Origin of the sequence: Solirhodobacter olei (assembly GCF_004010155.1) — a bacterium.
Taxonomy (GTDB): domain Bacteria; phylum Pseudomonadota; class Alphaproteobacteria; order Rhodobacterales; family Rhodobacteraceae; genus Solirhodobacter; species Solirhodobacter olei.
Genome location: NZ_RRYH01000017.1, coordinates 56,235 through 109,617, shown reverse-complemented (window position 1 = coordinate 109,617; position 53,383 = coordinate 56,235). Strand labels below are relative to the sequence as shown.

At 69.0% G+C, this 53,383-nt stretch carries 56 protein-coding genes and 1 other RNA gene (1 of these 57 running past the window's edge); 33 read left to right on the top strand and 24 right to left on the bottom strand.

Annotation, left to right across the window (positions count from 1 at the left end; all coding sequences use genetic code 11):
- From EIP85_RS13285 to yddG, 3 genes are all read left to right on the top strand, one after another.
- Positions 1-846 carry the 3' portion of an acetyl-CoA C-acetyltransferase gene (locus EIP85_RS13285; RefSeq protein ID WP_127902673.1) on the top strand. 330 nt of this gene lie to the left of the window's left edge, so 846 of the gene's 1,176 nt are visible here — the last part of the coding sequence; its start codon lies beyond the left edge, outside the window; the stop codon is at positions 844-846.
- A 110-nt stretch (positions 847-956) separates the two neighbouring features.
- Positions 957-1,682 (top strand): acetoacetyl-CoA reductase, encoded by a 726-nt coding sequence (gene phbB, locus EIP85_RS13280; RefSeq protein WP_127902672.1) that lies wholly within the window; start codon positions 957-959, stop codon positions 1,680-1,682.
- Positions 1,683-1,788: 106 nt separating this feature from the next.
- Positions 1,789-2,715 (top strand): aromatic amino acid exporter YddG, encoded by a 927-nt coding sequence (gene yddG / locus EIP85_RS13275; protein WP_127902671.1) that lies wholly within the window; start codon positions 1,789-1,791, stop codon positions 2,713-2,715.
- Here yddG and EIP85_RS13270 read toward each other — a convergent pair.
- From EIP85_RS13270 to EIP85_RS13260, 3 genes are all read right to left on the bottom strand, one after another.
- The gene (locus EIP85_RS13270; RefSeq protein ID WP_127902670.1) at positions 2,675-2,842 is read right to left on the bottom strand and encodes a YdcH family protein; all 168 of its coding nucleotides are present in this window, start codon (positions 2,840-2,842) and stop codon (positions 2,675-2,677) included. The genes yddG and EIP85_RS13270 overlap by 41 nt on opposite strands.
- A 119-nt stretch (positions 2,843-2,961) precedes the next feature.
- Complete coding sequence (locus tag EIP85_RS13265; RefSeq protein WP_127902669.1) at positions 2,962-3,723, bottom strand: tRNA1(Val) (adenine(37)-N6)-methyltransferase; 762 nt, start codon at positions 3,721-3,723, stop codon at positions 2,962-2,964.
- Positions 3,724-3,816: 93 nt separating this feature from the next.
- On the bottom strand, positions 3,817-4,032 hold the full coding sequence (locus tag EIP85_RS13260) for a putative signal transducing protein (RefSeq protein WP_127902668.1): 216 nt from the start codon (positions 4,030-4,032) through the stop codon (positions 3,817-3,819).
- 50 nt (positions 4,033-4,082) lie between these two features.
- Between EIP85_RS13260 and EIP85_RS13255 the strand changes: the two genes are divergently transcribed.
- Entirely contained in the window at positions 4,083-5,084 is a 1,002-nt protein-coding gene (locus tag EIP85_RS13255; protein ID WP_127902667.1) for a polyprenyl synthetase family protein, read from the top strand.
- On the opposite strand, the gene EIP85_RS13250 is transcribed toward EIP85_RS13255, so the two are convergent.
- The 3 genes from EIP85_RS13250 to EIP85_RS13240 form a co-directional block, all read right to left on the bottom strand.
- The gene (locus tag EIP85_RS13250; protein WP_127902666.1) at positions 5,060-5,932 is read right to left on the bottom strand and encodes a 4-(cytidine 5'-diphospho)-2-C-methyl-D-erythritol kinase; all 873 of its coding nucleotides are present in this window, start codon (positions 5,930-5,932) and stop codon (positions 5,060-5,062) included. The genes EIP85_RS13255 and EIP85_RS13250 overlap by 25 nt on opposite strands.
- Complete coding sequence (locus EIP85_RS13245; RefSeq protein ID WP_241560005.1) at positions 5,907-7,658, bottom strand: tetratricopeptide repeat protein; 1,752 nt, start codon at positions 7,656-7,658, stop codon at positions 5,907-5,909. The genes EIP85_RS13250 and EIP85_RS13245 overlap by 26 nt, the downstream gene beginning before the upstream one ends.
- A gap of 130 nt (positions 7,659-7,788) precedes the next feature.
- A complete protein-coding gene (locus EIP85_RS13240) occupies positions 7,789-9,438 on the bottom strand; it encodes an electron transfer flavoprotein-ubiquinone oxidoreductase (RefSeq protein WP_127902665.1) in 1,650 nt (549 codons plus the stop codon).
- A 299-nt stretch (positions 9,439-9,737) separates the two neighbouring features.
- Between EIP85_RS13240 and greA the strand changes: the two genes are divergently transcribed.
- The gene (gene greA / locus EIP85_RS13235) at positions 9,738-10,208 is read left to right on the top strand and encodes a transcription elongation factor GreA (RefSeq protein WP_164871729.1); all 471 of its coding nucleotides are present in this window, start codon (positions 9,738-9,740) and stop codon (positions 10,206-10,208) included.
- A 72-nt stretch (positions 10,209-10,280) separates the two neighbouring features.
- Positions 10,281-11,318, top strand: coding sequence for a hypothetical protein (locus tag EIP85_RS13230; protein ID WP_241560004.1), 1,038 nt, complete (start codon positions 10,281-10,283; stop codon positions 11,316-11,318).
- 54 nt (positions 11,319-11,372) lie between these two features.
- Here the strand turns inward: EIP85_RS13230 and EIP85_RS22795 are convergent, their stop codons facing one another.
- A complete protein-coding gene (locus EIP85_RS22795) occupies positions 11,373-11,519 on the bottom strand; it encodes a hypothetical protein (protein WP_164871728.1) in 147 nt (48 codons plus the stop codon).
- Positions 11,516-12,940, bottom strand: a complete 1,425-nt coding sequence (gene argH / locus EIP85_RS13225) for an argininosuccinate lyase (protein ID WP_127902664.1) — start codon at positions 12,938-12,940, stop codon at positions 11,516-11,518. The genes EIP85_RS22795 and argH overlap by 4 nt, the downstream gene beginning before the upstream one ends.
- Positions 12,941-12,964: 24 nt before the next feature.
- Here argH and EIP85_RS13220 point away from each other — a divergent pair, with 24 nt between their 5' ends.
- Positions 12,965-13,525 (top strand): TlpA family protein disulfide reductase, encoded by a 561-nt coding sequence (locus tag EIP85_RS13220; protein ID WP_127902663.1) that lies wholly within the window; start codon positions 12,965-12,967, stop codon positions 13,523-13,525.
- Between the two features lie 6 nt (positions 13,526-13,531).
- Here EIP85_RS13220 and EIP85_RS13215 read toward each other — a convergent pair whose 3' ends face one another.
- The 5 genes from EIP85_RS13215 to EIP85_RS13195 all read right to left on the bottom strand — a co-directional run bounded on the left by EIP85_RS13215 (position 13,532) and on the right by EIP85_RS13195 (position 16,948).
- On the bottom strand, positions 13,532-14,419 hold the full coding sequence (locus EIP85_RS13215) for a DMT family transporter (RefSeq protein ID WP_127902662.1): 888 nt from the start codon (positions 14,417-14,419) through the stop codon (positions 13,532-13,534).
- A 79-nt stretch (positions 14,420-14,498) separates the two neighbouring features.
- Positions 14,499-15,137, bottom strand: coding sequence for a c-type cytochrome (locus EIP85_RS13210; protein ID WP_164871727.1), 639 nt, complete (start codon positions 15,135-15,137; stop codon positions 14,499-14,501).
- Between the two features lie 73 nt (positions 15,138-15,210).
- Entirely contained in the window at positions 15,211-15,531 is a 321-nt protein-coding gene (locus tag EIP85_RS13205) for a DUF1244 domain-containing protein (RefSeq protein WP_127902738.1), read from the bottom strand.
- Between the two features lie 23 nt (positions 15,532-15,554).
- The gene (locus EIP85_RS13200) at positions 15,555-16,205 is read right to left on the bottom strand and encodes an HAD family hydrolase (protein WP_127902660.1); all 651 of its coding nucleotides are present in this window, start codon (positions 16,203-16,205) and stop codon (positions 15,555-15,557) included.
- Positions 16,205-16,948: an N-formylglutamate amidohydrolase gene (locus EIP85_RS13195; protein WP_127902659.1), complete on the bottom strand. Its 744-nt coding sequence runs from the start codon at positions 16,946-16,948 to the stop codon at positions 16,205-16,207. Before EIP85_RS13195 ends, EIP85_RS13200 begins: the two co-directional genes overlap by 1 nt.
- 134 nt (positions 16,949-17,082) lie before the next feature.
- Between EIP85_RS13195 and pyk the strand changes: the two genes are divergently transcribed.
- The 4 genes from pyk (at position 17,083) to pheS (ending at position 20,591) form a co-directional block, all read left to right on the top strand.
- Positions 17,083-18,525, top strand: coding sequence for a pyruvate kinase (gene pyk / locus EIP85_RS13190; protein ID WP_127902658.1), 1,443 nt, complete (start codon positions 17,083-17,085; stop codon positions 18,523-18,525).
- Between the two features lie 203 nt (positions 18,526-18,728).
- Positions 18,729-18,929: a 50S ribosomal protein L35 gene (rpmI, locus tag EIP85_RS13185; protein ID WP_127902657.1), complete on the top strand. Its 201-nt coding sequence runs from the start codon at positions 18,729-18,731 to the stop codon at positions 18,927-18,929.
- A 12-nt stretch (positions 18,930-18,941) separates the two neighbouring features.
- Positions 18,942-19,304, top strand: coding sequence for a 50S ribosomal protein L20 (gene rplT / locus EIP85_RS13180; RefSeq protein ID WP_127902656.1), 363 nt, complete (start codon positions 18,942-18,944; stop codon positions 19,302-19,304).
- Between the two features lie 204 nt (positions 19,305-19,508).
- Entirely contained in the window at positions 19,509-20,591 is a 1,083-nt protein-coding gene (gene pheS, locus EIP85_RS13175) for a phenylalanine--tRNA ligase subunit alpha (RefSeq protein WP_127902655.1), read from the top strand.
- Positions 20,592-20,654: 63 nt separating this feature from the next.
- On the opposite strand, the gene EIP85_RS22790 is transcribed toward pheS, so the two are convergent.
- Positions 20,655-20,813 (bottom strand): hypothetical protein, encoded by a 159-nt coding sequence (locus tag EIP85_RS22790; RefSeq protein ID WP_164871726.1) that lies wholly within the window; start codon positions 20,811-20,813, stop codon positions 20,655-20,657.
- A gap of 167 nt (positions 20,814-20,980) precedes the next feature.
- Here EIP85_RS22790 and pheT point away from each other — a divergent pair, with 167 nt between their 5' ends.
- The 3 genes from pheT (at position 20,981) to mscL (ending at position 24,653) form a co-directional block, all read left to right on the top strand.
- Entirely contained in the window at positions 20,981-23,401 is a 2,421-nt protein-coding gene (pheT, locus tag EIP85_RS13170) for a phenylalanine--tRNA ligase subunit beta (RefSeq protein WP_127902654.1), read from the top strand.
- 48 nt (positions 23,402-23,449) lie between these two features.
- The gene (locus tag EIP85_RS13165) at positions 23,450-24,106 is read left to right on the top strand and encodes a phosphoribosyltransferase (RefSeq protein WP_127902653.1); all 657 of its coding nucleotides are present in this window, start codon (positions 23,450-23,452) and stop codon (positions 24,104-24,106) included.
- Positions 24,107-24,221: 115 nt separating this feature from the next.
- Complete coding sequence (gene mscL / locus EIP85_RS13160; RefSeq protein WP_127902652.1) at positions 24,222-24,653, top strand: large conductance mechanosensitive channel protein MscL; 432 nt, start codon at positions 24,222-24,224, stop codon at positions 24,651-24,653.
- Positions 24,654-24,697: 44 nt separating this feature from the next.
- Here mscL and ald read toward each other — a convergent pair whose 3' ends face one another.
- The gene (ald, locus tag EIP85_RS13155) at positions 24,698-25,816 is read right to left on the bottom strand and encodes an alanine dehydrogenase (protein ID WP_127902651.1); all 1,119 of its coding nucleotides are present in this window, start codon (positions 25,814-25,816) and stop codon (positions 24,698-24,700) included.
- A gap of 141 nt (positions 25,817-25,957) precedes the next feature.
- Between ald and EIP85_RS13150 the strand changes: the two genes are divergently transcribed.
- Positions 25,958-26,416, top strand: a complete 459-nt coding sequence (locus EIP85_RS13150; protein WP_127902650.1) for an Lrp/AsnC family transcriptional regulator — start codon at positions 25,958-25,960, stop codon at positions 26,414-26,416.
- A gap of 173 nt (positions 26,417-26,589) precedes the next feature.
- Positions 26,590-27,012 (top strand): OsmC family protein, encoded by a 423-nt coding sequence (locus EIP85_RS13145; RefSeq protein WP_127902649.1) that lies wholly within the window; start codon positions 26,590-26,592, stop codon positions 27,010-27,012.
- Between the two features lie 121 nt (positions 27,013-27,133).
- Here EIP85_RS13145 and rpsU read toward each other — a convergent pair whose 3' ends face one another.
- On the bottom strand, positions 27,134-27,340 hold the full coding sequence (gene rpsU, locus EIP85_RS13140; RefSeq protein ID WP_127902648.1) for a 30S ribosomal protein S21: 207 nt from the start codon (positions 27,338-27,340) through the stop codon (positions 27,134-27,136).
- Positions 27,341-27,467: 127 nt separating this feature from the next.
- Between rpsU and EIP85_RS13135 the strand changes: the two genes are divergently transcribed.
- The 5 genes from EIP85_RS13135 (at position 27,468) to EIP85_RS13115 (ending at position 31,316) form a co-directional block, all read left to right on the top strand.
- Positions 27,468-28,163 (top strand): COQ9 family protein, encoded by a 696-nt coding sequence (locus EIP85_RS13135; protein ID WP_127902647.1) that lies wholly within the window; start codon positions 27,468-27,470, stop codon positions 28,161-28,163.
- Positions 28,160-29,149 carry an NAD(P)H-quinone oxidoreductase gene (locus EIP85_RS13130; protein ID WP_127902646.1) on the top strand — a complete coding sequence of 330 codons (990 nt, stop codon included), beginning with the start codon at positions 28,160-28,162 and terminating at the stop codon, positions 29,147-29,149. The genes EIP85_RS13135 and EIP85_RS13130 overlap by 4 nt, the downstream gene beginning before the upstream one ends.
- Positions 29,150-29,274: 125 nt before the next feature.
- Positions 29,275-29,742: a SpoIIAA family protein gene (locus EIP85_RS13125; protein WP_127902645.1), complete on the top strand. Its 468-nt coding sequence runs from the start codon at positions 29,275-29,277 to the stop codon at positions 29,740-29,742.
- A gap of 134 nt (positions 29,743-29,876) precedes the next feature.
- A complete protein-coding gene (locus EIP85_RS13120; RefSeq protein WP_127902644.1) occupies positions 29,877-30,632 on the top strand; it encodes a DUF1013 domain-containing protein in 756 nt (251 codons plus the stop codon).
- Positions 30,633-30,791: 159 nt separating this feature from the next.
- Positions 30,792-31,316, top strand: a complete 525-nt coding sequence (locus EIP85_RS13115; RefSeq protein ID WP_127902643.1) for a flavodoxin domain-containing protein — start codon at positions 30,792-30,794, stop codon at positions 31,314-31,316.
- 5 nt (positions 31,317-31,321) lie between these two features.
- On the opposite strand, the gene EIP85_RS13110 is transcribed toward EIP85_RS13115, so the two are convergent.
- From EIP85_RS13110 to EIP85_RS13095, 4 genes are all read right to left on the bottom strand, one after another.
- Complete coding sequence (locus tag EIP85_RS13110) at positions 31,322-31,723, bottom strand: ACT domain-containing protein (RefSeq protein ID WP_127902642.1); 402 nt, start codon at positions 31,721-31,723, stop codon at positions 31,322-31,324.
- 235 nt (positions 31,724-31,958) lie between these two features.
- The gene (gene recR / locus EIP85_RS13105; protein WP_127902641.1) at positions 31,959-32,558 is read right to left on the bottom strand and encodes a recombination mediator RecR; all 600 of its coding nucleotides are present in this window, start codon (positions 32,556-32,558) and stop codon (positions 31,959-31,961) included.
- Between the two features lie 43 nt (positions 32,559-32,601).
- Positions 32,602-32,946 carry a YbaB/EbfC family nucleoid-associated protein gene (locus EIP85_RS13100; protein WP_127902640.1) on the bottom strand — a complete coding sequence of 115 codons (345 nt, stop codon included), beginning with the start codon at positions 32,944-32,946 and terminating at the stop codon, positions 32,602-32,604.
- Between the two features lie 10 nt (positions 32,947-32,956).
- Positions 32,957-34,717, bottom strand: a complete 1,761-nt coding sequence (locus EIP85_RS13095) for a DNA polymerase III subunit gamma/tau (protein WP_127902639.1) — start codon at positions 34,715-34,717, stop codon at positions 32,957-32,959.
- Positions 34,718-34,809: 92 nt separating this feature from the next.
- Here EIP85_RS13095 and EIP85_RS13090 point away from each other — a divergent pair, with 92 nt between their 5' ends.
- Positions 34,810-35,295: a phosphatase domain-containing putative toxin gene (locus EIP85_RS13090; protein ID WP_127902638.1), complete on the top strand. Its 486-nt coding sequence runs from the start codon at positions 34,810-34,812 to the stop codon at positions 35,293-35,295.
- A 73-nt stretch (positions 35,296-35,368) separates the two neighbouring features.
- Here EIP85_RS13090 and EIP85_RS13085 read toward each other — a convergent pair whose 3' ends face one another.
- From EIP85_RS13085 to EIP85_RS13075, 3 genes are all read right to left on the bottom strand, one after another.
- Positions 35,369-35,758 carry a DUF202 domain-containing protein gene (locus EIP85_RS13085; protein WP_127902637.1) on the bottom strand — a complete coding sequence of 130 codons (390 nt, stop codon included), beginning with the start codon at positions 35,756-35,758 and terminating at the stop codon, positions 35,369-35,371.
- A 93-nt stretch (positions 35,759-35,851) separates the two neighbouring features.
- Positions 35,852-35,948: signal recognition particle sRNA small type (ffs, locus tag EIP85_RS13080), an RNA gene on the bottom strand.
- A gap of 111 nt (positions 35,949-36,059) precedes the next feature.
- Entirely contained in the window at positions 36,060-37,970 is a 1,911-nt protein-coding gene (locus EIP85_RS13075; RefSeq protein WP_127902636.1) for a bifunctional 2',3'-cyclic-nucleotide 2'-phosphodiesterase/3'-nucleotidase, read from the bottom strand.
- A 254-nt stretch (positions 37,971-38,224) separates the two neighbouring features.
- Here EIP85_RS13075 and nudC point away from each other — a divergent pair, with 254 nt between their 5' ends.
- Complete coding sequence (nudC, locus tag EIP85_RS13070) at positions 38,225-39,178, top strand: NAD(+) diphosphatase (RefSeq protein ID WP_127902635.1); 954 nt, start codon at positions 38,225-38,227, stop codon at positions 39,176-39,178.
- A 169-nt stretch (positions 39,179-39,347) separates the two neighbouring features.
- On the opposite strand, the gene EIP85_RS13065 is transcribed toward nudC, so the two are convergent.
- A complete protein-coding gene (locus tag EIP85_RS13065; protein WP_127902634.1) occupies positions 39,348-40,181 on the bottom strand; it encodes a prephenate dehydratase in 834 nt (277 codons plus the stop codon).
- A gap of 122 nt (positions 40,182-40,303) precedes the next feature.
- On the opposite strand from EIP85_RS13065, the gene EIP85_RS13060 reads away from it, so the two are divergent.
- The 10 genes from EIP85_RS13060 (at position 40,304) to mutL (ending at position 53,373) form a co-directional block, all read left to right on the top strand.
- Entirely contained in the window at positions 40,304-40,813 is a 510-nt protein-coding gene (locus EIP85_RS13060) for a c-type cytochrome (RefSeq protein WP_127902633.1), read from the top strand.
- A gap of 288 nt (positions 40,814-41,101) precedes the next feature.
- On the top strand, positions 41,102-43,036 hold the full coding sequence (locus EIP85_RS13055) for an extracellular solute-binding protein (RefSeq protein WP_127902632.1): 1,935 nt from the start codon (positions 41,102-41,104) through the stop codon (positions 43,034-43,036).
- 7 nt (positions 43,037-43,043) lie between these two features.
- Positions 43,044-44,129 (top strand): microcin C ABC transporter permease YejB, encoded by a 1,086-nt coding sequence (locus EIP85_RS13050; protein ID WP_127902631.1) that lies wholly within the window; start codon positions 43,044-43,046, stop codon positions 44,127-44,129.
- Positions 44,129-45,238 carry an ABC transporter permease gene (locus EIP85_RS13045; protein ID WP_127902630.1) on the top strand — a complete coding sequence of 370 codons (1,110 nt, stop codon included), beginning with the start codon at positions 44,129-44,131 and terminating at the stop codon, positions 45,236-45,238. Before EIP85_RS13050 ends, EIP85_RS13045 begins: the two co-directional genes overlap by 1 nt.
- The gene (locus EIP85_RS13040) at positions 45,235-46,848 is read left to right on the top strand and encodes an ABC transporter ATP-binding protein (RefSeq protein ID WP_127902629.1); all 1,614 of its coding nucleotides are present in this window, start codon (positions 45,235-45,237) and stop codon (positions 46,846-46,848) included. Before EIP85_RS13045 ends, EIP85_RS13040 begins: the two co-directional genes overlap by 4 nt.
- Positions 46,849-46,958: 110 nt before the next feature.
- Positions 46,959-48,728, top strand: a complete 1,770-nt coding sequence (locus EIP85_RS13035) for a heparinase II/III family protein (RefSeq protein WP_127902628.1) — start codon at positions 46,959-46,961, stop codon at positions 48,726-48,728.
- 24 nt (positions 48,729-48,752) lie between these two features.
- A complete protein-coding gene (purH, locus tag EIP85_RS13030) occupies positions 48,753-50,342 on the top strand; it encodes a bifunctional phosphoribosylaminoimidazolecarboxamide formyltransferase/IMP cyclohydrolase (protein WP_127902627.1) in 1,590 nt (529 codons plus the stop codon).
- A gap of 8 nt (positions 50,343-50,350) precedes the next feature.
- Positions 50,351-50,839 (top strand): signal peptidase II, encoded by a 489-nt coding sequence (lspA, locus tag EIP85_RS13025; protein WP_127902626.1) that lies wholly within the window; start codon positions 50,351-50,353, stop codon positions 50,837-50,839.
- Between the two features lie 32 nt (positions 50,840-50,871).
- The gene (locus EIP85_RS13020) at positions 50,872-51,411 is read left to right on the top strand and encodes a DUF3035 domain-containing protein (RefSeq protein WP_127902625.1); all 540 of its coding nucleotides are present in this window, start codon (positions 50,872-50,874) and stop codon (positions 51,409-51,411) included.
- A 111-nt stretch (positions 51,412-51,522) separates the two neighbouring features.
- Positions 51,523-53,373: a DNA mismatch repair endonuclease MutL gene (gene mutL, locus EIP85_RS13015; protein WP_241560002.1), complete on the top strand. Its 1,851-nt coding sequence runs from the start codon at positions 51,523-51,525 to the stop codon at positions 53,371-53,373.
- Positions 53,374-53,383: the final 10 nt, after the last annotated feature.

Here is a 53,383-nt window from a genome sequence, read left to right as displayed (position 1 = left end):
GCGGCCGGCGGGCAGGAAAGCATGTCGCTGGCCCCCCATGTCGCGCATCTGCGCGCGGGCCAGAAGATGGGCGACCTGAAGATGATCGATTCGATGATCCGCGACGGTCTCTGGGATGCCTTCAACGGCTATCACATGGGCCAGACGGCCGAGAACGTCGCCGAGAAATGGCAGATCTCCCGCGACATGCAGGATGAATTCGCGCTCGCCTCGCAGAACAAGGCCGAGGCCGCGCAGAAGGCCGGCAAGTTCGCCGACGAGATCGTCGCCTTCACCGTCAAGACCCGCAAGGGCGAGACCGTGGTGGAGAACGACGAATACATCCGCCATGGCGCCACGATCGAGAACATGCAGAAGCTGCGCCCGGCCTTCGCCAAGGATGGCACCGTCACCGCCGGCAACGCCTCGGGCATCAACGATGGCGCCGCCGGGGTCCTGCTGATGAGCGAGGCCGAGGCCGAGAAGCGCGGCCTCACGCCGCTTGCGCGCATCGCCTCTTACGCCACCGCCGGGCTTGACCCGTCGATCATGGGCGTCGGACCGATCTTCGCTTCGCGCAAGGCGCTGGAGAAGGCCGGCTGGAAGGTCGCCGACCTCGACCTGATCGAGGCGAACGAGGCCTTTGCCGCACAGGCCTGCGCGGTCAACAAGGACATGGGCTGGGATCCCGCGAAGGTGAACGTCAACGGCGGCGCGATCGCCATCGGCCACCCGATCGGCGCCTCGGGCGCGCGCATCCTCAACACGCTGCTGTTCGAGATGAAGCGCTCTGGCGCGAAAAAGGGCCTTGCCACGCTCTGCATCGGCGGTGGCATGGGCGTCGCCATGTGCCTGGAGCGCGCCTGACCCCGGCGCCTGCGGCATTCTGCACCTGCACAATGGCGCGCAACATTGTTGCGCGCCATTTTCATCTTGGGTAACACTGTTTCAAGCCTGAACACCCGAAGGGAGGTACCATGTCCAGAGTCGCCCTAGTTACCGGAGGGTCCCGCGGCATAGGCGAGGCGATCTCCATCGCGCTCAAAGCCGCCGGCTACACCGTCGCCGCCAACTACGCCGGCAATGACGAGGCCGCCGCCAGGTTCACCGCCGCCACCGGCATCCCGGCCTTCAAATGGTCGGTCGCCGATTACGAGGCCTGCAAGGCCGGCGTGGCCGAGGTCGAATCCGCGCTTGGCCCGGTCGACGTGCTGGTGAACAACGCCGGCATCACGCGGGATGCGATGTTCCACAAGATGACCCCGGACCAGTGGAAGGAGGTCGTCGACACCAACCTCACCGGCCTTTTCAACATGACCCACCAGGTCTGGCCGGGGATGCGCAACCGCAAGTTCGGCCGCGTCATCAACATTTCGTCCATCAACGGCCAGAAGGGGCAGGCGGGCCAGGCGAACTACTCCGCCTCGAAGGCGGGCGATCTCGGGTTCACAAAGGCGCTTGCCCAGGAAGGCGCCCGCGCCGGGATCACCGTGAACGCGATCTGCCCGGGCTACATCGCCACCGAAATGGTCAAGGCGATCGACGAGAAGGTGCTGGCCGAGCGCATCATCCCGCAGATCCCCGTCGGCCGCCTCGGCGAGCCCGAGGAGATCGCCCGCGCCGTGGTCTTCCTTGCCGCCGACGATGCCGGCTTCATCACCGGATCGACGCTTTCTGCGAACGGCGGCCAGTTCTTCGTCTGACCGCCCCCGACCAGGGGGAGGGCATGCCCCGGGCGCGCGCCAGGCGCCCGGCGGCCCATCACAATTTCATTAGCGTCGCGACCGCCGAGCCGCTAAGGCTGCTGACATGTCACGGCGCGGCGCAACCCTCATCGGCTTCACGGCAGTCCTTCTGTGGGCGCTTCTGGCGCTTTTCACGGTGGAAACCGCGCCGGTTCCGCCGTTCCAGCTGACCGCGCTCTGCTTCGGGATCGGGGCCGTCACCGGCCTGGTCTGGACCGGGCTTACCGGCGGATTCGGCAAGCTCGCCCGGGTGCCGATGGCGGCTTATGGCTTCGGCATCGCCGGGCTCTTCGGCTACCACTTCTGCTATTTCACCGCGCTGCGCCTTGCGCCGCCGGCGCAGGCCGGGCTGATCGCCTATCTCTGGCCGCTCTTCATCGTGCTGCTGGCGGGGCTGCTGCCCGGCGAGCGGCTGAGCCTCACGCACATCGCAGGCGCCGTGCTAGCCTTCGCCGGCGTCGTGCTGCTGGTCGCGGGCAAGTTCGGCGGCTTCGGCCCCACCGCCCTGCCGGGCTATGCGATGGCCTTTCTCTGCGCCCTGATCTGGTCAACCTATTCGGTCGGCTCGCGCCGCCTCGGCCATGTCCCGACAGAGGCGGTGACGGTGTTCTGCGCCGCGACCGCGGTCCTTTCCACGATGGCGCATCTGGCGCTGGAGCCCACCGAATGGCCGCAGCATGCGCTGGGCTGGGCCGCGATCGCGGGCCTCGGGCTTGGCCCGGTCGGGGGGGCCTTCTTCACCTGGGACATCGGCATGAAACGGGGCGACATACAGCTTCTTGGTACCGCGTCCTACGCGGCGCCGCTGCTGTCGACGCTGATCCTCATCGCGGCCGGTTTCGCACCGGCGTCGCCCGCGATCCTGGCCGCGGCGGGACTTATCGTCGCCGGCGCGGCACTGGCCGCATGGGCCAGCGCCCGTCAGCGCCGTCTCAGGGCCGGGGCCCTGCCTAGTGCTGGGTCAGACGGTAGATCTCTTCCTTCAGCTTGAGCTTCTGCTTCTTGAGGTCGGAAATCGTCAACGCATCCACTCCGGGGCTCCTCTGAGCCCTTTCCACTTGTTCCGAGAGGGTCTCGTGCTTGCGGCGAAGCTCCTGCAGATGCGACGTCAGGTTCATGGTCGTCCTCCTCTCTCGGGTGTCGGTATGACGATCCCACCACACTTGCCGAGTCGTGTCACGCCCGATGGATGCACGGATCGTCACGCCCACTGGAGCGGAAAAGTATTGCGCAAAGGTTAGCCGATCAGCGGCAGGGCCGCGCCTTCGCGCAGGATCGCCCGCGCGGCGGGGGTGAAGCTTTCCCGATCGCCGTCATGGGTGGCGCCGGCGTGGATCACGAAGGGTGCCAGAAGCCGGAACGCGCCGCGTCCGCCCTTGCGCGCCTGCAGGATCACCCGACCCGCCGGGCGCCCGACCCGGGGCGCCAGCGGCAGCACCGTGAGGCTGCCGAGCCGGCCGTCGCAGGCGATCAGCAGATCCGGCAGCCGCTCTGCCAGCTGGATCATCGTCAGCATCCCCCCGGGGCGGAGCCGCCGCACGGCCGCGTCGACCCAGGTGGCAAGCGGCGTCTCCTCCCGCTGCGCGGTCTCGCGCCCGGGATCGGCTGCCGCGGTGCCGCCGCCGGCGGGGAAATAGGGCGGGTTGGCCAGCACATGATCGAAGCTCCGCGCCCGAAGCTCCGCCGGCATGCGCGCCAGATCGCCCGCGACCACCTCCAACTCCAGACCGTTGCGCGCGGCGTTGCGGCGGGCGAGATCGGCGTAGGCCGCCTGCCGTTCCACGCCGGTGGCGGCCACCCCGGGCTGGCGCGCCAGAAGGCAGAGCGTGGCGACGCCTGCGCCGCAGCCGAGTTCCAGCGCGCGCTGGCCGGCCCGCGCCGGGACGGCGGCGGCGAGAAGCACGGGGTCGGTCGCCGCGCGATAGCCTGCCCGCGGCTGCAGCATGCGGAGCCGCCCGCCGAGAAAACCGTCGTCGCTGAGATCGGCCTCGGCGAACATGTCAGGCCCCCGAACAGCGGCCGGCAGAGGTCCTGCCGCCGGTGCCCCCGGCTTCGGCGCAGACCGGCCGGAGGTATGCGTTCCCCCCGGCATCTAGAGCCCGGTCGGGATGTCGTTGTCCTTCAGCACGGCGCGCGCCATGAACAGATCGGCGTCGCGTACCATCAGCCGCCGCGGCAGAATTCCGATCGAGCCCTCCAGAACGCTCATGTGGACGTCGGCCTGAAACGTGTCTATACCCTCGCCCTGCAGGAGGGCGGTGGCATAGGCGATGATCGTCGGATCCGTTGTGCGCAGCAGCTCTTTCATGCCCCCGACTTAAGGGGAATTCGAAGACCTTGTCGAGGGACGGAACTGCCATGGGATTGGTTGAGGCGCGCCAGGCACCGCATGACCGGCTCGCGGCCTACCTCGCGGAGGATATGGACGCGGTGAACGCGCTGATCCGGACGCGGATGGCCTCCGAACATGCGCCGCGTATTCCCGAGGTCACTGCCCATCTGGTCGAGGCCGGCGGCAAGCGGCTGCGGCCCATGCTGACGCTCGCCGCGGCGCGGATGTGCGGATATGCCGGGCCGTTCCACGTCCATCTTGCGGCCACGGTGGAATTCATCCACACCGCCACGCTGCTGCATGACGACGTCGTGGACGAAAGCGCCCAGCGGCGCGGCCGGCCGACGGCGAACCTGCTGTGGGACAACAAGTCCTCGGTCCTTGTCGGCGATTACCTTTTCGCCCGCTCGTTCCAGCTGATGATCGAGACCGGCAGCCTCCGTGTGCTGGACATCCTCGCCAATGCCTCTGCCACCATCGCGGAGGGCGAGGTGCTGCAGCTTACCGCGGCGCAGGATCTGAAGACAGACGAGGGCATCTACCTGCAGGTCGTGCGCGGCAAGACGGCGGCGCTGTTCTCCGCCGCAACCGAGGTTGGCGGCGTCGTTGCCGGCGCGGAGGAGGCGCAGGTCGCGGCCCTTCACGACTATGGCGACGCGCTTGGCGTGGCCTTCCAGATCGTCGACGACCTGCTGGATTATGGCGGAACCACCGCGGTGATCGGCAAGAACACCGGCGACGATTTCCGCGAACGCAAGCTGACGCTGCCGGTCATCAAGGCGGTCGCCGCCGCCGATGCGGAAGAGCGTGCCTTCTGGGTCCGGGTGATCGAGAAGGGCAAGCAGGAAGAAGGCGACCTCGACCACGCGATGACGCTGCTGAAGCGCCACGGCGCGCTGGAGGCGACGCGCACCGCGGCCCTCGGCTGGGCCGCCCGGGCCAAGGCCGCGCTGGAGCCGCTGCCGGACAGCGAGCTGAAGACCCTCCTCGGCGATCTCGCCGATTACGTCGTCGCCCGCGTCGCCTGATCGAGAAATCCGCCGGCCTTCACCCACCAGCCCGGGTTCTGCCCGCCGATCGCCTGTGCCGCGCGCGCGGCAGAGGCGCGATCGGCAAACAGGCCGAAGCAGGTCGCGCCCGAACCGGACATCCGCGCCAGAAGGCAGCCGGGCGCGGTCGAGATCGCGCCCAGCACCGCGCCGATCTCCGGCACGAGGGCCCGCGCCGGCGCCTCCAGGTCGTTCCGCGTCTGCCGCAGCCAGGCGGCCAGCGCCGCCGCGTCCGCCCAGGGCCCGGGCTCCGGCAGGGGCGGATTGTCCCGCTGCGCCAGGGCCTTGAAAACAGCGGGGGTCGAGACGCCGGTGCCGGGATTGACCAGCAGCAGCCCCGCCTCCGGCAGCGCCGGCACCGGGTCGAGCCGCTCGCCGATCCCACCCATCCGCGCCGCCCGCGCGTCAAGACAGACAGGCACATCGGCCCCCAGGGCCAGCACATCCGCTGCCCTGGGCAGGGCGACATCCCAAAGCGCCGCAAGCGCCCGCAGGGCCGCCGCCGCATCGGAGGAGCCGCCGCCGATCCCCGCCGCCGCCGGCAGGTGCTTTTCCAGCGTGATTCGCGCGCCCCGGCCAGACCCCAGGGCCTCTGCCGCGCGCCAGACGAGGTTCGTCGCGTCAGCGGGCACCCCCGCCGCCCGCGGGCCGGTTACCGAAAGGCTCAGGCGCTCCGCCGCCTCCACGCGGATCCGGTCCCCCAGATCGGCGAAGACCACGAGGCTGTCGAGCAGATGATAGCCATCCGCCCGCCGCCCGGTGACATGCAGGGCAAGGTTGACCTTGGCCGGTGCGAACGCCTCAGCCGCCACTGCTGGCGCTGCCATTCTCCACCGTCTTCACCGGCTTCAGGGAGGCTGCGCCCTCCTGCTTCAGCACGGCGTCGAGGCCCAGGTCGATCTTCCGCTTGATCCGTTCCGCATCCTTCGGATCGGGATTGAAGGACAGCGCGCGGCGCCACTGGAAGCGCGCCTCCATCTTGCGGCCAACGGCCCAGTAGACATCGCCCAGATGGTCCGTCACCACTGCGTCGACCGGCTGGAGCTGGGAGGCTCTCTCGGCGATCGGCAGGGCCTTCTGGTACTCGCCCAGCCGGAAATAGGCCCAGGCGAGGCTGTCGACGATGAAGCCGTCGTTCGGCCGGGCGGCGACGGCACGCTGGATCATGTTCAGCGCTTCGTCGAGCTTCTCGCCGCGTTCCACCATGCCGTAGCCGAGGTAGTTCAGCACCTCGGGCTGGTTCGGCTTGAGCTTCAGCGCCTCGCGGAAGTCCGGCTCTGCCTTGGCCCAGTCCCCAAGGCGCTCGTGGCAGATGCCACGCATGTAATAGACCGCCCAATCGGCCATCTGCGGCGTCTTGATCAGCTTGATCGCAGCGTCGTAAGCCGGGATCGCCTCGGCATAGCGGCTCTGGCGGCGCAGAAGATCGCCCAGTGCGATCTGCGCCTCGACCTGATCGGGATGGGCCGCGACGAGCTGCTTCATCGCCCCGATTGCGGCATCGACCTGGCCGCCGGAATAGAGCGCCTGCGCGCGGCCGACCTGGCCTGCAAAATAATCGGTGCTGGTGCGCGGCAGCTTGTCATAGGCCGCCACGGCGAGCGCGTATTGCTTCTCGGAATCCAGCAGCTCGGCAGAGACGAGGATCGCATCGCCATTGTCCGGCCGCAGGAATTCGGCGAGCCGCGAATAGAGCAGCGTGTAGCCGTCCGCCGCCTCGCCCTTCAGAGCCGCCGCGACCGACAGGAACACCTCGGACAGCCCGTCCTGCGCGTTGCGGACCGAGTCGAAGGGCACCACCTGCCCGTCCTTCAGCCGCTGGCGCAGCGGCTCCAGCCCCGGGTCGGTCTGGCTGCCGAGCTTGTCGTTCAGAAGTTTCAGCGCATCCTTGTCGCGGTCGAGCTGGCTGAGGATCTCCGCTTCCGCCACCAGGCCGCGTCGGGTCAGGTTCAGCGCCGTGCCGCCCTGGCCGGAAAGGATCTTCTCCGCGCCCTCGTAATCACCGACCGAGGCCATGGCGAGCGCCTTGTGATAGAGCGCGAAGGCCTTGAGGCCCGAGGTCTTGGCGAGCTTGTCGAAGGAGGCGAGCGCGTCGGACATCTTGCCCTCGCCCACCTGCGCCCAAGCCGTCGCGAGGCCGTCCACAAGCGGACCCGCGCCTTCGCCCGCCTGGATCTGGCTGAGCGCGGCGGCATAGTCGCCCGCCTTCAGCTTTCCGGCGAGCACCAGAAGCATGGCGATCTGGCTCTGCGTGTCGGCCTTCGCGAGCGCCTTAGCCACCGGAAGCGCCTTGGCGAAATCGCCCAAGGCCACGTCCGAGGCGACGGTAGCGCGCATCAGGTCCGCATTGCCCGGGTCATGGGAGAGCGCCTCGCCATAGAACCGCGCGGCGGAAGCGTAATCGGCGTTCTGACTCGCCTGCCGCGCCGCCAGGTATGGCCCGGCCACGCCCGCCGGCAGCAGCGGCGAGAGGTTCGCGGCGGAGGCGAGCGCGGGGAGCAGGCAAAGGGCTATGGCGGTCGCCGAGATCAGCGGGCGGCGCTTCTGATTCACGGGAAGGGACCTCTTCGAGAAGGATACCCTCAAGGTAGAGCCTGAGACCCGCCAACGCAATGAGCGGAGGGGGCCCGCGACCGGCGGCAAGCCGCCGATCACGCAGGTTTCAGCCGGACGCGCGTTGCGTTCACATGTTCGGGTAGTTCGGCCCGTCGCCGCCCTGCGGCGTGGTCCAGGTGATGTTCTGGCTCGGGTCCTTGATATCGCAGGTCTTGCAGTGGACGCAGTTCTGGAAGTTGATCTGGAACCGGGCCTCTGCTCCCTCTCCCACAACCTCGTAGACGCCCGCCGGGCAGTAGCGCTGCGCGGGTTCCGCATATTGCGGCAGATTGACGCCGATCGGCACCGAGGGGTCGGTCAGCCGCAGATGCGCGGGCTGGCTTTCCTCGTGATTGGTGAAGGAGAAGGAGACGTTGGTCAGCCGGTCGAAGCTGAGCACCCCGTCGGGCTTGGGATATTCGATCGGCTGGAAATCCTTGGCGAGGCCGGTGGAGGCGGCATCGGTCTTGCCATGCCGCAGCGTGCCGAAGAGCGAGAAGCCGAAGAGGTTGTTCGTCCACATGTCGAGCCCGCCGAGGGTGAGGCTCGCCATCAGCCCCCATTTTGACCACATCGGCTTGATGTTGCGCACCCGCTTCAGGTCGCGCCCGATCGGCCCGGCGCGCAGCTCGTCCTCGTACGCACTGAGCTCGTCGCCCGCGCGGCCGTCCTTCAGCGCGGCAAAGGCCGCCTCTGCCGCCGCCTTGCCCGACAGCATCGCGTTGTGGTTGCCCTTGATCCGCGGCACGTTGACCAGCCCCGCCGAGCAGCCCAGCAGCGCCACCCCCGGCGCCACCACCTTCGGGATCGACTGCCAGCCGCCCTCGGAGATCGCCCGCGCCCCGTAGGCCACCCGCTTGCCCCCCTTCAGAAGCTCCGCCACCAGCGGGTGATGCTTGAAGCGCTGGAACTCCATGTAGGGGTAGAGATGCGGGTTGCGGTAATTCAGGTGAACCACGAAGCCGACGTAAACCTGATTGTTGTCAAGGTGATAGATGAAGGACCCGCCGCCGGCATTGCGGCCAAGCGGCCAGCCCATGGTATGGGTCACCGTCCCCTCGCGATGCTTCGCGGGGTCGATCTCCCAGATCTCCTTCATACCGAGGCCGAACTTCTGCGGGCAATGCCCTTCGGACAGGCCGAACTTCGCCATCACCTGCTTGGCGAGCGAGCCGCGCACGCCTTCGCCGAGGAAGACGTATTTGCCCAGAAGCTCCATCCCCGGCTCGTAATTCGGCCCCGGCGTGCCGTCGGCGTCCTTGCCGAACTCGCCGGCGACGACGCCCGCGACGCGGCCATCTTCGCCCCAGACGATCTCGGACGCCGCCATGCCGGGGAAAATCTCCACCCCCCGAGCCTCGGCCTGCTCGGCCATCCAGCGGCAGACATTCGCCATCGAGACGATGTAATTGCCGTGGTTCGACATCAGAGGCGGCATCGGCCAGTTCGGGATCCGGATATGCCCCGCCGGGCCGAGGACGTAGAAGTTGTCCTTCGTCACCGGCACGGTGATCGGCGCGCCCTTCTCCCGCCAATCCGGGATCAGCGCGTCGAGGCCCGAGGGATCCAGCACCGCGCCCGACAGGATATGCGCGCCGACCTCGGAGCCCTTCTCCAGCACGACCACGTTCAGATCGGCATCGAGCTGTTTCAGCCGGATCGCGGCCGACAGTCCCGCGGGACCCGCCCCGACGATCACCACGTCATATTCCATCGCTTCGCGGACGATCTCGGTCATGCCATCTCCCGGCCGGCCCCGGCCTCTCCTCCATGTGCTGCACGAGGCCTAGCCCGGCCCGGCCCGGACGGTCAATCGTGACGCGGCATCCCGCATCGCATTTGCGCCATTCCATGTGGAAAATGCCGCCGCGCCGCGGCAATTTACGCCGATCCGGGTTGAACCCCGCCTGCTCGCCTCTTGCAATCCGGGAATAGAAGAGGTGAGGTGCGGCAGAGGACGGACCGTCGGCGGCATGGGTTTGGGGCGCGAAGGCGCAGCCCCTGGCCCGTGGCGCCGCTCTCTGGGCAAAGGGACCAATGGAAAAGATACCGATGACCCGCGCGGGCTTCGCCGCGCTGGATGACGAGTTGAAGGCTTTGAAGTCGGTGGAACGCCCCGCCGTGATCCGCGCCATTGCCGAGGCGCGGGAACATGGCGACCTGTCCGAAAACGCCGAATACCACGCCGCGCGCGAACGCCAGAGCTTCGTCGAGGGCCGCATCAAGGAGATCGAATCGCTCCTTGGCCGTTCCGAGGTGATCGACCCGGCGCGCCTGTCCGGCGCGATCAAGTTCGGCGCCACCGTGACCCTGGTGGACGAGGACACGGACGAGGAAAAGACCTACCAGATCGTCGGCGAGGCCGAGGCCGATCTGGAACGCGGCCTCCTGAACATGAAATCGCCGCTCGCCCGCGCCCTGATCGGGAAGGAAGAGGGCGACAGCGTCGAGGTGAAAACCCCCGGCGGCGAGCGCAGCTACGAAGTGCTGAGCATCCGCTACATCTGAGGCGGACCGGACCGACTGTGCGACCCTACCCCGCCCCCGTGCGGGGTGTGCCGGAATTTCGGAGTGCCTCCAGTGCCTGACAGCATGCAGGACAAGCAGATCGACAGGAAGATCGAGATGGGCCTTTACGCCCGCTCCGCCGCCGAGACCGGCCGGGTATCCTCGATCGAGATCGCGGCCGTGGTCCTCAGCCTGCTGTGGTTCATTGTGGTCGCCGTGTTCTTCTTCCTCGCGGACCAGGGCGGGGGACCGGGGGGGACCACCGCCGGGGTGATGACGATTCTCGCCGTCCTGCTGCCGCTGGCGCTGATCTGGGGCGCCGCGATCACCGCGCGCACGATCCGCGACCTGCGGGCAGAGGCGGCGCGGCTGCAGGGCGCGGTGGACGCGATGCGACATGCCTATGTCCAGCAGGCCCAGGCCCAATCCATGGCCCGCCCCGCGCTGGAGCGGAAGCTGGAAGAGATCGCCGCTGCTCAGCGCCATACCGAGACGCTGCTGGCGAGCTTCTCCTCGCGCCGCGACCAGAACCTGCTGCCCGCCCCGGCGCGCGGCCCGGCGGTCGTGGTGGCGCGCGCCGAGCCGGCGGCGGATGAACCCGCCCTGGCCCTCGGCACCCCGGCCGAGGCGCTGCGGGCGCCGATCTCGATCCCGCAATTCGTGCGGGCCATGAACTTCCCCGAGACCGCAGACGACAAGGAGGGCTTCCGGGCCCTGCGCGCCGCGCTTGAGGACGTGGCGGTGGCCAAGCTCGTGCGCGCCGCGCAGGACGTGCTGACGCTGCTGGCGCAGGACGGGATCTACATGGACGACCTGACGCCCGACCCCGCCCGGCCGGAGCTTTGGCGCCGCTTCGCCAAGGGCGAGCGCGGCCGGGCGATCTCGGGCCTGGGTGCGGTGCGCGACCGCTCCAGCCTCGCGCTCAGCGCCGGGCGGATGCGCTCCGACCCGATCTTCCGCGACGCGGCGCACCATTTCCTGCGGCAGTTCGACCGGACATTCCAGGATTTCGAGAAGAACGCCAGCGACGCCGAGATCACGGAGCTGGCCGATACCCGCTCTGCCCGCGCGTTCATGCTTTTCGGCCGGGTGACTGGGATTTTCGACTAGGCCAGGCGCCCTAGGCCGCGGACGCGCGCCGGCCCTGTTCGGCGCGGGACCAATTCAGAGGTTCGCGCCGACCCCGATCTGCCCGGACCCGGTGATCGAGACGATCGGGTTGGGGGAGGAGCCGTTCGGCGCTCTGGGCTTGCTTTCCACCCCGCAGGAGGCGAGCGCCAGAAGCGCGAGGAGAAGGACGGCGACTCTCATGCCAGACGCGCCTTCCAGCGGCTCACCTGCTTTTTCACTTCCGAGGGCGCGGTGCCACCGTAGGAAGTCCGGCTTGCCACCGAATTCTCCACGCCTAGGACGGAATAGACCTCCTGCGTGATGCCGGCATGGCCGCTCTGCATCTCGGCGAGCGACAGTTCCGGCAGGTCGCAGCCCTTCTTCTCGGCCAGCGCGACGAGGCTTCCTGTGACGTGATGGGCCTCGCGGAACGGCAGGCCGAGGGTGCGGACCAGCCAGTCGGCAAGGTCGGTCGCGGTAGAAAAGCCCGCGGCGGCGGCGGCGCGCAGGGCCTCGCGATTGGCGGTCATGTCGGAGACCATGCCGGTCATCGCGGCCAGCGACAGCATCAGCGTGTCGGCGGCGTCGAAGACCTGCTCCTTGTCCTCCTGCATGTCCTTGGAATAGGCCAGCGGCAGCCCCTTCATCACGGTGAAGAGCGAGACCGTCGCGCCCAGGATCCGGCCGATCTTGGCGCGCAGCAGTTCCGCCGCATCCGGGTTGCGCTTCTGCGGCATGATCGAGGAGCCGGTGGAGAAGCGGTCCGAAAGCCGCACGAAGCGGAACTGGGCGGAGGACCAGATGACAAGCTCCTCGGCCAGCCGCGACAGGTGCATGGCGCAGAGCGTGGCGGCGGAGAGGAATTCGAGCGCGAAGTCGCGGTCGGCCACGGCGTCGAGCGAATTGGCCATCGGCCGGTCGAAGCCGAGCGCCTTCGCGGTCGCCTCGCGGTCGATCGGGAAGGAGGTGCCGGCCAGCGCGGCCGCCCCCAGCGGGCACTCGTTCATCCGCGCGCGGGCGTCGCGGAAGCGGCCTGCGTCGCGCGAGAGCATCTCGACATAGGCCAGCATGTGATGGCCCCAGGTCACGGGCTGTGCGCTTTGCAGATGGGTGAAGCCGGGCATCACCCAGTCTGCCCCGGCCTCGGCCTGGGCCAGAAGCGCCTTCTGCAGTGCCTCGATCCCTGCCACGGCGGCGTCGGCCTGGTCGCGAACCCAGAGGCGGAAGTCGACCGCGACCTGGTCGTTGCGGCTCCGCGCGGTGTGGAGCCGGCCGGCGGGCTCGCCGATCACCTCCTTCAGCCGCGCTTCCACGTTCATGTGGATGTCCTCGAGCGCAGTGGAGAACGGAAAGCTGCCGGTTTCGATCTCTGACAAGACCGTGAGCAGACCTTCCCGGATCGCCTCGGCATCGCTAGGGCTGATGATGTCCTGCGCCGCGAGCATCGCGGCGTGGGCCCGCGAGCCCGCGATGTCCTGGGCGAAGAGCCGCCGGTCGAAGCCGATGGAAGCGTTGATCGCCTCCATGATCGCGTCCGGCCCCGCGGCAAAGCGCCCGCCCCACATCGCATTGGCGCTGGCGGCGCTTTGGGCTTTGGTGTTCTCTGCGGGTTGGTCGCTCATCGTCTGGCCCTTTTCGGAGGGGATATGCGTCATCTTCGCTCGGTCGTGCTATACGCGGCCCTCGCGCTCTCTGCAAACGCCGCCGTGGCCGGGCCCACGGACTGGAAGGCGCTTGCCAAGGGCGACATGGAGAAGCTGAATTTCGCGGCCACGCCGAAGGCACTGCCGGATCTGCCGATCACCGATGCCACGGGCGCCAAGCACCGGCTTTCGGACTACCGCGGCAAGGTGGTGCTGGTGAACTTCTGGGCCACATGGTGCGCGCCCTGCCGCAAGGAGATGCCGACGCTCGACCACCTGCAGGCTGCGCTCGGCGGCAAGGATTTCGAGGTGGTCACGGTCGCGACGCTGCACAACACCGTGGCTGGCGTCCAGCGCTTCTTCCGGCGCGAGAAGGTGACGCATCTGCCGGTGCGGCTGGATCCCGGCTCGGCGCTGGCGCACCGGCTGGGCATTTTCGGCCTGCCGGTGAGCCTGATCCTGAACCGGCAGGGCGAGGAGGTCGGTCGCCTGATCGGCGAGGCCGACTGGGACAGCGCCAGCGCCCAGGCGATCCTGAAGGCGGTGATCGACGGGGACGACTGAGGGGCCTCAGGCCTTGGCCGGCCGCCGCCGCTCGGCCAGTGCGAGGCCCGAGAGGACCAGCGCGAGGCCGAGGACGTGGTAGGGCCGGAGCGCCTCGCCCAGGATCGTGACCGAGAGGATCGCGCCGAAGACCGGCACGAGGTTCACGAAAAGCCCGGCGCGGTTGCCGCCGATCAGGCCGGCGCCGGCGATGAAGCTGGCCTGCGCGATGAGGCCGGGGAAGAAACCGGCGTAGAGCGCGACGCCCCAGCCGCGCGCGTCGGGCCATTGCACCGTGCCCTGCGCCATTTCCCAGAGGGTGAAGGGGATCGAGGCGGCGAAGGCCGCGGCCGAGAGCGCGGCCATGAAGCTCATCCAATGCATCTGCGGCTTCCAGCGCAGCGCGGCGGTGTAGCTGCCGTAGAAGAGGATCGCGAGCAGCATCAGCGCGTCGCCCGTGTTCAGGTGCAGATGCAGGAGCCGGACCAGGCTGCCGTTCGCCGCCGTCACCAGGACGCCGATCAGCGTCAGCAGGAATCCTGCGACTTGGCTGGAGGTCACCCGGGTGCGGAACAGCGCGAAGCTGATCGCGAAGACGACGAGCGGCATCCCCGACTGCATGATGACGATGTTGATCGCGGTGGTGTAATGCGCCGCGGTGTAGAAGATCGCGTTGAAGCAGGTGAAGCCCCCGGCGCCGAGCGCGAAGAGAAGCCCCGCGTGACGCTTCAGCGCCGGCCAGTCGCGCTTCAGCCGCGGCGCCGCGATCAGCGTGGCCGCCACGAAGCAGAAGGCCCAGCGCATCGAGGTCAGCAGGAATGGGCTGACGTGACCCACGGCCATGCGCCCGGCGATGGCGTTGCCGCTCCACAGGAGCGCGGTCAGGGTCAGAAAGGCGTAGGCGCGCAGGGCCATCGGGACCATCCGGGGCAGAGTTCGGCCGGACCCTAAGGTGGTTTCCCGCCAAAGGGAATCCGCCGCTGTCCGAAATGTGCTAGTGCAGGCCGGCGAGATAGGCCGCCACCGCCTTGCGCTGCCTCTCGGTCAGCGCCGCGGCGATCGGGCCCATGGTGGTATCGGGGCGCGTGCCACTGGCGAAGGCGTCAAGCTGGGCCGCGAGATAGGCGCCGTGCTGCCCGGCGAGACGCGGGGTGACGGCCGGATCGGTCGACATTCCGCCCATCATGCCGCCACCCATCATGCCATGCCCGAAGCCGGACCCCTGCCCGCCGCCATGGCAGGCGGCGCAGGCGGGGCCGCGGATGCCCCGGATCCGGCGCAGGTAGATGCGCCGGCCCTCGGCCGAGAGGCCGGTTTCATCCGCTTCGGCCGTGGCGCGGGGCTGGCGGGCGTAGAAGGCGGCGAGGCCGGCGATCTCGGCATCGCTCAGACTGACCGCGAACGGCTGCATGATCGTCGAGGGCCGCGCGCCGCTGCGGAAGTCCTGCAGCGCTGCGCGCAGGTATCCGGGTTTCTGTCCGGCGAGGTCGGGATACTGGGCGTTGGCCGAGACGCCTGCCGCACCGTGGCAGGCGGCGCAGGTTCCCGCGGCAAGGCTGGCCACATCGGCCGCCGCCTGTGACGCCGTGGCGACGGCCGCCGCCGCAATGAGGGCCCGCAGTGAAATTAGCATCGCTCGATCTCCGTTCCAGACGGACCGGAATCGTTGCCCTTCCCGCTGGTGGAAGGTCAAGCGGGATCTTGGCTCAGCGCTTGCCGCGCTCGGTGACGTTCTCGCGGAAGGCGGTCTCGAACGCGGCCTTCTTGGCGGCATCGGCCTCTGTCTGGTTCTGGGCGCGCCAGTCCTCGTAGGGCATACCGTAGAAGATCTCGCGCGCCTCGTCCTTCGACAGGTCCAGGCCGCGCGCCTCTGCCGCCTCCTGGTACCAGCGCGAGAGGCAGTTGCGGCAGAAGCCGGCGAGATTCATCAGGTCGATGTTCTGGACCTCGGGGCGGGCCTCCATCAGGTGCTGCCGCAGGGCGCGGAAGGCCGCGGCCTCCAGCTCCGTCCTCGTCGCGTCGTCGATTTCGCGTGCCATGCGCTCTCTCCTCAGTCGATCAGCCCGCAGGCCCGCGCGCCGGCCAGGATGCTCTCGGCCCGGTGGTGGGCGCGGTCGGTTTCTGCCGGGGCCATATCGGGGACATGGACCACGACCATGCCCGCGGCAAGGGCCGCTGCAACGCCGGGCTCGCTGTCCTCGAATGCGACGCAGGCGGCCGGCGTCACGCCGAGCCGGGCTGCGGCGGCGAGATATACGTCGGGCGCGGGCTTGGGGATTGCCACGGCGTCATGGCCCACCACATGGGCCGCGCCGAACTGGCCCTCGATCCCGGCGGAGGCGAGCTTGCGCAGCGCGCTTGCGGTGCCGCTGTTGGTGGCGATCGCCTTCGGGGTGCCCTGCGCGTTCAGCGTCGCCAGCAGTTCCGCCACCCCCGGGCGCAGCGGGATGATGCCGGAAAGCGCCTCCTGCGCCGCCGCGGTCCAGGCCGCGTCCAGCGTCGCCCTGTCGAGATCGACGCCGATGTGGCTGCAAAGCTTCTCGTGGCCCTCGTCCGGACCGACGCCCACAAGGCGCAGCATGAACTCCAGATCGACGTCGTGGCCGAGGTCGGCGAGCGCCGCGATGCCGGCGCGGATCAGCGGCCCCTCGGTGTCGATGAGCGTGCCGTCCAGATCGAAAATCGCTGCCTGGTACCGCATCAGCCCGCCACCTCCGCCAAGGCCGCTTCGAGGATCGGCGTCAGCCGTTCGGCCCAGGCGGCCTGCTGCTCCGGCGTGGCGATCAGGTCGTTGCGGAGCTCGATCAGCGTGTTGTGGCGGCCGGGCTTCAGCGCGTGGCGATCCACCGAATCGCCGGGCAGATGGCCGAGGTAGGGCTCGTTGTCGCCGGTGCAGAGATCGGCCTCCCTTGCGAGGCGGGCCAGTAACACCTGCGAGAGCCGGGCATCGATATGCGAATAAAGCACCCCGATCTGCCAGGGCCGTGGCGGGCGGCCATTGAGCCGCGGGGTGAAGCTGTGAATCGCGAGGATGACGGTATCGGGCCGCCGTGCGGCGAGGCGCGCCAGCGCCGCGTGATAGGGCCGGTGGAGCCGGGAAAGCCGTTCCTCCACCGCCTCCGGCCCGGCCGCGCGATTGGCCGGGATTATCGTGCCGTCATAGAGCCGCATCACCAGGGTCGGGTCGTCCTCTCCCCGGTTCGGGTCGATGACAAGTCGGGAAAAATCCGTGAGAATTGCGGGGGATCCGAGCCGTTCGGCCAGCGCCTTCGTCACCCCGGCGGCGCCGACGTCATAGGCGATGTGGCGGGCCATGTCCTCGGCCGCGATGCCGAGGTCGCCGCCGGCGACCCAGTCCGGCACCCGGTTGGTGGCATGGTCGCAGGTGACCAGCCAGCGCCCGCCCCGATCCTCGCCAATGATTTCGTAAGCCCTGTCCGTCATACCTGCTTCACCCGCTCGTGCGAGGCCGGGTTTAGACCGGCGCATCGGAAAGCGCCAGTTGCCGCCCCCGGCGAATTCCTCCATAGAGGGCGCGGCCCACCGCGATACACGACGCTCAGACAAGGACGAGGCATATGAGACGCCTTCGAAACGTGAAGATCGTGGCCACCCTGGGCCCGGCTTCCAGTGATTACGATACGATCCGCGCTTTGTTCGAGGCCGGGGCCGACGTGTTCCGGCTCAACATGAGCCACGGGACGCAGGACGACATCGCCGCCCGCCACGCCATCATCCGCAAGGTCGAGGCCGACACCGGCCGTCCGATCGCCATCCTGGCCGACCTGCAGGGTCCCAAGCTGCGCGTCGGGACCTTTGCCGAGCCGCAGGAACTGGAGGTCGGGCAGCGCTTCCGGCTGGATCTCGACCCTGCCGATGGCGACGCCACGCGCGTCTGCCTGCCGCACAAGGAGATCTTCGCAGCCCTCGCCCCGGGCGAGACGCTGCTGGTCAACGACGGCAAGATCCGCCTGAAGGTGGAGGACTGCGGTCCCGACTTCGCCGATTGCAGCGTGGTCGTCGGCGGCACGATCTCCAACCGCAAGGGTGTGAACGTGCCCGACGTGGTGCTGCCGCTGGCCGCGCTCTCGGAAAAGGACCGCTCGGACCTGGAATTCGCCTGCCAGCTTGGCGTCGACTGGGTGGCGATGTCCTTCGTGCAGCGCCCCGAGGACATGATCGAGGCCCGCGAGCTGACCCGCGGCCGGGCCGCGGTGCTCGCCAAGATCGAGAAGCCGGCGGCGGTGAAGAGCTTCGACGAGATCCTCAAGGTCTCTGACGGGATCATGGTCGCGCGCGGCGATCTGGGGGTGGAACTGCCGGTGCAGGCGGTGCCGCCGATCCAGAAGCGGCTGATCCGGATGTGCCGCGCCGCGGCCAAGCCGGTGATCGTCGCCACGCAGATGCTCGAATCGATGATCGAGAGCCCGGTGCCCACCCGCGCCGAGGTCTCTGACGTCGCCACCGCGATCTACGAGGGCACCGACGCGATCATGCTTTCTGCCGAATCGGCGGCGGGCAAGTTCCCGATCGAGGCGGTGAAGACGATGGATCATGTCGCGATCTCGGTCGAGCGCGACACCATCTACCGCGAAGTGGTCGAGGCCTCGCGCCGGGCAGACCGCAAGACCGTGGCCGACGCCATCGTCGCCGCCGCCCGCGAGGTGGCCGAGACGATGAACGTGAAGGCGATCTGCTGCTTCTCGCAATCGGGTACCACTGTCTCGCTCGTGGCCCGCGAGCGGCCGCGCGCGCCCATCATCGCGCTGACGCCGCTGCAGACCACCGCGCGACGGCTGTGCCTGACCTGGGGCACCCATTGCGTGCTGACCGACGAGCAGTACCGCTTCAAGGGCGCGGTGATCTCGGCGGTTCGTGCGGTGCTGAAATACGGCTTCGCGGTGGAGACCGACCAGATCCTCGTCGTCGCCGGTGTGCCGTTCAACGTTCCGGGCACGACGAACATCCTGCGCGTCGCCCCCTGCGAGGAGCGGCTGATCTACCGATCCGAGCCGGAATAGGCGAAACCGCCTGCAGACCAGATGCGGCCGGGCCCTCGCCCGGCCGTTTCCGCTTGGACGGCCGGCCCCGGGGCCTGCGCGGCAGGGGGTGATTTTCAGCTTGCCAGCGCCGCGCCGCCCGCCTATACGGCCACCTTCGAAAGACCCGCGCTGCCGGCCTATGTGGCATGCCGCGCCGCGCGCGAAGCTCGAAGGAGACCGAAATGCCCAAGATGAAGACGAAGGCGAGCGCCAAGAAGCGCTTTTCCATGACCGCCTCCGGCAAGGTGAAATCCGGCCCGGCAGGCAAGCGCCATGGCATGATCAAGCGCACCCCGAAGTTCATCCGCAATTCTGCGGGCACGATGATCCTGTCGGAAGCCGACACGAAGATCGTCAAGAAATACATGCCCTACGACCGCTGAGGAGCTTGAGACATGGCACGCGTCAAATCCGGCAAGGTCACTCACGCCGCGCACAAGAAGGTGCTGGACAAGGCGAAGGGTTACTACGGTAACCGCTCGCGCAACTTCCGCACCGCGACCCAGGCCGTCGATAAGGCCAACCAATACGCCACCCGCGACCGCAAGGTCCGCAAGCGCACGTTCCGCGCGCTGTGGATCCAGCGGATCAACGCCGGCTGCCGGGCGATCGACCCCGCGCTGACCTATTCGCGGTTCATCAACGGCCTGTCCAAGGCCGGGATCGAAGTGGACCGCAAGGTCCTCGCCGATCTCGCGGTGAACGAGCCCGATGCGTTCGGCGCCATCGTCGCCAAGGCCCAGGCCGCGCTGGCCTGATCGGCCCCGCCCGAAGGTTTCGAAAGGCCCCGCCCGCGCGGGGCCTTTTTCGTTCGGCGCCCTGCTGCGGACGATGGTGCCGCCGCCTCCTTCTTCTGTCCCAAAATATCCTCGGGGTGTGCGGGGGCAGACAGCCCCCCGCTTGCGGCGCTTGCAATCCCTGGGTCCTCTCGGTAGCACGTCCCCGCAATCTCGGAGGCCCAGATGGACGCGCTCACCGATCTCAAGGCGAAATACCTCTCCGGCATATCCGCCGCTTCTGACGAGGCCGGGCTGGAAGAGCTGCGCCTGGCCGCGCTGGGCAAGAAGGGCGAGGTCAGCCTGAAGATGCGCGAGCTGGGGAAGATGACCCCGGAGGAGCGCCAGGTGGCCGGCCCGGCGCTGAACGCGCTGAAGGAGGAAATCGACGGGGCGTTGCGCGCCAAGCGGGCGGCGCTGGCCGATGCCGCGCTCGACGAGCGGCTGAAGGCGGAATGGCTTGACGTCACGCTGCCAGGCCGGCCCCGGCCGCAGGGCACCATCCACCCGGTGAGCCAGGTGACCGAGGAGGTCACCGCGATCTTCGCCGACATGGGCTTCTCGGTCGCCGAAGGGCCGCAGATCGAAAGCGACTGGCACAATTTCGACGCGCTCAACATTCCGCCCGAGCATCCCGCCCGGCAGGAGCATGACACTTTCTTCATGGCGCGTGCCGAGGGGGACAACCGCCCGCCGCATGTGCTGCGGACTCACACCTCGCCGGTGCAGATCCGCTCGATGATGGCCAATGGCGCGCCGATCCGGGTGATCGCGCCGGGCCGGGTCTACCGGATGGACATGGACCAGACCCATGCGCCGATGTTCCACCAGGTCGAGGGCCTGGCGATCGGCCGCGACATCTCCATGGCGAACCTGAAGTGGACGCTTGAGGAGTTCTGCCGCGCCTTCTTCGAGGTCGAGCAGGTCGACCTGCGCTTCCGCGCCAGCCACTTCCCCTTCACCGAGCCCTCGGCCGAGGTCGACATCCGCTGCTCCTGGGCCGGCGGGCAACTGAAGATCGGCGAGGGCGACGACTGGATGGAGATCCTCGGCTCCGGCATGGTGCATCCGAAGGTGCTTTCGGCGGCCGGGGTCGACCCCGAAATGTGGCAGGGCTTCGCCTTCGGGATGGGCATCGACCGGCTGGCGATGCTGAAATATGGCATCCCCGACCTGCGCGCCTTCTTCGACAGCGACCTGCGCTGGCTGCGCCATTACGGCTTCGCCGCGCTCGACATGCCGACGGTGCATGGCGGGCTGAGCCGCTAATGCAGAAACCCCGCCGGCAGGCGGGGTCTTAGCGATCAATTAACCCTTGGAAACCCGGGCGGATCAATCGGCCTGGGCGATTTGCATCGGCGCGGGCGCGGCCGCGTGGTGCCGCGCTTGCAGCCCGAACACAACGGCCATCATCGTCACCCCGATCAGCGCGCAAAGCAGCTGCGGATGCAGCGGGCGGCGGTCGGTTGGGATTTTGAGCATCTGGTCCATGCAAGGAGTGTAGCAGTTAAAAATGTGGCGAAATACGGCTTTTTCCGGGCGTGCCGGCAACTCTCCGTTTCCGAAAGCGAAATCCGCCGGGCGCCGGGCCGTGCCACCCTTCCCCTCGCGCGCGCTTTGCGCTAAGCCGCCGCCCGACAAGAGCCCCGGGGGAGCCCATGAAATTCACCCTGTCCTGGCTGAAGGATCACCTCGAGACCGAGGCGACGCTGGCCGACATCCTCTACGCGCTGACCGATCTCGGGCTCGAGGTCGAGGAGGTCGTGGACCCTGCCGACACGCTCGGCGTCTTCCGTATCTGCCGCGTGATCGAGGCCGTCCAGCATCCGAACGCCGACCGCCTGCGCGTCTGCCGGGTGGAGACCCTTCCCGACGGCCCGGGCGGCCGGGCAGAGGAGGTGCAGGTGGTCTGCGGCGCGCCGAACGCACGCACCGGGCTTGTCGGCGTCTTCGCCCCGCCGGGCACCCATGTGCCGGGCACCGGGGTCGATCTGAAGCCCGGGGTGATCCGCGGCGTCGAGTCGAACGGGATGCTCTGTTCCGAGCGTGAGCTGATGCTCTCGGACAACCACGACGGCATCATCGACCTTCCCGAGACCGCGCCGCTGGGCGAGCGGTTCATCGACTGGAAGGGTCTCAATGACCCGATGATCTACATCAAGATCACGCCGAACCGGCCCGATGCGCTCGGCGTCCGGGGGATCGCGCGCGATCTGGCGGCCCGGGGTCTGGGCAGGCTGAAGCCCCTGGAGATCGCGCCGGTGAAGGGCGCCTTCGCCTCGCCGATCTCCGTCGCCATCGCGCCGGAGCTGAAGGAGAAGGGCTGCCCGCTCTTCGCCGGGCGGGTGATCCGGGGCGTGAAGAACGGGCCTTCGCCCGACTGGCTGCAGGCGCGGCTGAAGGCGATCGGGCTTCGCCCGATCTCGGCGCTCGTCGACATCACCAACTTCTTCACGGTCGATCAGAACCGCCCGCTGCACGTCTTCGACGCAGCCAAGGTGAAGGGTGGCGCGCTGCGCATCCATCCCGCCGAGGGCGGCGAGGAGATCCTGGCGCTGGACGGCAAGACCTACACCTTCGGCCCGGGCATGATGGCGATCTCCGACGAGGCCGGGCCGGAATCCATCGCCGGCATCATGGGCGGCGAGCTATCGGGCTGCACCGGGGAGACGACCGACGTCTTCGTTGAGAGCGCCTATTGGGACCCCATCACGGTCGCGACCACCGGCCGCGCGCTGAAGATCAACTCCGACGCCCGCTACCGCTTCGAGCGTGGCGTGGACCCCGAGTTCACCCTGCCGGGGCTGGAGGCCGCGACGGCGATGATCCTCGACCTCTGCGGTGGCGAGCCCTCGGAGGTGGTGCTGGACGGGGCGGTGCCGGACACCCGGCGCAGCTACAAGTTGGACCCCGCGCGGGTGCAGTCGCTTGTCGGCATGGAGATCCCCGAGGCCGAGCAGCGCCGCACGCTGGAGGCGCTTGGCTTCACGCTGGAGGGCGACCGCGCCATCCCGCCGTCCTGGCGCCCGGATGTTCTGGGCGAGGCGGACTTGGTGGAGGAGGTGGCGCGGATCGCGTCCCTCACCAAGCTCGAGGGCAAGCCGATGCCGCGGGCGCGGGCGGGCGTGCCGCAGCCGATCCTGACCCCGATGCAGGTGCGCGAAAAGGCGGCGCGCCGGATGCTGGCGGGGCTCGGCTACAACGAATGCGTCACCTACAGTTTCATCGATGCGACCGCGGCGGGCCTTTTCGGGGGCGGCAGCGACGCGCTGAGGCTGGAAAATCCGATCTCTTCCGAGATGACGCATATGCGGCCGGATCTGCTGCCGGGTCTTCTTCAGGCGGCGGCGCGCAATCAGGCGCGGGGCTTCGCGGATCTCGCGCTTTTCGAGGTCGGGCCGGTGTTCCACGGCGGTGAGCCGGGCGAGCAGCAGCTGCAGGCGACGGGCCTTCTCGTCGGCGCCGCCGCGCCGCGCGACCCCTATGGCTCGCGCCGCCCCGTGGACCTTTTCGATGCCAAGGCGGATGCCGAGGCGGTGCTGTCCACGCTGGGCGCGCCCGCGCGGCGGCAGATCGACCGCAAGGTCGCGGGCTGGTGGCATCCCGGCCGCTCCGGGCGGATGACGCTGGGGCCGAACGTCATGGCGGTCTATGGCGAGCTGCACCCGAAGGTGCTGCGCGCGCTTGGGGTGAAGGGCCCGGCGGTGGCCTTCACCGTGCTGGTCGAGGCGGTGCCGCAGCCCAAGGTCCGCACACCCACGCGGCCGGCCCTGGTGCTGTCGGACCTGCAGGCGGTGGAACGCGACTTCGCCTTCGTCGTCGATGCGCAGGTCGAGGCGCTGACGCTGATGAACGCCGCGCAGGGCGCCGACAAGGCGCTGATCGAGCGGGTGACGGTCTTCGACCAGTTCAGCGGCGAGAAGGCCGAGGCGCAGATGGGGGCGGGCAAGAAATCGCTTGCCATCACCGTGCGCCTGCAGCCGCGCGACAAGACCCTGACCGATGAGGAGATCGAGGCCGTGGGCGCCAAGATCGTCGACAAGGTCGCCAAGGCCACGGGCGGCGTGCTGCGCGGCTGAGACTGGTCGAAACCTCCGCCGCATGTCACCATCGCGGCGGAGGCTGTCATGTTCCGCGACCGCTTAGACGCCGGCCGGCAGCTGGCGGACAGGATTGAGGCCCGGGCCTATCCGCGCCCGGTCGTCCTCGCGCTGCCGCGCGGCGGGGTGCCGGTGGCGGCGGAGATCGCGGCCCGGCTGAAGGCGCCGCTCGACCTGCTCTTCGTTCGCAAGATCGGAACGCCCCACCAGCCGGAGCTGGCCGCGGGCGCGCTTTGCGACGGGCCGGACCCGGCGCTGGTCTGGAACGACGACGTGCTGCGCATGCTGGGCCTGGGGCCCGGGGATTTCACCGGGGCCATCGCCGCGGAGCAGACCACGATCGCGCGCCGCCGGGCCGACTGGCTTGGGGGGCGGGGGCCGCTGCCACTGGACGGCCGGACCGCGATCGTCGTCGATGACGGCATCGCCACCGGGGCGACCATGCGGGCGGCCCTGCGCGGGCTGTCGCGCCGGGGCGCGGCGCGGGTTGTCCTGGCCGTGCCGGTGGCGGCGCCGGAAAGTCTGTTTGTCCTGAGGCCGCTGGCGGACGAGGTGATCTGTCTGCTCACCCCGCCCGGCTTCGCGGCGGTCGGGCAGTTCTATGCCAGCTTCCCGCAGGTCGAGGATGCCGAGGTCCGGCAGATCCTTGCGCGCACGGAGCGGGCCGGTCCGGGCGGCCGCTGATCCTCGCGTAGCCCGGATACCCGCAAAATCTTGCGACGACACGCGGATTTGATGGTATCCATAGTGTCAGGGCCGCCACCGGGATGCGTGCCGAAACCAGATCGCGGGGACAGTCATGATCAAGGAGTTCAGGGATTTCATCGCCAAGGGCAATGTCATGGACATGGCCGTGGGCATCATCGTCGGCGCCGCCTTCACGGCGATCGTCGGCTCCATGGTGAAGGATCTCATCAACCCGATCATCGGGCTCTTCACCGGGGGCATCGATTTCACCAACAATTACGTCGTGCTGGCGGGCAAGGTGCCGGCGGGCGCCAGCCTCGACGAGGCGCGCAAGGCCGGGGCCTCGATCTTCGCCTATGGCAGCTTCATCATGGCAGTCATCAATTTCCTGATCATCGCCTTTGTCGTCTTCCTCCTGGTGAAGATGGTCAACCGGGTGAAGGACATGGCGGCGAAGAAGGAAGCGCCAGCGCCGGAGGCCCCGAAGGGCCCGAGCGAGCTAGACGTGCTGATGGAGATCCGCGACAGCCTGAAGGCGCGGTAAGCAAACGGCCCGCCCCGAAGGACGGGCCGTTCAGACTTCAGACTTCAGACCTTCAGGGCCTGGGCCGGGGCCATCACCTTGAGGCCGAGCGCCTTGCCGACCGCGTCGTAGGTCAGGTGCCCGGCATGGGTGTTGAGCCCGGCGAGGAGATGCGGATCCTCCTCGCAGGCCTTGCGCCAGCCCTTGTCGGCGAGCGCCAGCATGAAGGGCATGGTGGCATTGCCGAGCGCGATGGTGGAGGTGCGGGCCACCGCGCCGGGCATGTTGGCCACGCAGTAATGCATGATGCCGTCGACCTCGTAGATCGGGTCCTGGTGCGTGGTGGCGCGCGAGGTCTCGAAGCAGCCGCCCTGGTCGATGGCGACGTCGACAATCGCGGCGCCCGGCTTCATCGTCTTCAGCTGCGCACGGGTGACCAGCTTCGGCGCGGCGGCGCCGGGGATCAGCACGGCGCCGATCACCATGTCGGCCGCGGCGACGAGTTCCGCCGTGTTGCCGGCGCTGGCGTAGGACGTCTTGAAATCACGCCCGAAAACGTCGTCGAGATAGCGCAGGCGGGGCAGCGAGCGGTCGAGCACGGTAACATCCGCGCCCATCCCCGCGGCGACCCGGGCGGCATGGGTGCCGACGACGCCGCCGCCGATCACCACCACTTTCGCCGGGCCGACGCCGGGCACGCCGCCCATCAGCACGCCGCGGCCGCCATTGGCCTTCTGGAGCGTCCAGGCGCCCACCTGCGGGGCGAGCTTGCCGGCCACCTCGGACATCGGGGCCAGAAGCGGCAGGCCGCCGATGCGGTCTGTCACCGTCTCATAGGCGATCGCGGTGACGCCGGAGGCCAGCAGATCCTTCGTCTGCTCCGGGTCGGGCGCGAGGTGGAGATAGGTGAAGAGAAGCTGCCCCTCGCGCAGGCGCTTACGCTCAACTGCCTGAGGTTCCTTGACTTTCACCACCATCTCGGCGGCCGCGAAGACCTCCTCGGCACTGGAGGCGATCTTTGCACCGGCGGCGGTGTAGTCGGCATCGGAGAAGCCAGCGCCGACGCCGGCCCCGGTTTCGATGAGGACCTCGTGGCCATGGGCCACTGCCTCGTGCGCGGCGTGGGGCGTCAGCCCGACACGGAATTCCTGCGGTTTGATCTCTTTCGGGCAACCGATTTTCATGGCCCATCCTCCCATTTCAAAACTGCCCTCAAATTAGGCAACCCGGGGCGCAATTGCTTTGAATTCAGGGGTGGTGCGGCAGGGGTTTTGCGGTAGAGTCTGCGAATAACTGCCACAATCTTCGAAGAAACCTGCGCCATCATGGATATCGACGCGACAGACCGCCGCATCCTGACCGTCTTGCAGAAGACGGGCCGGATGACCAATGCCGAGCTGTCCGAGCGCGTGAACCTTTCACCCTCGGCCTGCCACCGCCGGGTCCAGCGGCTGGAGGCGGAGGGCTATATCCGCGATTACGTCGCGCTGCTGGACGCACGCAAGCTGGGCCGGCCTACGACCGTCTTCGTAGAAATTACCCTTTCCGGTCAAGCGGATGAAGTGCTCGACGCCTTCGAGCGCGAGGTCAAGCGCATCCCCGACGTGCTGGAATGCCACCTGATGGCGGGCACGGCGGATTACCTCTTGAAGATCGTCGCCGAGGATACCGAGGATTTCGCCCGCATCCACCGCCAGCACCTGTCCCGGCTGCCGGGGGTGGCGCAGATGCATTCCTCCTTCGCGCTGAGAACGGTGTTCCGGACGACGGCGATCCCGGTCTGAGCCGGGGCGTTGCGCGGGTCGCAGCGGGGCACCTTACGGTGGATACCGTAAAGGCACCGCTTTCGCACCGACATGCCACCGTAAATGACCGCCCCCGGCGGCCCGGCCGCCCGGCCTTGCGGGCAGGCCCGCCCCGGGCCATGTTGCGGCGCGAAACCGACAGGAGGGCGACCGTGGAAGCGCGTATCAAATGGGTCGAGGGACGGACCTTCGTGGGCAGCTCGGGGTCCGGGCATTCGATCGTGCTCGGCTCGCGCAACGGCGACGATCCGGCAACGCCCGGCCCCTCGCCGATGGAGCTTCTGCTGATCGGCACCGGCGGTTGTTCGTCGATCGACGTGGTGATGATTCTCGAACGCGGGCGCGAGCCGATCGAGGATTGCGAATGCATCGTCACCGCCGAGCGGGCGGAGACAGATCCGAAGGTCTTCACCAGGATCCACATGCATTTCATCGTGAAGGGCCGCGGCCTTGCCCCCGCGAAGGTGGAGAGGGCGGTTCAGCTTTCGGCGGAGAAATACTGTTCAGCCTCGATCATGATGAGCAAGGCGGCCGAGGTCACGCATGACTTCGAGGTGATCGACACCTCTGCCTGAAGCGGCGCGCGGGCATGGGCCGGAAGGCCCGTGACGCGGCCTTCGGGCAACGAAAAACCCCCGCAGGCTGGGCCCCGGGGGTCGTCCGTCTGGCGGTTTCCCGCCAAGCATCGCTCGTCGTTTAGAGAGCGCCTTCGCGCTGCGCCTTCTTGCGGGCCAGTTTGCGCGCACGGCGGATTGCTTCCGCCTGCTCGCGGGCACGCTTGACGGACGGCTTCTCGAAATGCTGCCGGAGCTTCATTTCACGGAAGACGCCTTCGCGCTGGAGCTTCTTCTTCAGGGCCCGGAGGGCCTGATCGACGTTGTTGTCGCGAACGCTTACCTGCATGTGGTTGTCACCACCTTCCTAAGTTAGAGTTGCACAAGATGTGCAGGCCGCGGGCGTATAGCAAGATCGGCCGGGTTTGTCTACCGCCCGGTCCGGGGCTAGATAGAGCCAGAACCAAGGAGGCGGCATGAGCGATCAACCGGAAGCGATGCGGGCGGCGGTGCTGGAGGCGGCGCTGGCCCATGTGCCATTCGACGGCTGGAGCGAGGCGACGCTGAACGCCGCGATGGCCGATACGGGCGCGGCGCCAGGGCTGGCCCGGGCGCTTTTCCCGCGGGGCGGAATCGACCTTGCCGTGGCCTATCACAAGGCCGGCGATGACGCGATGCTGGCGCGTCTGGAGAAGGCGGACCTCTCTGCCCTGCGCTTCCGAGACCGGATCGCCAGCGCCGTGCGCTTCCGGCTGGAGGCGGCGGACCGCGAGGCGGTGCGGCGCGGATCGGCGCTTTTTGCGCTGCCGCAGCACGGGCCCGAGGGCGCGCGGCTGATCTGGTGTACGGCGGATGCGATCTGGCGGGCGCTGGGCGACCGCTCCGACGACATCAACTGGTATTCGAAGCGGGCGACGCTGTCCGGGGTCTATGGCGCCACGGTCCTTTACTGGCTGGGCGACGACAGCCCGGGGGCGGAGGCGACCTGGGCCTTTCTCGACCGGCGGGTCGAGGATGTGATGCGGATCGAAAATGCGAAGGCCAAGGTGCGGGAGAGCAAGGTGCTGTCGCGGATCTTCGCCGGCCCGATGTGGCTGGCGGGCAAGGTGAAGGCCCCGCAGGAGCTGCCCGAGGGGCTGCCCGGGATCGTGCATCGCGGGGTGGGCCAATGAGCCTGCCGCAGGTGATGAAGGCGGTCGAGATCTCGGCCCCCGGCGGGCCGGAGGTGCTGCGGCTCTGCGAGCGGCCGGTGCCCGAGGCGGGCGCGGGGCGGATCGTGATCGAGGTGGCCTTTGCCGGCGTCAACCGGCCCGACGCGCTGCAGCGGGCGGGCAATTACGCGCCGCCGCCCGGCGCCTCGGACCTGCCGGGGCTGGAAGTGGCGGGCCGGGTCGCCGCCGTGGGCCCGGACGTGGCGCGCTGGAAGATCGGCGACGAGGTCTGTGCGCTGGTCCCGGGCGGGGGCTATGCGGAATATGTCTCGACCGCCGCCGGGCATGCGTTGCCGGTGCCGCCGGGGCTGTCGCTCAAGCAGGCGGCCTGCCTGCCGGAGACCTATTTCACCGTCTGGACCAATGTCTTCATGCGCGGGAAGCTGCGGGCGGGGGAACGGTTCCTGGTCCATGGCGGTTCGTCGGGCATCGGGACGACGGCGATCCAGCTTGCCGCGGCACGCGGCGCCCGGGTCTTCACCACCGCCGGGTCCGAGGAGAAATGCGCCGCATGCCGCGCGCTCGGCGCCGAGCGGGCGATGAATTACCACGAGGAGGATTTCGTCGAGGTGCTGAAGGCCGAGGGCGGCGCGGATCTGATCCTCGACATGGTCGGCGGCTCCTATATCCCGCGCAACATCAGGGCGCTGGCGGATGACGGGCGGCTCGTTTTCATCGCCTTCCTGCAGGGCCCGAAGGCGGAGGTGAACTTTGCCGAGATCATGATGCGGCGGCTGACCGTCACCGGATCGACCCTGCGGCCGCAGTCCGACCTTGCCAAGACGCGGATCGCCGAGGGGCTGGAGGCGGAGGTCTGGCCGCTGATCGCCGCGGGCCGGGTCGGGCCGGTGATCGATTCGGAGCACCCGCTGGCAGAGGCGGCCGAGGCGCACTGGCGGCTGGAAAGCGCGGCGCATATCGGCAAGGTGGTGCTGAAGGTCCGGTAGGCAGGCGCGCCCCGCGGCGCGCGTTCCGGGGCCGGCGGGATCAAGCCGGGATTGATCCAGCGCATGGACGCAGGGCCGCCGGCTTCCCATATCTGCATGGTACAGATTGATCCGAGGAGGCGACCATGACCGAGACCGTGGAGAGATCCCTGACCATCCTGACCGGCTTTCCCGCCGACGTGCTGGCGGTCGAGGCGCGGGGCCATGTCGGGCGCTCCGATTACGAGGAGGTGCTGATCCCCGCCGTGCGCGATCGCGTGAAGGCCGAGGGGCGGCTTAAGATGCTCTACAAGATCGGCCCGGGATTCGAGGGTTTCTCGGCCGGGGCCGCCTGGGACGACGCCAAGCTCGGCTTCCTTCACATGGGCGATTTCGCCCGGATCGCGGTGGTTGCCGATATCGACTGGATCCGCATGGGGGTGAAGCTGATGGCGCCCCTGATGGCCTGCCCGGTGCATGTCTTCCACCTGGCCGAGATCGAGGCGGCGAAGGACTGGATCAGCTCGAACGAGGGGCCGGGGCATGGCGGGCCCGAGGTCGACGTGCAGCGCAAGCTGCCGCTGGGCGAGGACATGATGCCGCCGCAGCCCTGAGCGGTCGGCCGATTTCCTCTTTTCTCCCGGGGCGAGGCGGATTATAGAACCGCCTACTCCCGAAAACGTGGACCCGCGGCAGTGCCGCAGCCGTTTTCCCGGCCCGGGAGAGATTTGCAAAGGAGTGCTTCGAGATGAACAAGCCCCTCATGCCGAAGGCGACCGCTGTCTGGCTGGTCGACAACACCACGCTGAGCTTCACGCAGATCGCCGAGTTCTGCGGGCTGCACGAGCTTGAGGTGCAGGGCATCGCGGATGGCGACGTCGCCACCGGCGTCAAGGGCTTCGATCCGATCGCCAACAACCAGCTCGAGCAGATCGAGATCGACCGCGGCGAGAAGGATCCGGGCTACCGGCTGAAGCTGAAGTTCAACGCCGCCGCCGTGGGCGAGGAAAAGCGCCGCGGCCCGCGCTATACGCCGCTTTCCAAGCGGCAGGACCGGCCGGCGGCGATCCTCTGGCTCGTCAAGTTCCATCCCGAGCTTTCGGACGGGCAGGTCGGCAAGCTGGTCGGCACCACCAAGCCGACGATCCAGTCGATCCGTGAGCGCACCCACTGGAACATCGCCAATATCCAGCCGATCGATCCGGTCGCGCTTGGCCTCTGCCGGCAGTCGGAGCTGGACGCCGCCGTCCAGCAGGCGGCGCGGAAGAAGGCCGCCGAAGGCACGGTCATGTCGGATGACGAGCGCCGCAAGCTCGTCTCCACCGAGCAGTCGCTGGGCATGTCGGCGGACCCGAAGATCCCCTCGGCCATCGCCGGACTGGAGAATTTCTCGCTCTCCGAATCGGAGAAGGAGGAAAGCCCGGCGGACTATTCCGACGCCGACAGCTTCTTCAACCTGCCGCATGGCGACGATGAGGACGAGGACGAGGACAACGGGCGCTGAGCCGCGCCGCGCGTCCCGTTCCAGGACATTCCGAAAGGCCCCGGGCACTGCGCCCCGGGGTCTTTTTCGTTTCGGCGCACGGGTTTGATCTGTGACAAGGGGCGCGCGCGCCCTTCGGGCTAGGCTGCAGTGATCGCACCAGCACGGGAGGGCCCGATCATGAAGGTCCTGATACTCTTCGCCACGGTCGAGGGGCAGACCGGCAAGATCGCCCGTTTCGCCGAGGGCGAAGTAAGCGCGGCGGGCCATGAGCCGGTCCTTGTCGATGCCGCCGATGCGGGCGTGCCGCTTTCCTTCGACGGGGTCTCTGCCGTGATCCTGGCCGCGCCGGTGCATGAGCGCCGCCACCCGGAGCGGTTCGAGACGATCCTGGCCACCCATCGGGCCGAGCTGGCGGCGAGCCGGACGCTTCTGCTTTCCGTCAGCCTCAGCGCAGCCTTCCCGGAGGGGCGGGAGGAGGCCGAGGACTATGTCACCGAGCTTTCCATGCGCACCGGTTTTCGGCCCGGAGCGGTGATGCTGGTGCCCGGCGCGGTGCGGATGGATCGCTACGACTATTACGCCACGCAGGTGCTGCGCCATGTCGTGCTGCGCGGGCATGCCTATGACCCGAACGTCGAGAGCCACGAGTTCACCGACTGGGCGGCCCTCGGGGCGAAGATCGGCGCCTTCCTGAAGGGCTGAGGCCTTCAGCCCGGGCCGGCGGCGAGGCGGCGGAGGATGGCGAGTGCGTCCTCGGCCCGGTCCTCGGGCACGAAGAGGTGGTCGTGGTAGAAGGCCGCGACCGGGTTCACGCCGATCCCCTCGGCGGCCAGCGCCGTGGTGATGCGGGCGAGAAAACCCACCGCCTCCAGTGCGGAATGGACGTTCAGCGTGATCATGCGGGAGGGGAAACCGCAGGCGATGCCCGCGGCCTCGGCATCCTGGCGCAGGAGGATGACGGTCATGCCCTCGGCCTCGCGGAAAGTCATCCGCGGGGTGATGGTGGGGGGGAGGGCGCCCGCGCCGAGCGTTGCGAAGGCATAGGTGCCGGGGTGGAGGATGGGCTCCATCCCCGCGAGCAGCCGGTCGAGGTCTGTCTCTCCGCTCATTCGGGTCTCTCTCCTTGCGTTTTGGACGAGCCTAGCCGGTTTCGCGGGGCTGCGTGCGAAGATTTGCGCGAGGCGGCGGATCCCGGCGCCGGCCCGTGCCTTCCGTCTTTTCCTTGGCCCAAATACTCCCTTTCGGCCCGAAACAGCGGGCGAAGCCCGCCGGGCCGTCCGCCCCCAAGGGCGGGCGCTGGCCCTCCTTGACGCGCAGGGTGCGCATTCATTGCGCGGCTTGGCTCTAGAACGCCTTGCGGGCGCGGAGCGCGGCGCTGATCGTGCCGTCGTCGAGATAGTCGAGCTCGCCCCCGATCGGAACGCCCTGGGCGAGGCTCGTCACCGTGACGCCGGTGCCGGCCAGTGCCTCGGCGATGTAATGCGCGGTGGTCTGGCCGTCGACTGTGGCGTTGAGCGCCAGGATCACCTCGCGCACGCCCTCATCGGCCACGCGGGCGACGAGCTTGGGGATGCGCAGCTCCTCCGGCCCCACGGCGTCGAGCGCGGAGAGCGTGCCGCCGAGGACATGGTAGCGGCCCCGGAAGGTTCCCGAGCGTTCCATCGCCCAGAGGTCGGCCACGTCCTCGACCACGCAGATCTCGCCCGTCGCGCGCTTCTCGGCGGTGCAGATCGGGCAGAGGTCGGTGGTGGTGATGTTCCCGCAGTTGACGCATTCGCGGGCCGAGCGGGCGACCTGGGCCATGGTCTCTGCCAGGGGCGCCATGAGGACGCCGCGCTTCTTGATCAGGTGCAGCGCCGCACGGCGGGCCGAGCGGGGGCCGAGGCCCGGCAGGCGGGCCATCATCTCGATCAGGGCTTCGATCTCGGCAGGGGCGTCGGTCATCTGGACCTTGGGCTCATCAAAAGGGGCAAGGGACGGCGGCGGCTCAGAACGGCAGCTTCATGTCGGGGGGCAGGCCCATCTCCTCGGCCATCTTGCGCATCTCCTGGCTGTAGCGGGCGCTGGCGCGGCTCTGGGTGTCCTTGATCGCGGCGAGGATCAGGTCCTCCACCACTTCCTTTTCCGAGGCGACGAAGATCGAGGGGTCGATCTCCAGCCCCACGAGGTCGCCCTTCGCGGTGGCGCGCGCCTTCACGAGGCCGCCGCCGGATTCGCCCTCCACCGTGATCCGCTCCATGTCGGACTGGAGCGATTCCATCTTGGCCTGCATGTCCTGCGCGGCCTTCATCATCTTGGCCATGTCGCCAAGGCCGCCAAGTCCCTTCAGCATGTCGTTCCTTTCAACTGTCTTCGAACGGGTCCCATTCGTCCTCGACCTCGGGCAGCGCCTCCTGGGCGGCTTCCTGGGCCAGGACTTCAGGGGATTTCACCTGGGTCACCTGCGCCTCGGGGAAGGCCTGCAGGACCGCCTGGACGATGGGGTTGGCCTTGGCTTCCTCCTTCGCCTCCAGCTCCGCCCTGTCGCGCAGCTCCGCGATGGTCGGCGCGCCGCCGGAGGAGACGACCGAGACGCCCCAGCGCGTGCCGGTCCAGACCTGCAGCCGCGAGGCGAGGCGGGCGGCGAGGTCGCGCGCGGCGCCCGGGGCCGGTTCGAACTCGATCCGGCCGGGGGCGTAATGGACGAGGCGGAGGCCGGTCTCGATCTCGATCAGCAGCGCCACCTCGCGGTTGGCGCGAATGAGCTCCACCACGCTTTCGAACCGGGGAAAGCGGGCGAGCGCGCTTTCGGGTGCCTGGGCAAGTGCGGTGGCGGCGCCATGGGCCGTCGGCGCGTGGGGGGGCTGGCGGGCCATGGAGCCCGTGGCCAGACCGCCCGGGCCGGGGCCGCCGCCCGCGGGCGCAACGCCGCCCCCGCCCCCGCCCGGGGCGGGCGGCGGCTGGGATTGCAGGCGGCGCACCAGTTCCTCGGGCGCGGGAAGCTCGGCCACATGGGTCAGGCGGATCACGGCCATCTCGGCCGCCATCATCGCGTTCGGGGCCTGGGCGACCTCCTCCAGCGCTTTCAGCAGCATCTGCCACATCCGCGTCAGCACCCGCATCGAGAGCCTCTGCGCCAGGGCGAGGCCGCGGGCGCGCTCGTCGGGCGAGACAGTCGGGTCTTCCGAGGCCTCGGGCGTGATCTTGATGACGGAGACCCAATGCGTGATCTCGGCCAGGTCGCGCAGCACCGCCATCGGGTCGGCGCCATCGGCATATTGGGTCGAAAGCTCGTTGAGCGCGCCGGCGGCGTCGCCCTTCAGGATCAGCTCGAACAGGTCAAGCGTGCGGCCACGGTCGGCGAGGCCGAGCATGGCGCGGACCTCATCCGCTGTCGTCTCTCCCGCACCGTGGGAGATGGCCTGATCCATCAGCGACATGGCATCGCGGGCGGAGCCTTCGGCGGCGCGGGTGATCAGCGCAAGCGCGTCGTCGGCGATCGAGGCGCCTTCCTTCGCGGCGATCTTCGCCAGGTGGGCGATCATCACCTCGGGCTCGATGCGGCGCAGGTCGAAGCGTTGGCAGCGCGACAGCACCGTCACAGGGACCTTGCGGATCTCGGTGGTGGCGAAGAGGAACTTCACATGCGCCGGCGGTTCCTCCAGCGTCTTGAGGAGCGCGTTGAACGCGCTCGTCGAGAGCATGTGGACCTCGTCGATGATGTAGATCTTGTAGCGCGCGGAGCTGGCCCGGTAATGCACCGAATCGATGATCTCGCGGATGTCGTTCACGCCGGTGCGCGAGGCGGCGTCCATCTCCATCACGTCGACATGGCGCCCTTCCGAGATCGCCCGGCAGGGTTCGCACTGGCCGCAGGGCTCGGTCGTCGGGCCGCCGGTGCCATCCGGGCCGATGCAGTTCAGCCCCTTCGCGACAATCCGCGCGGTCGTCGTCTTGCCGGTGCCGCGGATGCCGGTGAGGATGAAGGCATGGGCGATGCGATCGGCTGCGAAGGCGTTCTTCAGCGTCCGCACCATCGCCTCCTGCCCGATCAGGTCGGCGAAGGTTTCGGGGCGGTATTTCCGGGCGAGCACCTGGTAGGCGACGGTCTCGTTCTCGCTCATCGGGCCTCTCGGGATTCGGGGTCGGGCGCCAGAGTAGGGCGCGGCTTGCCCGGCGTCCAGCAGCGCCCTAGGCTCGGTCGGCGGAGGTGGCGATGAGCGGGTTCGAGATTGCCGAAGTGGCGCTGGGGGCGGGCTGGCTCGGGATCTGCCCGATGCCGGGAAAGACGGGCAACTATCCTGGCGATCTGCAGGCGCTGATCGCCTGGGCGCCGGACCTGGTGCTGACGCTCGCGGGCGATGCGGAACTGGCGGCCGGGGGTGCTGCGCACCTCGCGCGGGATCTTTCGGCCGAGGGGATCGCCTGGCGGCACATGCCGATCACCGATTTCGGCGTCCCGTCGGAGTCCGAAGGCGCGCTGTGGCCGATGCTGGCGGAGGAGGTGCAGGGCTGGCTGGAACGTGGCGGCCGGGTCGTGGTGCATTGCCGGGGCGGCTGCGGGCGCTCGGGGATGATCGCGCTGCGGCTGATGGTCGAGGCAGGCGAGGCGCCGGAGGCGGCGCTGGCGCGGCTGCGGGCCGCGCGGCCCTGCGCGGTGGAGACGGAGGAGCAGCAGGCCTGGGCCACGGAGGGGTTGTGAGGGGGCGGGCGTGTCGGCCAAGTGCCTGAGCGTGCCGGCTGCCACCGATCCGCCGGGGCCGGGCTAGTCCGCCTCAGAACATCCAGATCAGCGCGCTGACCGCTGCCGTCGCGAGCAGGAACAGCGGCGTCAGGCGGGTGAAGCGGGTGGCGGCGGGCAGCGTCTCGCTGTCTTCCAGCATGCGGACCAGCCGGTTGGCGTGGCCATGCGCAAAGAGAAAGACGATGAGCGCGACGAGGAGGAAGCTGGACGCGGCCAGCTTTTCGGCCAGCCCGTCGGGCCCGGTACGCAGGATCGCGTGCGTGCCGATCGCCACCGCCAGCGCGCCGAGGCCGACACGCAGCCAGCCGGTGTACGTGCGCTCGACCGCGTAGACGGTCTGCTCCTCGATCCAGCGGGCCTGCATCTCGGCGAGTTGGAGCTTGCGGCTCTCTGGGTCGGTCTCTGGCAGGGGGCTGTCCATGCCGCGACCATAGGGCGCTGCGGGGCCGGGGGGAAGCCGGGCCGGGCGCACGGGATCGCGAGAGGGCGCGGGCCGCAAGGGATAGGGGAAGAGGGTGAGAGGCTGGACAACGACCCAAGCGGGGCTCGTTACGGCTGCTTCCTTCCGGACCTGACCGGGTTGGCGAGGCGCTCGCCCGCGCCAACCTCTCGCGGATCGATATAGTCGGGGGCGGGGCGCGATGCAACCCGGGCCGGAGGGGTCGGCGCGGATCGCGTGGCAAGGGGGCGGGTCCGGGCCATCCCGCCGCGCCCGCGGGCGCTCAGAGCCGGAAGCGGTAGCGGATGAGGCCGCCGGGGGCGGGGCCGATCTCCTCCAGCGCGAGGGTGGCCAACTCGGCGGCATGGCGGCGGGCGCCGGGGCCGGTGTCGAAGGTGACAGAGGTGCCGGGCATGGGTGCGAAGCCCCAGTTTCCGATCGGCGTGGGGTCGATCGTGCCGCGGGCGTGGATGTAGCGCAGCAGCACGTCGCGGTTGGTGTCGGGGCCGGAGAGGACGATCGCCTCGGCCCGCGCGCCGGGGAAATCGCCACCGCCGCCGGCGCGGTAGTTGTTGGTGGCGAGGATGAACTCCGCCTCCGGCGCCACTGGACGGCCGTCAAACGCCAGGTCCAAGACCCGCCTTGCCTCGGGCGCGACGAGGCGGCCGTCGCGGTCGTACCGGGCGGGTCGGGAGAGGTCGATGCGATAGCTCACCCCCTCGATCACGTCGAAATTGTAGCTTGGGAAGGCCGGGTCGACGAGCGGCTGGTCGGCGACGCCCGGCAGGATGAGATTGTAGAGCGCCGCCGCGCGTTCGAGCCATTCGGCAAGCTCGACCCCGGTGATCCGCAGCGCGGTGATCGTGTTGGGGTAGAGGTAGAGGTCGGCCACGTTCTTCAGCGCGATATCTCCGGCCGGAACGTCGGTGTAATAGGCCGGCCCGCCGCGTCCGCCCGCCTTGAACGGCCCTGCGGCGGAGAGGACGGGAAGGCCCGCGTGCTCGGTCTCCTCCAGCATCTCGGTGACATAGGCGGTCTGGGCGGCGGCGACGATCTGGACCGAGGGGCAATCCGTCACCAGCGCGAAATAGCTGTGGAGCGGCGCGGTCAGATGGCCGACGGGGCGGCGGATATAGGCCAGCGTCCCGTCATGCTCTGGCTGGCCCGCGGCCTCTACCGCGGGGGTGCTGGCGACGGTGGGCAGCGGCATGCCGTCCGGCCCGGCGCGGGTGATGGCGCGCAGCCCGCTTTGCGCGGCGGCGACGCGCCAGCCGTCGGGCGTGCGTTCGAGAGCCAGGTCGATCGTGCCGATATGCGAGCCCCAGAAGCCCGCCATGACGGCCGGTGTCCCGTTCAGCGTCCCGGCGGCCGGGTCGCAGCCAGGCTGGCCCTCGAATTCCGCCGAGGGGAAAAGCCGGTGGGTGTGACCGCAGATGATCGCGTCGATCCCCGGCACCGCGCCGAGGGCGGTGGCGGCATTCTCCATCCCCGGCAGGGCCTCCGCCGCGCCGATGCCGCTATGGGCCAGCGCCACGACGATATCGGCGCCAGCCGCGCGGAGTTCGGGGACGCGGGCGCGGGCGGTCTCGACGATGTCCCGTGTGCAGATGCGGCCGTTCAGGATGTGGTGGTCCCATTGCAGGATCTGCGGCGGCACGAAGCCGATCACGCCGATGCGGAGGCTGTGGCTGCGGCCCGCGCCATCGGTGACCTGCCGGGTGAGGATCGCGTGCGGCGGCACCAGCGTCGCGTCTTCGGTCGGGGTCGCGCCGAGGTGGGTCGCCACATTAGCGGAGACGACGGGAAAGGGCGCCTCGCTGAGCGCGTCGGCCAGAAAATCGAGCCCGTAGTTGAACTCGTGATTGCCGAGCGTGCTGGCCTCGATCCCCGCCGCTGCCATGGCGCGCAGGATCGGATGGGGCCGCCCGGGCTTCAGCCCGTGCTCATAGGCCATGTAATCGCCAAGCGGGTTGCCCTGCAGGAAATCGCCGTTGTCGAGGACGAGCGTGTTGGCCGCGCCGGCCCTGGCCTCGGCGATCAGCGTGGCCGCGCGGGCGAGGCCGACCGCGTCGGAGGGCCGGTCCGTGAAGTAGTCATAGGCGAAGACGTGGCAGTGCAGATCGGTCGTGGCGATCAGCCGAAGATGAGCCTGACCGGCGCCTGTGTCGCCGTCGAAGGGCGGGCGGTTCGTCACGGGTCCTCCGCAGTCTCACTCGCGCGCATCGCGACCGGAAAAAACCTGCATTCTGGATGCAACATCTCTCTGCCTCTCGCCCGTGCGGGTCAACCCCAGGGCCGCCGGGCGGGCCGCCGTCGGCATCGGTTGTCCGATGGCGGGGGTCTTGGCGGCCAATGCCCGATACCGGTGGTGGGCGCAACCTGCCAGCCGGTCGCCCCTTTCCCCGGTCGGGGCGGCATGGCAGGAAGGCGGGCGAGAGGGAGAGGGCGATGCGGCAGGCGGAAATGGTGACATTCGGCGGCTCGGGGCTGGACCGCGCCGCGGCGCTGCGCGCCGATGCGGCGGCACAGGCGGCGATGTGGGCCGATCCCGCCGCCCGGGTGCTGCCGGTCTGGCGCGGCAAGGTGCTGGTCGCGGGCGCGGCGCTGGGCTGGGTCGCGCCGGGTCATCCGGCGCTGGCGGAAGCGGGGCCGGCGCTGTTCCTCGGGCAGGGCGGGGACGGACCGGTCTTTGCCGTGGACATCTCCGACTGGGAGCCGGAGGCGGATCAGCCGGCGGTGGCGGGGGGCTTCTTCGACCCGACGCTGCAGGCGCATCCGGCGCTTCCCGACATGGGGTTTGCCGAACTCAGGGGCGTGATGGCGGAGCTTTCGCCGCGCGATGCGGAACTGGCGGCGATGGCCCGCGCGCTGTTTGGCTGGCACCGCAGCCACGGCTTCTGTGCCCGATGCGGCGCGCGGTCCGACTGGTCGGACGCGGGCTGGCGGCGGGAGTGCCCGGCCTGCGGGGCGCAGCATTTCCCGCGCACGGATCCCGTGGTCATCATGCTGATTTTGCGGGGAAACTCCGTGCTGCTTGGCCGCTCGCCCGCCTGGCCCGAGGGGATGTACTCGCTGCTTGCGGGATTCGTGGAGCCGGGCGAGACGATCGAGGCCGCGGTGCGCCGCGAGGTGGCGGAGGAGACCGGCGTGAAGGTCGGCGCGGTGCGCTACCTCGCCAGCCAGCCCTGGCCCTTCCCGGCCTCGCTGATGTTCGGCTGCCAGGGCGAGGCGCTGAGCGAGGAGATCGAGATCGACCCGGTGGAGATCGAGGACGCGATCTGGGTCGGGCGCGAGGAGATGGTGCAGGTGATGGCGGGGCTGCATCCGCGCATCCGGCCCGCCCGGCGCGGGGCGATCGCGCATTTCCTGGTGGCGAACTGGCTGGCCGACCGGCTGGAGTGAGCGTTGGGGGGTGGTGCGCAATGAATGCGCACCCTACGGGCCTCTTGATTAGGAGGGGCAGGGACCTTCCGCGGGTGGGCGCTGGCCCGGCGGGCTGCGCCCGCTGTTTCGGGCCGGAAGAGACGGTCGGGCCGGGGCGAGGCAAAACGTCGCGGGGGGCGCCCCCCGCTCAGTGCCGGCGCGGGTCGGAGGGGTAGACGCCCAGCAGGTTCAGCTCGGTGCAGAAATAGGCCAGCTCCTCGAGCGCGAGCTTCACGTTGCGGTCGTCGGGATGGCCCTCGACATCGGCGTAGAACTGCGTCGCGGTGAAGGTGCCGCCGACCATGTAGCTTTCCAGCTTGGTCATGTTCACGCCATTGGTCGCGAAGCCGCCCATCGCCTTGTAGAGCGCCGCCGGGATGTTGCGGACGCGGAACACGAAAGAGGTGATCATGCCGTGCTGGCCGCGCCGCTTCAGATCCAGTTCCCGGGCCATGATGAGGAAGCGCGTGGTGTTGTTCCCCTCGTCCTCGACATGCCGCGCGAGCACGTTCAGCCCGTAGATCTCCGCGGCCAGTTCCGAGGCCATCGCGGCCTCCTCGGGGTTGCGCAGACTGGCAACTTCGCGTGCCGCGGCGGCGTTGTCGGACCAGTTCAGCGTCTCGAGCCCGTGGTCGCGGATGAAGCCGCGGGCCTGGCCGAGCAGGATCGACATCGCCCGCACCCGCTTCACGTCGGCCAGCTTCGCGCCGGGCACGCCGAGCAGGTTCACATGCACCCGCACGAAGGCCTCGTCGACGATGTGCAGCCCCGATTCCGGCAGCAGGTGATGGACGTCGGCGACGCGGCCGTAGGTGGAGTTCTCGACCGCGATCATCCCGAGGTCGACATCGCCGCGGCGCACCGCCTCGATGGCATCCTCGAAGGTCGGGTAGGGCACCGCTTCCATGTCGGGCCGGGCTTCCCGGCATGCCTGATGAGAATAGGCTCCAGGTTCACCCTGGAACGCGATGCGACCGGCCATCTGCGGCACCCTTTCCGTAAATGCGCCACAAAGGGGCGTTTGGTCGCGGTAACTACACCTTGAAACGGCGAGAGGGAAGCTTGTAGATATTCCGAGGCTTCGCGTCAGGGAGAGGGCGAAACATGTTCGACACGATGACCTGGACCAAGATTGTCGGCGGCTTTTGCGGCGCGCTTCTCGTCTTCCTTCTTGGCAACTGGGCTGGCGAGGTGATCTATGCCGAGCACGACACGGGCGGCAAGCCGGCCTATGCGATCCAGGTTGCCGATGCGGGTGGTTCCAGCGGCACCGCTGCGGCCAAGGCCCCCGATTTCAAGACCGTTCTCGCCTCTGCCGACGTCAAGAAGGGCGAGCGGATCTTCAACAAATGCAAGGCCTGCCACCGGATCGACGGCAAGAACGCCACCGGCCCGCATCTGAACGGCGTGGTCGGCCGGCCGGTCGCGTCGATCTCCGACTTCTCCTATTCGGACGCGCTGAAGAAGAAGGGCGGGGACTGGACGCCTGCGGCGCTGAACGTCTGGCTGAAGAGCCCGAAGGAAGACGTGCCGGGCACCAAGATGGGCTTCGCCGGGCTGCCGAGCGTGCAGGACCGGGCGGACGTGATCGCCTATCTCGCCACGCTCAAGTGACCGCGCGTGAGCGCGCCAAGGCTGGGGGCCGCCCTTGGGGGCGGCCTTTTGGTTTTCGGCGGGCGGCGGGAAGGCGGTGCGGGTCGCGGTGCGCAATGAATGCGCACCCTACGGGCGCAGCCCCGCCCGATGCGCGCTGCGCGTGCACCGCCGGGCAGGGCCCCGGCGCGGTTTCGCCGGCCGGCCTTTCGCACGGGGCGGGATTCACGCAAACTCCACTTGAACCCGCCCGCTCCGCCGCCTTACCGTGACGGATGCGTGACACCCGGATGCCCCAAGGACAGCGCGATGCCGCATGACGACCGCCCTGAGCCCATCCGACAGCGGCCGAGGAGCTGGCAGGACGCGACCCTGGCCATCGTGCTTGCGCTTTTCGCCGGATGTGCCCTGCCGGCCGTGGCACAGGACACCGGGACCACCTCTGCCGCGGCCGCCCCCGCTGGGGATGTGACGACCGCGATCGGCATCTCGCCCTTCGGCACGCTGAAGTACCACGCCGGCTTCGTCCATCTCGACTACGTCAACCCGGACGCGCCGAAGGGGGGCGAGATTTCCGAATGGGCGTTCGGCGGCTTCGACTCGATGAACCCGTTTTCCGAGAAGGGGCGCGCGGCGGCCCTGTCCTCGATCTTCTACGAGACGCTGCTGACCAACACTGCCGACGACGCGCGCGGCCTTTACTGCCTTGTCTGCAAGACGCTGGAATATCCCAAGGACCGGTCCTGGGTGATCTTCAACCTGCGCCATGACGTGACCTTCTCCGACGGCTCGCCGCTGACGGCGGAGGATGTGAAATTCTCCTATGACGTGATGCGCAAGAAGGGCCTCTCCGATTTTCGCGCGATCCTCGCCACGCAGGTCGCGGGCTGCGAGGTGCTGGGGCCCTACCAGGTGAAGTTCACCTTCAAGACGGGCTACCCGACGCGCGACCTGCCCGGCGTGGTGGGCCAGTTGCCGATTTTCTCGGAGGCCTCCTACACGAAGAACCACCGCGATCTCTCGCAATCGAGCCTGAAGCCCTATCTCGGCTCCGGTCCCTACGTGCTGGACAAGATGAGCGTGGGCCAGACCGTGGTCTACAAGCGCAACCCGGACTACTGGGGCCGCAACCTGCCGATCAATGTCGGGCGCTACAACTTCGACAGGATCCGCTTCGAGTATTACGCCGACTACAACTCTGCCTTCGAGGGGTTCAAGGCAGGCAACTACACCTTCCGCAACGAGGCCTCCTCGGTCATCTGGGCGACGGGCTATCACTTCCCGGCGCTGGAAAAGGGCTGGGTGAAGAAGGTGGCGCTGCCGAACGGGGCGCTTTTCCCGGGCCAGACCATGGTCTTCAACCTGCGCCGTCCGCAGTTCCAGGACGAGCGGGTGCGCGAGGCCATCGGAATGATGTTCAACTTCCAATGGACCAACGCCAAGATCTTCTACGGCGTCTACAAGCGGCCCTATTCGTTCTGGACCAACAGCGACCTGGCGGCGACCGGCAAGCCCGGGCCGGGGGAGCTGGCGCTTCTGAAGCCGCTCGCGGCGGAGCTGCCGCCGGGTGTTCTGACCGAGGACGCGGCCATGCCGCCGGTCTCTTCGGCCGACCGCCAGCTCGACCGGCGCATGCTGCGCAAGGCCTCGGCGTTGCTTGACGCGGCGGGCTGGGCCGTGGGCGCCGACGGCAAGCGGCGCAACGCCAAGGGCGAGCTTCTGCACGTCAACTTCCTCAACGACAGCAAGGCCTTCGACCGGATCCTGCTGCCCTTCATCGACAACCTGAAGGCACTGGGGGTCGACGCGCGGCTGGAGGACGTTGACAACGCCCAGGCCACCGACCGCGAGCGGCATTACGATTTCGACGTCGCGACGACCTTCCTGACGACGAGCCTTTCGCCGAATTCGGACCTGCAGCAGACCTTCGGGTCGAAGACCGCCGATATCTCGACCTTCAACCTGATGGGACTGAAGGACAAGGCGGTGGACGCGCTGATCGAGGACGTGCTGACGGCGAAGACCGACGAGGGGATGAAGACGGCCGTCCACGCGCTTGACCGCGTGCTTCGCGCGCTGCATTTCACCATTCCCGAATGGTACAACCCGAACCACCTGATCGCTTATTACGACATGTACGACCATCCGAAGACCCTGCCGCCCTATGCGCTCGGCGCGCTGGATTTCTGGTGGTACGATGCCAAGAAGGCGGCGGCCCTGAATGCCGCGGGCGCCTTCCGTTAGGGACCGAATGGGCGCCTATATCCTTCGTCGCATCCTGCTGATGATCCCGACGCTGATCGGGATCATGGTGATCAATTTCACCCTGACGCAATTCGTCCCCGGCGGGCCGGTGGAGCAGATCATCGCCCGCATCCAGGGCGAGGGGAACGCCTTTGCCAATATCGCCGGCGGTAGCGACACCGGCGGGCAGGCGGCGCAGGCGGGTGCGGGCGGCTATGTCGGCGCGCGCGGCCTGCCGCCCGATTTCATCAAGGAACTGAACAAGCAGTTCGGCTTCGACAAGCCGCCGCTCGAGCGCTTCCTCAACATGATGTGGGATTATGTCCACCTCGATTTCGGGCAGAGCTATTTCCAGTCGAAATCCGTGGTGAAGCTGGTGGAGGAGCGGCTGCCGGTCTCGATCTCGCTTGGGCTCTGGTCGACGCTTCTGAGCTACCTGATCTCGATTCCGCTCGGCATCCGGAAGGCGGTGAGGGACGGGTCGGCCTTCGACAGCTGGACCTCTGGCGCGATCATCGTCGGCTACGCGATTCCGGGTTTCCTGTTCGCGATCCTGCTGCTGGTGCTTTTCGCCGGCGGGTCCTACTGGCGGATCTTCCCGCTGCGGGGGCTGACATCTGACAATTTCGCCCAGCTGAGCCTTCTGGGCCAGATGGGGGACTATTTCTGGCACATCACCCTGCCGGTCATCGCCTCGACCATCTCGGGCTTCGCGACGCTGACGCTTCTGACCAAGAACAGCTTCCTGGACGAGATCAAGAAGCAGTACGTCATGACCGCGCGGGCCAAGGGGCTGAGCGAGGGCCGTGTGCTTTACGGCCATGTCTTCCGCAACGCGATGCTGATCGTGATCGCGGGCTTCCCCACTGTCTTCGTGTCGATGTTCTTCGGCGGCTCGATCATCATCGAGACGATCTTCTCGCTGAACGGGCTTGGCCGGCTCGGCTTCCAGGCGGCGGTGGACCGCGACTACCCGGTGATCTTTGGCACGCTATTCGTCTTCAGCCTGATCGCGCTGGTGATGGGGCTGATCTCGGACCTGATGTATGTCTGGGTCGATCCGCGCATCGACTTCGAGACGCGGGAGACCTGATGGCGCTCTCAGAACTGAACCGCCGCCGCTGGCGGAATTTCCGGGCGAACCGGCGCGCCTACTGGTCGCTGATCCTGTTCGCGGTGCTTTTCGGGGCGTCGCTTTTCGCCAATTTCATCGCCAACGATCACCCGCTGCTGGTCGATTACCGCGGCCAGATCCGCAGCCCGGTGCTGCATTTCTATTCCGAGAAGGACTTCGGCGGCGATTTCCGCACCGAGGCCGTCTACAAGGACCCGGTCGTGCAATGCCTGATCGTCACCGGCGGCGCCGACCCCTGCTTCGACACGCCGGCGAAGACCCAGGCGGAGGCGGAGAAGACGGGCACGGTGGACGGCAAGAAGGTGCAGCTTGGCTGGATCCTCTGGCCGCCGATCCCCTATTCCTATTCGACGGTGAACAACATCCAGGGCACCGCGCCCTCTGCGCCGGATGCCAAGCACTGGCTGGGCACCGACGACACCGCGCGCGACGTGCTGGCGCGCGTGATCTACGGCTTCCGGCTTTCGGTCGGCTTCGCGCTGATCGTGAGCGCCGCGGCGTCCGTGCTCGGGATCGCGGCCGGCGCGGTGCAGGGCTATTTCGGCGGCTGGATCGACCTGATCTTCCAGCGGGTGATCGAGATCTGGGGCGCGACGCCGATGCTCTATGTCATCATCATCATGGCTGCGATCTTCAAGATGAGCTTCTGGCTGCTCGCCGTGCTGATGGTGGCCTTCGGCTGGACCGCGCTGGTGCATGTGGTGCGGGCAGAGTTCCTGCGGGCGCGGAACTTCGAATATGTCCGCGCGGCGCGCGCGCTGGGCGTCTCGAACGGGCGGATCATGTTCCGCCACGTGCTGCCGAACGCGATGGTCGCCACACTGACCTTCCTGCCCTTCATCGTCACCGGGACGATCGCGATCCAGGCGGGGCTCGATTTCCTCGGCTTCGGGCTGCCGCCCTCCGCCCCCTCGCTGGGCGAGCTGACGCTGGAGGCGAAGCAGAACCTGCAGGCGCCCTGGCTGGGCTTTACCGCCTTCTTCACCTTCGCGATCATGCTGTCTCTCCTGGTCTTCATCTTCGAGGGCGTGCGCGACGCCTTCGACCCGCGAAAGACGTTCTCATGAGCGGGCAGAGGGGCGGCGGGCCGATCCTGGAGGTGAAGGACCTCACCATCGCCTTCCGGCAGGACGGGCGGCGGACGGAGGCGGTCAAGGGCGTCAGCTTTGCCGTCGGCCAGGGCGAGACGGTGGCGCTTGTCGGCGAAAGCGGCTCCGGCAAGTCGATCACGGCGCTTTCTACCGTGGCGCTGCTGCCGGACAGCGCCGAGATGGCCGGCTCCATCCGCTTCATGGGCGAGGAGCTGGCAGGCGCAAAGCCGGCGCGGCTGCAGCAGGCGCGGGGCAACGAGATCTCCTTCATCTTCCAGGAGCCGATGACCTCTCTGAACCCGCTCCACACGCTGGAGCGGCAGATCACCGAAAGCCTGATGCTGCACCAGGGCCTCAGGGGCGCGGCAGCGCGGGCCCGGGTGGTGGAGCTGCTGAAGAAGGTCGGGATCCGCGACGCGGAGGAGCGACTGGGGGCTTATCCGCACCAGCTTTCGGGCGGGCAGCGGCAGCGGGTGATGATCGCCATGGCGCTGGCGAATGGGCCGAAGCTCCTGATCGCGGACGAACCCACGACTGCGCTCGACGTGACGATCCAGGCGCAGATCCTCGATCTGCTGGCAGAGCTGAAGGCGGCGGAGCGGATGAGCCTTCTGTTCATCACCCACGACCTTTCCATTGTGCGCCGCATCGCCGACCGGGTCTGCGTGATGCAGGGCGGCGAGCTGGTCGAGGAGGGGCCGACGGCGGAGATCTTCGCCAACCCGCGCCATCCCTACACCCGCAAGCTGCTGGCGGCCGAGCCGACGGGCCGGCCAGAGCCGGTGCCGGAGGGGGCACAGGAGCTGCTGAAGACCGAGGCGCTGAAGGTCTGGTTCCCGATCCAGCGCGGCTTCCTGAGGAAGACCGTGGGCCATGTGAAGGCGGTGCAGTCCGCCGATCTGTCGGTCCGCGCGGGCGAGACGCTTGGCATCGTCGGCGAAAGCGGATCGGGCAAGACCACGCTGGCGTTGGCCATCCTGCGGCTGATCTCCTCGCAAGGCTCCATCGGCTTTGTCGGGCGCGAGCTGCAGGGGCTGAGCTTCCGCCAGATGCGGCCGCACCGGCGCGACATGCAGATCGTGTTCCAGGACCCCTACGGATCGCTCTCGCCGCGCATGACGGTGGCGGAGATCATCGCCGAGGGGCTGGGCGTTCACGGCACCGACGGGCGCGCGGCGGATGCCGAGGTGGCGCAGATCATGGCGGAGGTCGGCCTCGACCCGGAGACGCGGCACCGCTATCCGCACGAGTTCTCTGGCGGGCAGCGGCAGCGGATCGCGATCGCCCGCGCGATGATCCTGCGCCCGAAGTTCGTGGTGCTCGACGAGCCCACAAGCGCGCTCGACATGACGGTGCAGGTGCAGATCGTCGACCTCCTGCGCAGCCTGCAGAAGCGCTGGGGGCTGGCCTATGTCTTCATCAGCCACGACCTGCGCGTCGTGCGCGCGCTGGCGCATCGGGTGATGGTGATGCGGCAGGGCGAGATCGTGGAGGAGGGCACCGGCGAGGAGGTCTTCGCGGCGCCGAAATCCGACTATACCCGCGCGCTGCTGGCCGCCGCCTTCAACCTGACGCCCGCGGGCTGAGGGGGCGCCGCGCGGCAGGCGGCGGGCCATTTGGCGGTGACAGCCCCGCCCCCCGCGGCTATGGTTCGGCCAGGGCCGGAACAGGTCCGGGCAGGGGTGGCAAACGACAGATGGCGGCGCGACGCGGCACGGCGGAGAGGCGGGAGGAGAGCGGCTGGACGCTCCGCAAGGCCCGGCTCCTGAACCGCTGGCATGCGCGCCTTGCCACGCTGGCGCGGCCCGCGACGGGCTTCGTCTCGCAGCCCGAACCGCGCACCATCGGCAGCTTCGCCCGCGGCCGCCAGCTCGTCGCCGGGAATTTCCTGTTCTCGGGGTCCCTGGTCGAGGGGCCGGGCGTCGGGCTCTGGGACCTGCCGATGCCGGATGCGGCCTTCGAGGAGGCGCTTCAGGGGTTCGCCTGGCTCGACGACCTTGCCGCGGTGGGCGACGCCGCTGCGCGGGGCCGGGCGCAGGACTGGACCTACGACTGGATCGCCCGCTATGGCCACGGGCGCGGCCCGGGCTGGACGCCGGACCTGACCGGGCGGCGGCTGATCCGCTGGATCAACCACGCGCTGTTCCTGATGTCCGGCCGGCCCCGGGAGGACACGGATCTCTACTTCCGCAGCCTTGCCCAGCAGACCAATTTCCTGTCGCGGCGCTGGCAGGCGGCGCTGCCCGGCCTGCCGCGCTTCGAGGCGCTGACCGGGCTGATCTACGCCGGCCTTGCGCTGACCGGGATGGAGCGCCACGTCGTCCCTGCCGCACAGGCGCTGGCGCGGGAATGTTCCGAGCAGATCGGCGCGGGCGGCGGGATACCGACCCGCAACCCCGAGGAGCTGCTGGAGGTCTTCACGCTGCTGACCTGGGCGGCGCAGGCCCTGGCCGAGGCCGGGCGCGTCACGCCGCGCCAGCACATGGCGGCGATCGAGCGGATCGCGCCGACGCTCAGGGCGCTGCGCCATGCAGATGGCGGCCTCGCGCGGTTTCACGGCGGCGGGCGGGGTCTCGAAGGGCGGCTTGATCATGCGCTGGCGGCCTCCGGCGTGCGGGCGGCGCCGCCGGGGGGCCTCGCCATGGGCTTCGCGCGGCTCTCGGGCGGGCGCACGAGCGTGATCGTCGACGTGGCCGCGCCGCCGGCGGGGGCGGCCTCCGGCAACGCGCACGCCTCGACGCTGGCTTTCGAGCTGACCTCGGGCCGCCGCCCCCTGATCGTCAATTGCGGCTCTGGTGCGCCCTTCGGGGCGGAGTGGCGGCGGGCGGGGCGGGCGACGCCCTCGCATTCGACGCTGGCGATCGAGGGCTTTTCATCCTCCCGCCTCGGCCCGCCGACGCCGGTGCCCGGCGGCACGGTGCAGGAGCCGCTGCTGGAGCGCGCCCAGGTGATCCATTTCCGCGAGGCGCTCGGCCCCGACGGGATGAGCCTGATCGCGGGCCACACCGGCTATGTCGCGTCGCACGGGCTGAGCCACATGCGGGCCTTCTACCTCTCCGAGGACGGCCGCTCGCTGTCGGCCGAGGACACGCTGGGCCCGCTGACCCCGGCGGAGGAGGCCCGGCTGGCCACGATCACCGCCGGGGCGACGCCGGTGCGCTTCGCGCTGCGCTTCCATCTGCATCCGGATGTGGATGCGGCGATCGACCTGGGCGGCACCGCGGTCTCGCTGGCGCTCAGAAGCGGCGAGCTGTGGATCTTCCGCTTCGAAGGGCCGGGGGTGCTCGCGGTGGAACCGTCGGTCTATCTGGAACAGCGGCGGCTGAAGCCGCGCGCCTCGCGGCAGATCGTCCTGCGCTCCGAAGTGATCGAGACCGCGGCGCGGATACGCTGGACCTTGGCGAAGGCTCAGGATACGCCGGTGGCGATCCGTGACCTGGACCGCGACGACGTGCTCGCCGAATGACCGCCTGACGAAGGACCCCTCCGCATGACCGACCTGTTGCCGATCCGCCGTGCCCTGATCTCCGTCTCCGACAAGACCGGGATGCTCGATTTCGCGAAGGCGCTCGCGGCGCGCGGGGTGCAGCTGCTTTCGACCGGCGGGACGGCGGGCGAGATGCGGGCGGCCGGGCTTGCGGTGCGCGACGTGGCCGATGTGACCGGCTTTCCCGAGATGATGGACGGGCGGGTGAAGACGCTGCATCCGGCGGTCCACGGCGGGCTGCTGGCGCTACGCGACAAGGCGGAGCACGTCGCGGCGATGGAGGAGCACGGGATCGAGCCGATCGACCTTCTCATCGTCAACCTCTACCCGTTCGAGGCGACGGTGGCGAAGGGCGCCGATTACGACACCTGCATCGAGAACATCGATATCGGCGGGCCGGCGATGATCCGGGCGGCGGCGAAGAACCATGCCTTCGTGACCGTGCTGACCGACGTGGGCGACTACAAGGCGCTGCTGGAAGAACTCGACGCCCATGACGACCGCGTTTCCTACGCCTTCCGGCAGCGGATGGCGCAGATCTCCTACGCCCGCACCGCGGCCTATGACGCGGCGGTGTCGACCTGGATGGCGGGCGCGATCGGCGAGGCGGCGCCGCGGCGCCGCGCCTTCGCCGGCACGCTGGCGCAGAGCCTGCGCTACGGCGAGAACCCGCATCAGCGCGCCGCCTTCTACGTCGACGGCTCCGACCGGCCGGGCGTCGCCACGGCGAAGCAGTGGCAGGGCAAGGAGCTTTCGTACAACAACATCAACGACACCGACGCCGCTTTCGAGCTGGTCGCGGAGTTCGATCCGGCCGAGGGCCCGGCCTGCGCGATCATCAAGCACGCGAACCCCTGCGGCGTGGCGCGCGGCGCGACGCTGACCGAGGCCTACACAAAGGCCTTCGACTGCGACCGCACCTCGGCCTTCGGCGGGATCGTGGCGCTGAACCGCACGCTTGACGCCGCGACCGCCGAGGAGATCGTGAAGATCTTCACCGAGGTCGTCATCGCCCCGGATGTGGACGAGGCGGCGCTGAGTATTTTTGCCAAGAAGAAGAACCTGCGCCTGCTGACGACCGGCGGGCTGCCCGTCGCCGCCGCGCCGGGGCTGGCCTACCGGCAGGTCGCCGGCGGCTTCCTGGTGCAGGACCGCGACAACGGCCATGTCGGCCGGGGCGACCTGAAGGTGGTGACGAAGCGCGCGCCCTCGGCCGAGGAGCTTGACGACCTTCTTTTCGCCTGGACGGTGGCCAAGCACGTGAAGTCGAATGCCATCGTCTATGCGAAGGGCGGTGCGACGGTGGGCGTGGGCGCCGGGCAGATGAGCCGGGTCGACAGCGCCATGATCGCCGCCAGGAAGGCCGAGCGGATGGCCGAGGCGATGGGGCTGGCCGAAAGCCCGGCAAAGGGGGCCGTCGTGGCCTCTGACGCCTTCTTTCCCTTCCCCGACGGGCTGATGGAGGCGGTGGCCGCCGGCGCGACATCTGTCATCCAGCCGGGCGGGTCGATGAACGATGCCGACGTGATCGCGGCGGCGGACGAGGCCGGGCTTGCCATGGTCTTCACCGGCCAGCGGCATTTCCGGCACTGAGGCTTCGGATGCGGACCGTTGCCAAGACAGCGCTTGCCGTTCTGGTCGTCGACCAGCTGTCGAAGGTCGGCGTGGTCTTCGGGCTGGGGCTGGCCACGAAAGGCGCGATCGAGGTGCTGCCGCCCTATCTCGACTTCCGCATGGCCTGGAACCAGGGGGTGAACTTCGGGCTTTTCGCCGGCAGCGAGCTGAGCCGCTGGATCTTCGTTGCGGTGGCGCTGGCGATCTCCGTCTGGGTCTGGATCTGGATCCGGGGAGAGGGGCACGGGCGCTGGGCGCAGGTGGCGGCGGGGCTTCTGATCGGCGGGGCGCTGGGCAATGTGATCGACCGGATCGCCTATGGCCGGGTCGCGGATTTCCTCAACATGTCCTGCTGCGGTTTCAACAACCCGTTTTCCTTCAATCTCGCCGACGTCGCGGTGTTCTGCGGTGCGGTCGGCCTCGTCCTGCTGACGGGCCGCCAATCCCCCCGTGACGGGCCGGGCATGATGGGCTAAGAGAGGCGAGAGGCGTGAGGCGGAGACACAAGATGCGGGCAGCGGGCGGCAGGATCGGGATCGCGCTGATGGCGGTCCTCGGGCTGGCGGCCTGTTCCGGCGGCGGCGCGCCGCATCTGATGAACGTCCGCTCCGGCAGCACGCCGGACGAATTCGCCATCCTGCCGAACAAGCCCCTGCAGATCCCCAAGGACACCTCGACGCTGCCGACCCCCACGCCGGGTGGCACGAACCTCGCCGACCCGACGCCGAAAGCCGATGCCGTGGCCGCCCTCGGCGGACGCCCGGCGGCGATGAAATCGCAGTCCATCCCGGCCGCCGACGGCGCGCTGGTGGCGGCGGCGACCCGCTACGGCGTGACGCCCGGCATCCGCCAGACCCTCGACGCGCAGGACCTGCGGTTCCGCAAGAACCACAACGGCCGCCTGCTCGACCGGCTCTTCGGCAACACGGTCTATTTCCAGGCCTATCGCGCGATGGAGCTGGACCCCTACGCGGCGCTCGCCTTCTGGCGGGCCCGTGGCGTGGCGACGCCGAGCGCGCCGCCGAAACCCACGAAGCGCGGTGGCTAGGCGCTTCCTTTAACCGGTTTCGCTCGAAAGCTGTGCATAAGCCGGGAGGAGCCTTGGCCGAATCCCTCGGCCCATGCTACATCTCGTAGGATGACCGTTCTGGACCCCAAGATGAAGCCGGCCCTGCCGTCGGACCGGCCCGTGATTCGCCAGCTGGACGAGGCGGCGGTGAACCGCATCGCCGCGGGCGAGGTGGTGGAGCGCCCGGCCGCGGCTGTGAAGGAGCTGGTGGAGAACGCGCTCGATGCGGGCGCGCGGCGAATCTCGGTCGACTATGCCGATGGCGGCAAGACGCTGATCCGGGTCACCGACGACGGCTGCGGCATGGCGCCGGAGGATCTGCCCCTGGCGCTGTCGCGGCACGCGACCTCGAAGATCGATGGCTCGGACCTTCTGAACATCCACAGCTTCGGCTTCCGGGGCGAGGCCCTGCCCTCGCTGGGGGCCGTCGGGCGGCTCGCGATCACCTCCCGCGCCGCGGGGGAGGAGGCGGCGCGGATCGAGGTCGCCGGCGGCCGGATCGGCCCGGTCACCCCGGCGGCGCTGAGCCGCGGGACGGTGGTCGAGCTGCGCGATCTTTTCTACGCGACGCCGGCGCGGCTGAAGTTCCTGCGCTCGGACCGGGCCGAGGCGCAGGCCCTGGGCGAGGTGGTCAAGCGCCTCGCCATGGCCGCGCCCTATGCAAGCCTCAGGCTCAACGACGTGTCCGGCGGCGGCGACGGGCGGGTGATCTTCCGTGCTGATGCCGGGTCGGGTGACCTGTTCGACGCGCTTCACGCGCGGCTTGCGACCGTGCTGGGCGGCGAGTTCGCCGAGAATGCGATCCCGCTCGACGTGGAGCGCGATGGGCTGCGGCTGACCGGCTACGCGGCGCTGCCGACCTATTCGCGCGGGGCGGCGGTGCAGCAGTACCTTTTCGTCAATGGCCGGCCGGTGCAGGACCGGATGCTCTTGGGCGCGCTTCGGGCGGCCTATTTCGATTTTCTCAGCCGCGACCGGCATCCGGCGGCGGTCCTGTTCCTCGACTGCGATCCGGAGCGGGTGGACGTGAACGTGCATCCGGCGAAATCCGAGGTGCGGTTCCGCGATCCGGCGCTGGCGCGGGGGCTGATCGTCTCCGGCATCCGGCAGGCGCTGGCCGAGGCCGGGCATCGCGCCTCGACCACGGTCGGGGCGGCGACGCTGGCAGCCTTCCGGCCGGAAGGGGCGGGGGGCGAGGCCGCGCCCGCCGCGCCGCCGCGCGTCTACCAGATGGAGCGGCCCGCGCCGGGGGTGCTGCGCAGCGCCGCCGCGTGGCAGGCCCCGCCGGCCGCGCCCATGCCGGGCTTCGCCGAAGGGCCCTCGGCCCGGGTGGAGCCGGTGCTGGAAGCCGGCGACGAATCGCGCCCCTTGGGCGCCGCCCGGGCGCAGGTGCATGAGAACTACATCATCGCCCAGACCGAGACGGGGATGGTCATTGTCGACCAACACGCGGCGCATGAGCGGCTGGTCTACGAACGGCTTAAGCGACAGGTGGCGGAAAACGGCGTCGCCGCGCAGGCGCTGCTGATCCCGGAGATCGTGGACCTGTCGGAGGGCGACGCCGCCCGGCTGATGGAGGTGGCAGACGACCTCGCCCGCCTCGGCCTTTCGGTGGAGCCCTTCGGGGCGGGCGCCATCGCGGTGCGCGAGACCCCGGCGGCCCTGGGCCAGATCGACGTGCAGGGGCTGGTGCGCGACATCCTCGACGATCTTGCCGATCTCGGGCAGAGCCAGACGGTGCAGGCGCGGATCGAGGCGGTGCTGAGCCGGATGGCCTGCCACGGCTCGGTCCGCTCCGGCCGGCGCATGCGGGCGGAGGAGATGAACGCGCTGCTGCGCGAGATGGAGGCGACGCCGCATTCCGGCCAGTGCAACCACGGCCGGCCGACCTATGTGGAGCTGCGCCTGGCGGATATCGAGCGGCTGTTCGGGCGGACGTAGGCGGGGAATG

What these genes read in the sequence shown, in the direction of transcription:
- phbB (WP_127902672.1), top strand. Translation starts at nt 957, where the DNA reads ATGTCCAGAGTCGCCCTAGTTACCGGAGGGTCCCGCGGCATAGGCGAG.
- yddG (WP_127902671.1), top strand. Translation starts at nt 1,789, where the DNA reads ATGTCACGGCGCGGCGCAACCCTCATCGGCTTCACGGCAGTCCTTCTG.
- EIP85_RS13270 (WP_127902670.1), bottom strand. Translation starts at nt 2,842, where the DNA reads ATGAACCTGACGTCGCATCTGCAGGAGCTTCGCCGCAAGCACGAGACC.
- EIP85_RS13265 (WP_127902669.1), bottom strand. Translation starts at nt 3,723, where the DNA reads ATGTTCGCCGAGGCCGATCTCAGCGACGACGGTTTTCTCGGCGGGCGG.
- EIP85_RS13260 (WP_127902668.1), bottom strand. Translation starts at nt 4,032, where the DNA reads ATGAAAGAGCTGCTGCGCACAACGGATCCGACGATCATCGCCTATGCC.
- EIP85_RS13255 (WP_127902667.1), top strand. Translation starts at nt 4,083, where the DNA reads ATGGGATTGGTTGAGGCGCGCCAGGCACCGCATGACCGGCTCGCGGCC.
- EIP85_RS13250 (WP_127902666.1), bottom strand. Translation starts at nt 5,932, where the DNA reads ATGGCAGCGCCAGCAGTGGCGGCTGAGGCGTTCGCACCGGCCAAGGTC.
- EIP85_RS13240 (WP_127902665.1), bottom strand. Translation starts at nt 9,438, where the DNA reads ATGACCGAGATCGTCCGCGAAGCGATGGAATATGACGTGGTGATCGTC.
- greA (WP_164871729.1), top strand. Translation starts at nt 9,738, where the DNA reads ATGGAAAAGATACCGATGACCCGCGCGGGCTTCGCCGCGCTGGATGAC.
- EIP85_RS22795 (WP_164871728.1), bottom strand. Translation starts at nt 11,519, where the DNA reads ATGAGAGTCGCCGTCCTTCTCCTCGCGCTTCTGGCGCTCGCCTCCTGC.
- argH (WP_127902664.1), bottom strand. Translation starts at nt 12,940, where the DNA reads ATGAGCGACCAACCCGCAGAGAACACCAAAGCCCAAAGCGCCGCCAGC.
- EIP85_RS13220 (WP_127902663.1), top strand. Translation starts at nt 12,965, where the DNA reads ATGCGTCATCTTCGCTCGGTCGTGCTATACGCGGCCCTCGCGCTCTCT.
- EIP85_RS13215 (WP_127902662.1), bottom strand. Translation starts at nt 14,419, where the DNA reads ATGGCCCTGCGCGCCTACGCCTTTCTGACCCTGACCGCGCTCCTGTGG.
- EIP85_RS13210 (WP_164871727.1), bottom strand. Translation starts at nt 15,137, where the DNA reads ATGCTAATTTCACTGCGGGCCCTCATTGCGGCGGCGGCCGTCGCCACG.
- EIP85_RS13200 (WP_127902660.1), bottom strand. Translation starts at nt 16,205, where the DNA reads ATGCGGTACCAGGCAGCGATTTTCGATCTGGACGGCACGCTCATCGAC.
- EIP85_RS13195 (WP_127902659.1), bottom strand. Translation starts at nt 16,948, where the DNA reads ATGACGGACAGGGCTTACGAAATCATTGGCGAGGATCGGGGCGGGCGC.
- pyk (WP_127902658.1), top strand. Translation starts at nt 17,083, where the DNA reads ATGAGACGCCTTCGAAACGTGAAGATCGTGGCCACCCTGGGCCCGGCT.
- rpmI (WP_127902657.1), top strand. Translation starts at nt 18,729, where the DNA reads ATGCCCAAGATGAAGACGAAGGCGAGCGCCAAGAAGCGCTTTTCCATG.
- rplT (WP_127902656.1), top strand. Translation starts at nt 18,942, where the DNA reads ATGGCACGCGTCAAATCCGGCAAGGTCACTCACGCCGCGCACAAGAAG.
- pheS (WP_127902655.1), top strand. Translation starts at nt 19,509, where the DNA reads ATGGACGCGCTCACCGATCTCAAGGCGAAATACCTCTCCGGCATATCC.
- EIP85_RS22790 (WP_164871726.1), bottom strand. Translation starts at nt 20,813, where the DNA reads ATGGACCAGATGCTCAAAATCCCAACCGACCGCCGCCCGCTGCATCCG.
- pheT (WP_127902654.1), top strand. Translation starts at nt 20,981, where the DNA reads ATGAAATTCACCCTGTCCTGGCTGAAGGATCACCTCGAGACCGAGGCG.
- EIP85_RS13165 (WP_127902653.1), top strand. Translation starts at nt 23,450, where the DNA reads ATGTTCCGCGACCGCTTAGACGCCGGCCGGCAGCTGGCGGACAGGATT.
- mscL (WP_127902652.1), top strand. Translation starts at nt 24,222, where the DNA reads ATGATCAAGGAGTTCAGGGATTTCATCGCCAAGGGCAATGTCATGGAC.
- ald (WP_127902651.1), bottom strand. Translation starts at nt 25,816, where the DNA reads ATGAAAATCGGTTGCCCGAAAGAGATCAAACCGCAGGAATTCCGTGTC.
- EIP85_RS13150 (WP_127902650.1), top strand. Translation starts at nt 25,958, where the DNA reads ATGGATATCGACGCGACAGACCGCCGCATCCTGACCGTCTTGCAGAAG.
- rpsU (WP_127902648.1), bottom strand. Translation starts at nt 27,340, where the DNA reads ATGCAGGTAAGCGTTCGCGACAACAACGTCGATCAGGCCCTCCGGGCC.
- EIP85_RS13135 (WP_127902647.1), top strand. Translation starts at nt 27,468, where the DNA reads ATGAGCGATCAACCGGAAGCGATGCGGGCGGCGGTGCTGGAGGCGGCG.
- EIP85_RS13130 (WP_127902646.1), top strand. Translation starts at nt 28,160, where the DNA reads ATGAGCCTGCCGCAGGTGATGAAGGCGGTCGAGATCTCGGCCCCCGGC.
- EIP85_RS13125 (WP_127902645.1), top strand. Translation starts at nt 29,275, where the DNA reads ATGACCGAGACCGTGGAGAGATCCCTGACCATCCTGACCGGCTTTCCC.
- EIP85_RS13120 (WP_127902644.1), top strand. Translation starts at nt 29,877, where the DNA reads ATGAACAAGCCCCTCATGCCGAAGGCGACCGCTGTCTGGCTGGTCGAC.
- EIP85_RS13115 (WP_127902643.1), top strand. Translation starts at nt 30,792, where the DNA reads ATGAAGGTCCTGATACTCTTCGCCACGGTCGAGGGGCAGACCGGCAAG.
- EIP85_RS13110 (WP_127902642.1), bottom strand. Translation starts at nt 31,723, where the DNA reads ATGAGCGGAGAGACAGACCTCGACCGGCTGCTCGCGGGGATGGAGCCC.
- recR (WP_127902641.1), bottom strand. Translation starts at nt 32,558, where the DNA reads ATGACCGACGCCCCTGCCGAGATCGAAGCCCTGATCGAGATGATGGCC.
- EIP85_RS13100 (WP_127902640.1), bottom strand. Translation starts at nt 32,946, where the DNA reads ATGCTGAAGGGACTTGGCGGCCTTGGCGACATGGCCAAGATGATGAAG.
- EIP85_RS13095 (WP_127902639.1), bottom strand. Translation starts at nt 34,717, where the DNA reads ATGAGCGAGAACGAGACCGTCGCCTACCAGGTGCTCGCCCGGAAATAC.
- EIP85_RS13090 (WP_127902638.1), top strand. Translation starts at nt 34,810, where the DNA reads ATGAGCGGGTTCGAGATTGCCGAAGTGGCGCTGGGGGCGGGCTGGCTC.
- EIP85_RS13085 (WP_127902637.1), bottom strand. Translation starts at nt 35,758, where the DNA reads ATGGACAGCCCCCTGCCAGAGACCGACCCAGAGAGCCGCAAGCTCCAA.
- nudC (WP_127902635.1), top strand. Translation starts at nt 38,225, where the DNA reads ATGCGGCAGGCGGAAATGGTGACATTCGGCGGCTCGGGGCTGGACCGC.
- EIP85_RS13065 (WP_127902634.1), bottom strand. Translation starts at nt 40,181, where the DNA reads ATGGCCGGTCGCATCGCGTTCCAGGGTGAACCTGGAGCCTATTCTCAT.
- EIP85_RS13060 (WP_127902633.1), top strand. Translation starts at nt 40,304, where the DNA reads ATGTTCGACACGATGACCTGGACCAAGATTGTCGGCGGCTTTTGCGGC.
- EIP85_RS13055 (WP_127902632.1), top strand. Translation starts at nt 41,102, where the DNA reads ATGCCGCATGACGACCGCCCTGAGCCCATCCGACAGCGGCCGAGGAGC.
- EIP85_RS13050 (WP_127902631.1), top strand. Translation starts at nt 43,044, where the DNA reads ATGGGCGCCTATATCCTTCGTCGCATCCTGCTGATGATCCCGACGCTG.
- EIP85_RS13045 (WP_127902630.1), top strand. Translation starts at nt 44,129, where the DNA reads ATGGCGCTCTCAGAACTGAACCGCCGCCGCTGGCGGAATTTCCGGGCG.
- EIP85_RS13040 (WP_127902629.1), top strand. Translation starts at nt 45,235, where the DNA reads ATGAGCGGGCAGAGGGGCGGCGGGCCGATCCTGGAGGTGAAGGACCTC.
- EIP85_RS13035 (WP_127902628.1), top strand. Translation starts at nt 46,959, where the DNA reads ATGGCGGCGCGACGCGGCACGGCGGAGAGGCGGGAGGAGAGCGGCTGG.
- purH (WP_127902627.1), top strand. Translation starts at nt 48,753, where the DNA reads ATGACCGACCTGTTGCCGATCCGCCGTGCCCTGATCTCCGTCTCCGAC.
- lspA (WP_127902626.1), top strand. Translation starts at nt 50,351, where the DNA reads ATGCGGACCGTTGCCAAGACAGCGCTTGCCGTTCTGGTCGTCGACCAG.
- EIP85_RS13020 (WP_127902625.1), top strand. Translation starts at nt 50,872, where the DNA reads ATGCGGGCAGCGGGCGGCAGGATCGGGATCGCGCTGATGGCGGTCCTC.
- mutL (WP_241560002.1), top strand. Translation starts at nt 51,523, where the DNA reads ATGAAGCCGGCCCTGCCGTCGGACCGGCCCGTGATTCGCCAGCTGGAC.